Source organism: Marinimicrobium sp. LS-A18 (assembly GCF_000463525.1).
Lineage (GTDB): Bacteria > Pseudomonadota > Gammaproteobacteria > Pseudomonadales > Cellvibrionaceae > Marinimicrobium > Marinimicrobium koreense.
Map to the genome: position 1 here is coordinate 171,449 of NZ_AWEP01000002.1, position 57,671 is coordinate 229,119.

The window sequence follows — 57,671 nt, forward strand, 5'->3', positions numbered from 1 at the left end:
ACTGAATACTGACTTGCCGGTAAGCATGGGCGAGCCTCAGGAAGTGGCCCCGGGGGAGGTGATCGTCAAGACGCCCTGGACCGAGCTGGATAATGTGTACTACGAAGCCCGGGGCTCGGCCTGGGCCCTGATCCATCTACTGAAGGCGGCGGAAATCGAATTCGCCGACGTGCTCGATGACAAAAATGCCCGGGTCAGCCTGGGGCAGATCATTCGTGAGCTGGAAGCCACCCAGCGCTCGCTGATGAGCCCGATGATCCTTAACGGCAGCGGTTTCGGTCCGCTGGCCAACCACTCTCTGGTAATGGCCTCCTATATCTCCCGCGCCAATGCGGCGTTGATTGATTTGCGGAGTTTGTTGGATCGGGGGTGATTCTATCCGATCAAGAATCGGCGTCATTTTTGATTCAGCGCAAAGGTAGTCTTAATGCAGGAGATAAATCCCGTTTAACGGGTTGCGAAAACACCACCGTCGACAACACTTAAAGGATCTCGAATCGGGTTGTAAGGATTCAGACTTCGTTCGATGTCGGCTAGAGGTGGTCACCATGAGATACTCATTACTCTTTGCGTTCGTGTTTTTTCTGACAGCGTGCAGTCAGGGACCGGAATCACCCCGGGGGTTCAGTTTGCCGGAAGGGGATCTTGAGCGGGGCGAGCAGGTGTTTGTCCAGTATGATTGTCTGTCCTGCCATCGGCTGCAGGGCTATGATGCGGTGGTGACGGAACGTGAGCTGGACACGCCGATCATTCTCGGTGGCACCGTCACCAAGGTCAAAACCTACGCCGAACTTCTGACTTCCGTCATCAATCCCTCCCATCGGCTGGCCAGCGGCTATCAGGATGAGCAGATCACAGATGACGCCGGGCAGTCATTGATGCGCAACTACAACGATGTCATGACCGTAAGTGAGCTGATTGATCTGGTGGCGTTTCTTGAGTCTTACTATGAGCTGAACCCCTACGCGCAGAGCCACTATCACATGTATTATCCCTGATGGTTCCTACGGACGTCCCGTAGCAGGGCTTCAAAGTCATCGGCTCCGAGGGGGCGGCTGTAATAAAACCCTTGGGACTGATCACAGTTGTTGTCGCGCAAGAAGGACTCCTGTTCTGAGGTTTCCACACCTTCAGCGATGACCGTCAGGCTCAGGGTTTTCCCCATGGCAATAATGGCTTGGGTAATGGCCTTGTCCTCAACGCTGTTGGGAATGTCCTTGATGAAGGAGCTGTCGACTTTCAGTGTGTCGATGGGAAAACGCTTGATTTGAGCCAGCGAGGAATAGCCGACGCCAAAGTCATCAATGGCGAGCTTTACGCCCAGGGCTTTGATGCCTTTCAGAATCTCGATTGCGCGCTCAGTGTTCTGCATGACCATGCTTTCGGTAATTTCCAGCTCCAGGTCTTCGGGGTTCAGTCCGGACTCTGCCAGTGCCAGGCGTATGTCCTCAATCAGATGCTCGTCATAAAACTGTCGTGGAGAGAGATTGACCGACATGCGCACGGGCGGCAGTCCCTGGCGTTGCCAGTGGGCACTTTGCTGGCAGGCTGTGTTCAGCACCCAGCGACCAATCAGCACAATCAATCCGGTTTCTTCGGCGAGGGGAATAAACTCCCCCGGAGGTACAACACCTAATATTGGGTGTTGCCAACGTACCAGAGCTTCTACGCCGGCCACAGTGCCGGTTTTAAGGTCCCGCTTAGCCTGATAGTGCAGAAACAGCTGGTTGTGTTCCACCGCCTGACGAAGATGGTTCTCCAGGTCCATTCGCTCCAGGGTGCGCGCCTGCAGATTGGGTGAGTAAAACTGGTAGGTGTTTTTACCTTCTTCCTTGGCGCGGTACATGGCGATATCGGCATTCTTCATTAAATTTTGGCTGTCGCCGGCGTCTGAGGGGTACATGCAGATACCGATACTGGCGGTAACCCGGCACTCCTGCCCCTGAAGCGAAATGGGCTCTACGGCGGCTGTGATCAACTTCTGCGCGATCAAACTGGCATGCTGCTCCGAGTAAACCTCCTGAAGTAGCACGACGAACTCGTCGCCGCCGAGGCGAGCGACCACATCACTTGCCCGTAGGCAACGGGTGAAACGCTGAGCAATGGTTTTCAGCAACTGGTCTCCAGCGTCGTGTCCCAAGGTGTCGTTGATATTTTTGAAGCGGTCCAGGTCGATAAAAAGCACCGCCAGAGATCGTTGGTGGCGCTGGGCGGAATGAATAGTCACGTCGAGGATCTGGTTGAACATGAACCGGTTGGGCAGCTCGGTCAGGCTGTCGTGAGTGGCCAGAAAATGTACTCGCTCTTCGGACTGGCGGCGGGCTGTGATGTCCTGGCCAATACCGCGATAACCGAGAAAAATGCCATGGTCGTCAAACACTGGCAAACCGCTGAGGCTGATAAACCGGGGCTCTTGATTAGAGCGTTGACAGCGCAGCTCATACTCCCGGAATGGCTCGCGCTCTCGGAGTGTTGCGGTCAATTCTGCCCAGCAGCTGCTCAGGGGTTCGCAAGCGGGCAGTTCCGAGACGCGTCGTCCAATGAATTCTTCTCTGAGAAACCCGGATTTGCAATTTGGATCGGTCAGGTCGGTAAACTGCCCCTGCTCGTTTTGCTCCCAATACCAGTCCGAGGAAAGTTCTGTCAGGCTGCGAAACCGAGATTCACTTCGTTTAAGCGCCAGCTCGGCTTCTCGACGCAGGCTGATATCACGGCCGATCCCCACCAGACCGACCACCTCGCCGTTCGGGCTGCGAAATGGCACTTTGCTGGTAAGTAACCAACGGGTTCTTCCCGTCACTTTATCGACGGTGGGTTCTTCCTGCTCCAGCATGGGGTTGCCGCTGTGCAGTATCCGCTGCTCGTCTTCGTAGTACTGCCTGGCGAGCTCGGCAGGGAAGTAGTCGGAGTCGCTCTTTCCCAGAATTTCCTCAGGGGTGGTGCCCATGCTCTCGGCCACTGAGCGGTTGGCCAGCAGGAACCGGCTGCTCACATCTTTGGCGTAAATGTTATCGGGAAGGGCGTCTATCAGCGTTCGCATCAACTGACGTTCCTTTTCCAGCGTGGCCGCCAGTTGTTCCAGTTCGGCGGTGCGACGGGCGACACGGTCTTCAAGTTCGCGATTCAGCGCCTGTGTTTTGAAGGTGTTGTCCCGGCTGGCGGAGATGTCCCGGGTGATGCCCAAGAGGCCGATGACATTGCCCTGCTCGTTTTTCAGGGGCACCTTGGTGGTAGAAAACCAGCGCGTCTGTCCGTTGCTGCTGTCGATCATTTGCTCTTCTCGGTCGACCACTGGCGTTCCGGACTGAATGACGCTCTGGTCGTCCCGGTAGTAACCCAGTGCCAGGGACTCCGGGTGGAAATCAAAATCGGTCTTGCCCTGCATTTCGTCGGTGGAGGCGCAGCCGTAGAGGTTGGCGAGTGCGGCGTTTACAAATACAAATCGACTGTCCCGATCCTTGGCGTAGATCAGATCCAGGGAGTGCGCTGCAAGGGTCCGCAGTAGCAGACGTTCCATAGGTGCGTCTTCGAGTGTGTTCATGGGCGATCCCATTTGGCACGTTAATTATCTTATGCTTTCATTATAGAGGTCTTTTAGTCAAATCGTCCATAAGGCTGTATGGGCTCCAATTGACCGTGCGTTGCCCGGAGTTCTTGCACAGTCCAACTGTTAAGAGCGCGCATGGCTTGTCACGCGCGAGGTTGGGCGCTAGCATTGACGGCCCTTTCGCAATGCAAGAGCCCACAATGGAAGAGACCCTGGAACGACTGAGGGCGGCGCACCAGCCGGTGCCGGTACCCCTGGAGCTGCCCAGTCACGAAGACCTGGTGGATGTGGAGGAGGAGGTGCTTCTGCCCATCCCGCGGGAGATGCGCCGTTTCCTGCTTCTGGCCAGCGACGTGGTGACCGGTTCGTTGGAGCCTGTGACCGCTGCTGACCCCCATGCCCATACCTACCTGCCCGAGGTGGCGGCGGTGGCCTGGTCGATGGGCCTGCCCCGTTACCTGTTGCCGCTGTGTGAGACCAACGGCAACTATTACTGCGTTGAGCCGGAGGGTGAAGTCCTGTTCTGGCGCGATGGCGATCTGACCGATGAGAGCTGGGATGATGTCTGGCGCTGGATTGATGAGGTGTGGCTCGAGAGCTGATAAGCAGGGCATTAAAAAAGGGAGCAGACGCTCCCTTTTTTAATGCCGGGTTTAAATACCGGTGTGGGCGGGTCAGTGGGCGCTGGGGCCGCTTGAGCCCTGAGGGAAGCGGATGCTTTCCACCAGGTCCTGGACATGCGGCGGGGCATCCGGGGTGAATTGGCGCACGGTCAGAGCCACGGCCAGATTCAGCAGCATGCCGACAAACCCGATGCCCTCCGGTGAGATACCCAGCAGCCAGTATTCGGCGGTATTGGGCAGCAAGGGTTCGAAGAATACCCCCTTGAATACCAGAATATAGCTGGCGGTGAACACCAGCCCGGTGAGCATGCCCGCGACGGCGCCCCACTGGTTCATGGGTTTGAAGAAAATCCCCATGATGATCGCCGGGAAGAAGCTCGCCGCCGCGAGGCCAAAGGCGAAAGCGACCACCTCGGCGACAAAGCCCGGCGGGTTGATGCCCAGGTAGCCCGCCACCCCGATCGCCCCGGCGGCGGCCAGGCGCGCCGCCATCAGCTCCTGTTTCTCGGTGATCCGGGGCATGAGGTTGCGTTTGAGCAAATCGTGGGAGATTGAGGTGGAGATCACCAATAACAGCCCGGCGGCGGTAGACAGCGCGGCGGCCAGGCCACCGGCGGCCACCAGGGCGATTACCCAGTTGGGCAGCTCGGCGATTTCCGGGTTGGCCAGTACCAGAATGTCCGGGTCGATGGTCATTTCATTGCGGCTGTCATTGCTGTAAAACAGCCGCCCATCGCCGTTTTCATCCTGCCACTGGATCAGCCCCGTGGTTTCCCAGGTGTCCACCCAGGAGGGCATGTTTTCCCGGGCTACCCCCTGGCCCTCGGGGCCATTGATGGTCTCGATCATGTTGGTGCGGGCAAAGGCCCCCACGGCCGGGGCAGTGGTGTAGAGCACGGCGATGAACAGCAGTGCCCAGCCGGCGCTCTTGCGGGCGTCGCGCACCTTGGGGACGGTGAAAAAGCGCACGATGACGTGAGGCAGGCCCGCCGTGCCCACCATCAGAGCGGCGGTAATGCAGAACATGTCGATGGTGGACTTTTTCCCCTCGGTGAAGGCGGTAAAGCCGAGCTCCCGGGATAACCCGTCGAGCTTGTCGAGCAGGTGGGTGCCCGAGCCGTCGGCCAGGGTATCGCCAAAGCCCAGCTGTGGAATCGGGTTGCCGGTGATCATCAGGCTGATGTAAATCGCCGGTACCGTGTAGGCAAAAATCATCACGCAGTACTGGGCCACCTGGGTGTAGGTAATGCCCTTCATACCGCCGAGCACCGCGTAAAAGAACACCACGCCCATACCGATCAGCACGCCGGTGGTCACATCCACTTCCAGGAAGCGGGAAAACACCACGCCGACCCCGCGCATCTGTCCGGCCACATAGGTGAACGACACAAAAATGGCGCACACCACGGCAACGGTGCGGGCCATCTGGGAGTAGTAGCGATCGCCAATGAAATCCGGCACGGTGAACTTGCCAAATTTGCGCAGGTAGGGGGCCAGGCATAAGGCCAGCAGCACATAACCGCCGGTCCAGCCCATGAGGTAGACGCTACCGTCATAGCCGAGAAAGGCGATCAGGCCGGCCATGGAAATGAAGGATGCTGCGGACATCCAGTCGGCGGCCGTGGCCATGCCATTAGCCACGGGATGGACGCCACCGCCAGCAATGTAGAAGTCCCCAGTGCTGCCGGCCCGGGACCAGACCGCGATGCCAATATAGAGCGCGAAGGTGGCGCCAACCACCAGGTAGATGAGCGTTTGGGCTTCCATGAACTACTCCTCGTCTTCCCGGACACCAAAGCGGCGGTCCAGCTGATTCATTTTGTACACGTAGACAAAAATCAGGACCAGAAAGGTGTAGATGGAACCCTGCTGGGCAAACCAGAAGCCCAGCTTGAAGCCACCCATGCGAAATTGATTGAGCCAGTCCACCAGCAGGATGCCCGCACCAAACGAGACAATAAACCAGATGCTGAGCAGCACCGCCAGCAACTTGATGTTCGCCCGCCAATACTCTCTGGCGGCTTCCTTGGACGCAAAAGCCATAGTAGAACTCCGGTTATTATGCTTATCGGTAAGTCTTCAAGTGAAAAGGAAAATAAGGGGTCTGTCAATTCCCGATATCGGTAACCTCAAAGCGCAGCACGCCAATCATCTGGCGCGCTTCAGTCACCACCTGTACTTGCCAATGGCCCACCGCCTGTTTCGGGAAGTGCTGCTTGTGGGTCCAGGCCCGGTATCCCTCTTTGCGCCCGCCCTGAATATCCAGGGCAATGGTGTCGACGATTTCGCCGTTCAGGCGCCAGACATGGTAAATCCGCTCGTTCAGCCCGCGCGGCGCGCGGATCGCCGTGTAGGCATAGAGCCCTTCCTGGTGTAGCTTGGTTTCGCTCAGTTGCGTCAGGCGGTTTTCCGGTGCCTTGTCCTGAATATCGATATCGGTGCTCACCGCCACCTGAGTCAGCCAGAGGGTGGCCGGGGGCACCCAGAGGCGTCCGTACCAGCCCGCGAGGCCGAGGGCGGCAACCACCCCAATCAGAGCCAGGCTGCGCCACCAGCGCCGGGGCGGCAGCGCACTGATGACACTGGGAATGGCCAGCAGCACGGCAATGCCCAGCGCCAGAGGGTAGCTCTGGGCGGTACTCAGATGCAGGATGATCGGCAGTGCGATGAGCATGACCGCGAACAAGGCCAAGGCGTGAAAGCCGAGAAACAGCCAACGTCGCTTGGCCAGATGGTTGTAATAGAGCGGGTCAATGACCGAAACCAGCGCTGCGGCACACAGCAGCCCCATAAACAGCGTCTGCCCGCTGTTCCAGGTGACCGTGAAAAAGAAAAACGGCAGGACGAAAAACAGACTCTCCTGGTGCACCATCTGGGTGATGAAGTGCAGAGCGGGGCGCGGGACTTTCAGCTTCAGCAGGCGCAGCGCGTTGCGCCGCAGTGTGTTCTCGAACATCAGCCAGAGCCAGCTGGCCATCATCAATACCGCGACCACCTGGGCAAGTGCGGGTTTGCGCTCGACCAGAACAAAGCTGCCAAGGCCGAACAGAAAACCCGCCAGCGCCAGCACTTTGGGGTAGCGCTTGAGGGTGGCAATCAGCCTGTTCAGCGCCCGGCGAGACCAGGCAGGGCGTTCAATGGTCTGTGCGGGTGTTTCGCCGGGTTGTTCCATAAGTATCCGATGGGACCGCTAACGTCTGGGTGAGACGGAGGTCAGTGCGGCTGGAATCGTGTCAGCAGTTGGGTGTATTCCGGATCGGGAACACCCCCCAGGGTCAACCATTCCAGCAGCAGTGATTCCGCTGTGTCAGACCGTTGACCCAGGCCCTGCTGTAATTGTTCCATCTGATAGGCCATTCGGCGCGCCTTGTCGGACTCGGGGGAGTCCTGACCGGTCGCGATTTCCTTGCGGATACACAGCAGACGCAGGGCCTCCAGGTTCTCCGTCTGGACCGCGGGCGTCAGGCTGGCCGCCCGTTCCAGGCGTTGATTCAAAATGGCCTGGCTGTCGCCGGGCCAGTGCTCCACGGCCTCCAGCGCGATGCTCGCCTCTTCCTGGGCTGCGGTGGTATCGCCGCCTTCAAGGCTGGCCAATTCAAGCGCGCGCACCGCTTCGGCGGCGTTGAACAGCTGCTGGCGCTGGCGTTCTTTAGCCTGACGGCGAGCGTTTTTGTGCTGTTCATCCAGGGCTTTGAGCGTCTGGTAGAAGGCGTCATTGAGGGCCTGCGCCTGCTGGCGGGGAAGCTCTTTCAGGGCCTGGAACTGGCTCTTGAGCTGATCGATTCGCGCCCGCTGAGCCCCGGGGGTATCCAGTGGCTGCTGTTGCAGCGTCTTGAGCGCATTGATCAGGGACTCGGCTTCCTCGGCCTGGGCCTGGCGCGCCTGATCGGCCGCTTCAAACTGGGCTTGGCGGCGGGCGAAAATGGCGTCGCAGTGTTCGCGGAACTGCTTCCACAGGGCCTGATCTTCTCGGGGGCGGCACTGGCCGACCTGTTTCCACTGGACCTGAAGGTCTTTGGCGCCTTCAATGGCCTGATGCAGGTCGCTCTGCTCGCGCAATTGCTCGGCTCGTTGTACCAGTAATTCTTTTTCAGCCCGGTGCGCATCGTAGGCTTCCCCCAGCTTGGCGTGCAGTTGATCCATCAGAGGCTCAAACCGCTCTTCCTGGGCTTTGACCGCCTGGCGCGGCACCGGCCAGGCATCGCGCCACTCGCGCCGTGCCTGCTTGAGGGTGTGCTCGACGTCTTTCCACACCGGGCTGTCCCAGTGGTAGCCGTTCAGGTAGAGCTGCACCTGCTCGATCAATTCCTCCCGCTTGGCCTGGTTGGCTTCGCGCTCTTTGGCCTGGGCTTCGAAGAACTCCTTGCAGGGCTCGAAGGCGCGATGCGAGGCCTCCTGAAACTGGTGCCACAGGTCCTCGTCGTGATGGGGCACGCCCTTGCTGACTTCCCGCCAGTCATCCTGGAGGTGATGAATCTTGCGGGCCAGCTCTTCCGGATTCATGGTGCTGTGTTCCAGGGCCTGCATGGAACGAATGAGTGCTTCTTTCTTGGGAGTGACCGCGAACTCATGCCAGTCACTCAGGCGTTCAATCGCCTGATCCAGCTCTTCCAGCTTGCTCGCCAGGTGGGCCGGGATGTGCTCCAGGGTTTCCCGCTTCTCCTGGCTGGCGCGATGCAAACCCCGCGCCCGCCGTACCTGGCCGCGCTGTGCGGCACTCAGCCCCTGGCGCACCAGGCCTTCGACCTCACGAATGTGCTTGCGCTGGGATTGTTCTTTGGCCTTTTCCTGTTGCTCCAGCGCATTCAGGGCGTTTATCGCGTCCTGAACGGGGGCGGGGCGATCGTTCTCCGGCCACTGGCGGGCGGTTTTCACCAGTTGTTTGAGGACCTTACGGGCCTGTGCGCTCTGCTCCGGTTGATTCAATTGGGGGGTCCACTGTTCCAGAGGGCCGTGCTCGCGCAGAAGCGCCAACAGCTCGTTCAACTGGTGAATCTGGCGCTCCAACGATTCGCGCTCGCGCTTGGGTAAGGCATCGGTTTCCAGGGCTTTCAGCGATTCGCCGGCGCTATTGAGCTGCTCGGGCCACTGGTCACCGAGCAGTGTCTCCCTGTCGGCGCTGTACAGGGCGCTACCGAACTGCTTGAGTTGGGCGTGAAGCTCGGTCAGTCGGTTTTGCGCCTCGCTCTGGCGGGCCTGCTCGGCTTCTTCCCGAGCCGCCAGTTGTGCCTCCAGCTCGGCCCGTTCGGTCTGTCTGTCGCCATACTGATCCAGTGCCTGCTGGTAGCGTTGGGCAAGTTCCTGCGGCGGGGTAATGGGCAGAGCGGTCCAGTCCTGGTGCAGCTTGTCGAGCTTGGCGTCGAACAGCGGGTCCTGTTCGGTGCGCAGCAGTTGCTCGAGCTTCTCACAGATCACCAGCGCGTGGGCTTCGGCCTCGGCACGCCGGGCGTCCTCCGCCTTGAAGGCCTCCAGACGCTGTTTGGCGAGCTTGTATACGGTTTTGTCCCGCCCCTGGGCGGCTTTGTGCAGTTTTTCCAGCTCCGGGCGGGTGGTGATTTTCTCGGCCGCCGCCCGGCGGATCTGGATGCTGGCCCCGTTCACCGCCAGCTCCAGCAGCAGTTCGGGCTCGTTGATCTGTTCGAGCACCGCCTGGCCGGCCCGGGATGAGTAGCTGCTCAGGGCCAGTAACTGGGCCTCATCGGACACCGCTTTGGACAGTTCTTCCAGACTCAGGTGCTCTTCTTCCAGTAATTGGCCGATGCGCTTGCGCGCGGCCTGCTGCAGGCGCCCATTGCCGTCACCGAGCGAGAGGTTGAGCAGGGTCTGGTTGTAGCTCAGGTGGTTCAGGGCCGCCTCGCGCAGCGCTTCCTGGGTGTCGCTCTGTACCAGCGCCAGCAACTCCGACTCGGGGCGGTCTTCCAGCGCCTTGATCTGCTCGTCCAGAGAGGGTTGCTTGTTACGGGAACCAAATAGTCGCTTCAGTGGTGACATAAGAGTACAGGCTCGTCTGGGAAGTTCTTGGTTATTGTACGCTGTAGGGTGGATAAGCGAAGCGTCATCCACCATTGCCCCGGGACTGTCTCAGTCCCTGATCAACCCGTACTGGCTGCGCAGGGTGTCGATAATCTCCGCCCGCGGGTTATCGGACAGCGCCAGCGGGCGGGCAATGATTTTCTCCGCAATACCCACATAGGTGTCGGACACGCGCATCATCACTTCCCGGGGCAGCTCGGTCTGCTCGGCCAGGGCGGTCCGCTCATCCATACGGCTTTTATCCAGCAGCACGTCCGGGTCTTCGAAGTAGTGTAGCAACTCCTGCCGGAACGCTTCTTTAGACTGCTCGACAACTTTACCGTCCCGGTATTGGGCGCCGTCCCAGATACGGGACGAATCCGGCGTGCCGACTTCGTCCATATAGATCAGCTTTTCCTGTCCCTCGGCATTGCGGACATAGCCAAACTCGAATTTGGTATCGACAAAGATCTGGTCGATCTTGGCCAGATCGTCGCTGATCACCCCAAAGCCCTCTTTGAGCAAGCGCTCGTAGGCGTCGATATCGCCCGGTGAACGGAAATTGAAGGCCTGATAGTGCCGCTCCAGATCGGCCCGGCTGATGTTGACGTCATCCGCCTCCGGCACGCCGTCCAGCCCTTTGAGAATCCCTTTGGTGGAGGGGGTGATCAGCAGCTCGGGCAGTTTCTGGTCCCGCTCCAGCCCGTCGGGCAGGGTGATGCCGCAAAAGGTGCGCTCACCCTTGGCGTAGGCGCGCCACATGGAACCGGTAATGTACTGGCGGCAGATGGCTTCGATCATCACCGGTTGGGCTTTCTGCACGATCCAGACCAGAGGGTGGGGGATATCCAGAATGTGGCTGTCGGCCAGCCCTTCCTCGCGAAAGCGCTGAAACCAGTGATTGGAAATGGCGTTCAGCGCCGCGCCCTTGCCGGGTACGCCGTTCATGCCGCCTTCGCCTTTCCAGAGGCATTCGAAGGCGGAAATTCGGTCGCTGATGACCATGATCGCCAGGGGGGTGTCCGGGGCGACCGGGTAGCCTTTTTCCCGGATCAGGCGCTCGCTGTCGGCGGCGGTCAGCCAGTAAACCGAGCGGACTTTTCCGCTGTGCACGGGCCGATCGGTCCGGATGGGAAGGTCGTTGTTTACTGCCAGTACTGAATCCGCAAGCCGCATAGTAGAAGATCCGAAAGTCTGTTGCGTTGCCCGGGCAGGGCATGGGTAAGTGCGGCGGCAGGGCCGCGCCAAACGCCGGATGATACCAGATTTACCTGGGACCGGCAGATTCTGCCGGTGAGCTTTTCAGCGTGGGCAAGGACGGAAATGCGGTGTAAGATAGCTCGACAGTGGCGGAAAAATTTGCATTAGGTGGCTCTGTGTGCCCGAGAGCTGCTACCGATGGGGCTTAACCAATAATGAAAGTAATCGGATGGAGAATGAGCCTGTTGGTGGTGGTCGTGGCGCTGGTAGCCTGCGCCGGGCCATCTACCCGCTCGCTCTCTTCAGACAAACCTGACACGCCGGCGGCCAGCGATGGAGCCTCGCCGGTTGAGGTAAGCGAAGCGCCGGCTCCCGGCGCGCCGCAGCCGCCCCCCTTGCTGCGTCTGCCTCCGCCGCCGGATGACGAATCACTGATTCTCGGGCCCCAAGCGCCCATTCGCATTGAACTCCCCGAGGCGGTCGATGACTGACGGACGAGCCCAGCGGTCAGCGCTGCGCTGGTCGGCCGTCATGCTCGCACTGCTGGCGCTGTATCTGATCCCGGAGTTGATTTTCAATGCCCAACTGGTGGCGATCGCCGGCAGCCGGGCCAGTGATCATGAGTCGCTGCGTGGTATCGAGCTGTTTGGTCGCGCGGTCTCGGGCCTCGGTGTCACTTTGCTGGTGGCGGATGGCTGGATTCGCGGGCGGCGCGCTCAGGGGACGCTCAGGCCGTTGGGTTGGTTGGCCCTGTGTGCTGTTCTGGTTTGGCCTCTGGTATTTTTCGGGCAGAAAGGGTTGGTCGATCGCTGGTTGATTGAACCTTCCTCGGCGGAGCAGCGCCAGCGGGCGGTGATCAGTCAGCTGCTGCGCAGCAGCCTGGCCGACAACACCATTGCCATCGACGGTTTGCCGGTCAATGGCGAGGCGCCGCCGAGCGCGGCGGAAATGACCTTTTTGACGGTATTCGGCGCGCTGGCCTACGCCGACCCCGAGCTGATTCGCCAGGTGGAGGGACAGCGGGGCACGATTGCTCGCCAACTGGTGCGCAACCGGGCGTATCGGGACTTTGAGCAACATTACCAGCGGTATCGACAGTTGCGCGATGAGGTGCGCGAGGGCTACTCAGCGTACCTGGAGGATTACGGGCGTTACCGGCAGGCGTTGCAGAGCGTGCCCGAGCGCGCCGGGGCACTTTGGGCTCAGGCTGAGGCGCAGGTCGAGGCAGGATGGCTTGAGTACCAACAGGCGCAGGCGCAAGTGGATCAGCGTGCGGCGGATCTGGCGGAGCAGATGGGGCCGTCGCTGTTCGAGTATTTTGACCGACGTAACCAGTGCAGCAGCGATGGCTGCCGTTCGCGCCTGGATCAGCGTTACCAACGGCAGATGGAACGCAGCCCCGTGGGTTATGTGGAGCCCGACTATTGGCTGATTGAGACTGAGGTATCGACGTCGGAAAACCTAGTCAAGACAGGCCTGATGGCGGCCTTGACGGCCGGCGTGTCGCTGGTTGCTCAGGGGGTGAATAAGGCCGCCGGAGGCGACGGCGGTTGGCGCAATAAGCGCTATCAGTACACCCGGGATCCAGACCATTACCGGGCGCGGATGCGCGGCTTACTGGAGCCGGCGTTCATCGAGCAGTCCGGTTACCCGTCCACATTGACCCGTGCGTCCGAGTTCCGCGGACAGGTGGTCACCGGGCGCAAGGTAGTTCAGTGGGCGAAGGATGAAGGGTTGAGCTTGCCCGAGGATTGGACCTTCAGCGATCAGGGCGCCTTTGATCGGGCCGCTCGGGAAACGGTGCGTGCGCGCATTCAGGCGCAGTGGACGGCGCAGTCTGATGGCCTGGAGCCGGGGTTGAGTTGGCCGGCGTTTCAGCAGCACCCGCGTATTCAGGGCCACATCCAGCAGGCAATGGGCGGTTACTACATTGAGGGCGCCCGGGCGGACTGGAACAACCGCGAGTTCAAAGAGCGAGTGCTCGACCCGGTGGTGGACCGTGAAGCCCGGCGTCTGGTGGCCGAAGTGGAAGCTCAGACCGCGACCTTTGCCGACGGTGGTGAGCACGAGGTGCTCGCCAAGCGCGCTTTGCGCGCCACGCTCGTGCCGCCGATTTCCATGACACTGTCCCTGGCGCTGGTGTTGATTACGCTGGTGAAACTGCCAGTGAATGCTTGGGCACTGTGGCGCCAGAGGCGGGGCTTGCCGTCCGCGGGGTCGGCCGGCCAGCGTCTGGCGCTGCGCGGCGCCCTGGTGGTAGCTGTCCTGATGTTGCCCGTGGGGCTTGGTGCCCTCGGGGTCGGCAACCCCTACGTGGAGGAAAACCGCGCCACCCATTACTTCTTGACCCAGGTTCGCCATCACAGCCACCCAGTGGCGGAACTGGCATTGAACTGGGCGTTGCGAGCCCAGCCGGTTCTGCTGCCGGTAGGGCTGACTTTCGAGCGGCACCTGCCCCTCTACCACGGCTTTAACGCTTCACTGGCGCCTGGGCTGGATGCCTGGGATGCCTCCCTACAGGGCGTGTCCGAACGCTATCAAACCCTGAAAAACCGCGGAGTACCCCAATGACCATGACACATCAACGCATGTTGCGGATCTGGGCCTTGCTAGTGGCCATCGCATTGGTCGTCTATGCCCTGCTCGGCAGCGCCGATCGCCCCGCGCTGTCCTTTGCCCAGGAGCCGATTCGCCGCGTGGCTGGTGCCGTGCACTATGTGCTCGCGGGCGATCGTGATGCGGAGCCAACCCCATGACCGACGACTTACTGACGCGCCAGATTCAGGCTTCAGCGGATCGGCTTCTGTGCGACCAATTCTATGTCAGCCAGAGCGGTATCCGTGTCGATAACGCGATTGAGCAGGTGGCGCGACTGCGCTTGAGCAAAACCTGGTGTCTGCGGGCGGAATCCCATCGCGAGCAGCTTGTGGGGACCCCCAGCGGCAACCGCCTGAGCTCCGCGGCGGCGTGTCAGCGAGCCGCACGAGAAACCGTGGGACGTATTGAGCGCGGCGAGCTGGATACTTATGTGAACAGGCTGGAACACCACGTGATGGACGACCTGAAAAACGCCCTATGGTCATCAAGTACCTCGCTGGGCAAGTACCCGGATACCTGGCAGCACAGCTACGCCTGTTCCCGCTGCCACGGGCGGGGCGAAAATACCTGCGGCGGCTGTGGTGGTCGCGGGCGCGTGCGGTGCGGGGCCTGTTCCGGCGGTAAAATCACATGCAGTAGCTGTGCGGGCAGTGGCTATTCGGGGACAGCGCCGTCGCGTTACGCCTGTGGTGGGTGCGGTGGGGCGGGTCGGGTGAACTGCTATCAGTGCGCCGGCCAGTCCGAAGTGCGCTGTGGCCGTTGCGGTGGCGGCGGAACCGAATCCTGCACGCCCTGCCGCTCCACTGGGCAATTTACGGATCGATATTCGGTGACGGTCACCGGCGAAGGGCAGCTTGATGTCACCCCTGAGACCGAGCTGGCGCCATGGCAATCGCGCTACCTGCAGGCGGCGGTCAACCAGCGGGTCGACTGGGTGCCATTGCGCTCCAGCTGTCGGGTAGACCTGGATCAGGCGACCCGGCATACGCCGGCCTATCCGATAGGATTCAGCGCCGAGGCTCAGCTGCGATTTGCCGAGGCCGACCTGGCTCAAGGTCGTGTACGAGGGCACGGGTTCTTCGTCGGGGAGCACTACCAGGGATACGACCTCGCAGGTATTGGCGATGGCATGCTCGGCGCGGGTGCCGAGATGCTCGATAAAGAGCACAGCGTGGATAACCTTGCCGTTGGGCTGACCAACGGCGTTGCCGAAACGCTGCTGGCGCACCGCGCCGAGCCGGCCCGGTTGGGGCAGACCCTGTTGGTGAAAGCGAATCTGGTCAGCTCGGAGGCAATCAACGGTTTCTTTGATCGCTACCGTGCGCTGCTGGAGCGGCTACAAGCGCGTCGCGCGGAACATTCCGTACGCGACTGGTCGAAAAAAGCCGGCGCTTTCACCCTGGTGTTTTTGGCCGTGGTCGCCGTGTTGGATGCGCTTTATGGTAATCAGGTGGGCTGGGAATACGGTGGGCTGCAGGCCATCGCCGGACAGCCGCTGAACTTTGTCATCAGCCTCGGCGTTTACACCAGCTACATTTGGGTGTTGGGCCTGATTCCCACTTTTGGCCTACCGGCGCTGATCATTATCGGCGTGTACCTGCTACTGAGACGCTGGCTGTTTCCCCGGCGCAAGAGAGGCAAGCTGCGTTTCTTGATCGGGCTGCTGGCGACGACATGGGTATTGATCACGTTGTATTGGCTTCTGGGGCCGCTGCTGTCGGCCATCTTCAGTCGCGCCCCGGCGTTACCCGGCCCCGCCAGTCTGGTTACCGGCGCGGTGCACAGCTTACTGCTGCTGCCCGAGGCCATACTGTGTGGCCTGCTGGCATCCGCATTGCGTCTGCGGGCCAATAAAGATCAGGCGATAAAGCGCTATACGGCCCAGATCGCGTCCGAACCGTTGATGGAAGACCTGGGCTACCGATAACCCCACCCGGCACCACATGGGTGCCCTACGGTTTGGGGCGTCGACTGTCGTGGGACGGCACCGCGTGGGTGTCTTGCGGTTTGGGTGGCCGAGGGGTAGGGCACCCATGTGGTGCCGTAGAGTTCACTCCGTGGTTCGCAGGTTGACTACTATCTCCAGGGCCCGCATCCGCACGGCCGGGTCGTACACATCAATGGTGAACATAAACTCATCAATCGGCAGCTCCCGGCACAGAGCTTCCAGATCTTCCCGCACGGTGTCGGGCCCACCGACGACCGCCAGGCCCAGAAAGTCTTTAACGGCGGCCTCTTCCTCGGGCGACCACAGCGGTGTCATCTCCTCTACCGGTGGCTTCAACCACAGCGGCTGACCGCGCAGCAGGGCCAGAATGCGCTGATGGCTGGTTGTGGCCAGGTACCGCGCTTCGGCATCGGTGTCTGCCGCAATCAGTGGAATCCCCAGAATGGCGTAAGGTTTGTCCAATACCTCGGAAGGCTGAAAATTTTCCCGGTAGACATGCAGGGCTTCACGGACCAGGCGCGGGGCGAAGTGGCCGGCGAAGGCGTAGGGCAGGCCTTTCTGCGCGGCAAGCTGTGCGCTGAACAGACTGGAGCCCAGCAGCCAGATGGGCACTTCGGTGCCGGCGCCGGGAATGGCTTTGAGTTTCTGGCCGGGTTTTAGGGGCGCGAGCAGTTGCTGTAGTAACCCGACCTCCTGCGGGAAGTCGTCGGCAGAACGCATATCCCGGCGCAGCGCTCGCATGGTAATGGCGTCGGTGCCGGGCGCGCGGCCCAGGCCGAGTTCAATGCGCCCCGGGTAGAGGCTGGCGAGGGTGCCAAATTGTTCGGCGATTACCAGCGGCGGGTGGTTGGGCAGCATGATGCCGCCGGAGCCGACCTTAATGCGTTCGGTACCTCCGGCGATGTGGCCGATCAACACGGAGGTCGCGGAGCTGGCAATGCCTTCCATGTTGTGGTGTTCGGCCAGCCAGAAGCGTTCGAAGCCGAGTTCGTCCGCTTTTTGGGCGTAGCGAAGCGTGTCCCGCAGTGTTTCCGTGATGGAGCCGTCTTCTCTGACCGAAGCGAGTTCGAGTAGCGAGAATGTCTTTTCTTGGAGCAGCATACATCGGTCTCCAATGGGGTGTTAGTGGGGTGACGGCGGATGCGCGCTTGGCGCTTATCCGCCCTACGCAACCTGCCGTGCTACCCGTAGGGCGGATAAGCGCCAAGCGCGCATCCGCCGTTTTCAGGTGCTATTTCCCGAAACGTTACGCTGGCACTGCGGAGGCTGGGTGTACCCTTCCGAGACCGTCACCCGCCTGGATGGCGGGTGTCGAGCCTACAGGGATGTATTTACGGCGTGTCTCGGAAGGGTACACCCAACCGCAGCACTCCACGACGAAGCGCCATACCACTTCACATCTGCGCCAACAACACCTGCACAGGATGGGGAATGGCGACATCGTCAATGCGTTTCACCTGAGAACGGCAGGAGTAACCGGTGGCAGTCAGTTTTCCCTCGTGTTCCGGATTTGCCAAGACCTCTGCCCATGATAGACCGTAAATTCTCTTCGACGTTTCAACGTTGCTGGCCTCGTGACCGTAAGTGCCTGCCATGCCGCAGCAACCCGTGTCGATTACCGTCAGTGTCTGCCCCAAGGCACCGAACACTGCCTGCCAATCCTTGATCGATCCGGCCGCGTTGGTTTTTTCCGTGCAGTGGGCCAACAGGGAATAATCTCCCGGCTGCAACAAATTCGCGCGCGCTTCGAGTTGCGCTTTCTGCTCTGCCAGCCACTCCTGCAACAGGGCCACCTCAGGCGCCTCTTTGCCCAACACCTTCTGGTACTCGCTGCGATAAGCGAGGGTCATGGACGGCTCCAGCCCCACCAGCGGAATACCGCTGCGGGCGAGATCGTTCAGGTGCTCGGCGTTTTTCACCGCCGCCTTGGCGAAGGGGCCGAGGAAACCGTGGACGTGGAGTGGTTTGCCATTGGGTTTAAAAGGCGCCACCAGCGGCGTGAAGCCCAGCTTGGTCAGCAGGTCCAGGCTGTCCAATACCAACTGGGTTTCAAAATAGCTGGTGAAGGCGTCCTGCACCAGAATCACTGCTTTATCCCGCTGCTCCTGGGTGAGTGCGGCGATGTTCTGGGTGCTGGCGTAACGGATTTTGCGTGTCTGCAGTTCGTTGTCCAGGGAGACGCCGGTAAGCAGCGGGCTGTCCACCATGCCGGCCACCTTGGCCATGAGGGCCTGCATAAACCGGGGTTTCATCAGGCCGTTGTAGAGCCACGGCACCTTGGCCAAGGTGGGCACCATAAACTCCAGGCCGCCGATGAAATAATCTTTCAATGGGCGCAGGTAGCGACCGTAATACAGCTCCAGAAACTTGCTGCGGAAGCTGGGTACGTCCACCTTGATGGGGCACTGACCGGTGCAGGACTTACAGGCCAGACAGCCCATCATGGACTCGTGGACTTCGTGGGAAAAGTCGTATTCGCCGCGCTTTTTGCCGATGGTGTTTTTGATACGCATCGGCAGGTTCAACAGGAACGACTGCTGGCGCGTCGCTTCGGATTCCTCGATCGCGTTCACGTCCCGCTCGCTCAACTGCTTGAGCCACTCGCGTACCAATGAGGCCCGACCTTTGGGGGTGTGGGTGCGCAGGCGCGTGCCTTTCCAGGAAGGGCACATGGCGTCGTTGGGGTTCCAGTTGTGGCACTGACCATTGCCGTTGCAGTGCATGCCCTCGCTGTAACCTTCCCAGACCTGCACCGGAATTTTCCGGTCCTGCTGACCGCGGGTGGTCACCCCGTCGATCTTGAGCAGTTCCAGCTCCGGCGCGGGCGTGGCAATTTTGCCCGGATTCAACTGATTGCGCGGATCGAAGGCGGCTTTCAGTCGTTGCAACTGCGGGTAGAGTTCGCCGAAAAATTCCGGCGCGTATTCGGCGCGCACGCCCTTGCCGTGTTCGCCCCAGAGCAGGCCTTTGTATTTTTTGACCAGCTCAACCACTTGGTCGGTGATCGGGCGGATCAGGGCTTCCTGTTCCGGATCTTTCATGTCGATGGCGGGGCGCACGTGGAGTACTCCCGCGTCCACATGGCCGAACATGCCGTAGGTCATGCCGCGCTCATCCAGTACCTGACGGAACTCCATGATGAAGTCGGCCAGGTTTTCCGGCGGCACAGCGGTATCTTCCACGAAGGGAATGGGACGGGCTTCACCTTCGGCATTGCCCAACAGGCCTACGGATTTTTTGCGCATGGCCCAGATTTTCGCGACCGACGCCGAACCCCAGGCGAGGCTGTAACCCAGGCGGCCTTTACTGGCATCGGTGTCGGCATCCAACTGATCGGTCAGCGCTTTGACCGCGGCTTCCAGTGCTTCCTCGCTGTCGGCGGTGTACTCCACCAGGTTGATGCCCTGAATCGGCTCGCCGCTCTCCGCTGGCGGAAAGAACTCGGACACGCTGTGCCAGACGATGTCGTTCATCGCCAGGTTGAGCACCTTCGAGTCCACCGTCTCGATGGCGGTGGGTTCGGCTTTCATCAGCTCGGTGGCATCGCGCAGCGCCGCGTTAAAGTCCCGATAGTTAACATTCACCAACGCGGAGACCTTGGGGATGGGCAGCAGGTTGAGTTTGGCCTCGGCGATAAAGCCCAGGGTGCCTTCACTGCCGCAGAGCACGCTGTTGAGATCGAAGCGACCCTCGGGGGTGCGCACATGGGCAAAATCGTAGCCGGTCAGGCAGCGGTTGAGCTTGGGGAATTTGGCGTCGATCAGCTCGGCGTGATCGGTGTGAATCTGGTTGAGTGCCTTGTGTACCTCGCCCACGCGATCCTCGCGCTGGCTGACCTCGGTCAGCTCGGCGTCGTCCATGGGGCGGGAGGTCCAGTCGCTGCCGTCGAGCAGTACGGTGCGCAGCTCAAGCACGTGGTCCCGGGTTTTCCCGTAGCGGCAGGAGCCCTGGCCGGAGGCGTCGGTGTTGATCATGCCGCCGATGGTGGCCCGGTTGCTGGTGGACAGGTCCGGGGCAAAGAACAGCCCGAAGGGCTTGAGGGCCGCGTTCAACTGGTCTTTCACCACGCCGCATTGGACCCGCGCCCAGCGCTCCTCGACGTTGATCTCGAGGATCTGGTTCATGTATTTGGAGGTGTCCACCACCAGTCCGTCGGTGAGGGACTGGCCATTGGTGCCGGTGCCGCCACCGCGGGGGCTCAAGACGATGTCCTGATAATCGGGCTGGTCGCTGAGCCGGGCCAGGATCACCAGGTCGTCCACGTTTTTGGGGTAGATGACTCCCTGGGGCAGGACCTGGTAGATGGAGTTGTCGGTCGCCAGCACGGTGCGGTTGGCGTAGTCCGGGTTCAGGTCGCCCTGAAAGTCGGATTGGCGCAGGGCCTCAATAAACGCGAGGTAGCGGCTCTGGACGGGGGAGGTGTGACGTATGCTCGGTATCATCTGGGTCGTTACAGCTCTCGACAGTGGGTGCAATATTCTACGGGTTTGGGGTGGGTTTCTCCAATTCTCGTATGGTGATTTTGGAGCTTCGTAGTGGGCGCTCCAATTGGTTAGCCAAAAGTACTCGTCTCGTCCGGGCCGGGAAGGGGAAGCCCTTTCAAGACACGCCGTAAACCCATCCCTGGGGGCTCGACGCGCGGAGTCCCTCCGCTTACGGTCTTGAAAGGGCTTCCCCTCCCCGGCCCTCCGTGCCATACGGATAGTGTTGGTGCTAGTTCCCTGAACTTTATGCCGCCACTGCGGAGGCTGTGTATACCCTTGTGAGACCGTCACCCGCCTGGATGGCGGGTGATCGAGCCCCCATGGGCCGCTCTATGGCGTCCATGCCACCGCGGCATTCGTGCATCCATGCACATCATGGGTTTACGGCGTGTCTCACAAGGGTATACACAGTCGGAGCGCTCAGCGACGAAGCTCCATCTGAAGCAAGGGCGGAGCGCTCGCCGTTAAGCCCGACTCCCCAACTGCAACGCAATCACCACCCAAATGGCCACCAACAACAGGTTGCTCGCCATAAATGCTATGAACCTATGCATTACGTTGTTGTAGCCCATATGGATGAGACCGTGCACCACCCGCAGCGCCACAAACCCCCAGGCCAGCGCCACCGGGCCATTGAACCCCATGGCCAGGCTGGTAATGCAGGCGAAGTAAAACAGGATTGGCACCTGAAACAGGTTGTCATAATGACGCGCCGCCGCCAGCGCCCGTGCCGGCGCGGCCTGATCCGGCGGATAGAGCCGAAAATAGCCGATCGACACCGTGCCCTTACGCACCGCCAAGATCCGCAGGGTCAGCAAATAGAGAGCGACGCAGAGCGTCCAGAACATCAGGGCGAGCATGGGTTGTAGCATGATTTCTCCTCAAAAGCCCATCTGCTGGTACAATGCCCGTTTTTCGCCCCGAATCTGAGTACTGGGGCGGTTGAACGGCCGTTGACAGCACGTAACGACGGTCAGGGCAGCGACCAAACAGACCAGACAAGAGTAGGACTTTACATGATTATCAAGCCAAAAGTACGCGGATTCATCTGCACCAACGCCCACCCACAGGGCTGTGCCGCCAACGTGCGCGAGCAGATCGACTACACCAAGGCCCAGGGGCCCATCAACGGTGGCCCGAAAAACGTACTGGTCATCGGCTGCTCCACCGGCTATGGCCTGGCCTCACGCATTACCGCCGCCTACGGCTCTGGCGCCAAAACCCTCGGGGTCTGCTTCGAAAAACCGCCCACCGATAAGCGTACCGCCTCCGCCGGCTACTACAACACCGCCGCCTTCCACGAATTTGCCGAAGCTGATGGCCTCTACGCCCACACCATCAATGGGGACGCCTTCTCCGACGAGATCAAGGCCCAGACCATCGAGCAGATCAAAAAAGACCTGGGCAAAATCGACCTGGTGGTCTACAGCCTGGCCTCGCCCCGACGCACCGACCCCAAGACCGGTGAAACCTACACCTCCGTGCTCAAGCCGATTGGTCAGGCCTACACCTCCAAGGGCCTGAACACCGATACCCTGAAAATCACCGAGACCACCGTCGAGCCGGCCAACAACGAAGAAATTGCCAACACCGTCAAAGTGATGGGCGGCGAAGACTGGGAACTGTGGATCGACGCCCTGAAAGACGCCGACGTGCTGGAGCAGAACTGCCAGACCACCGCCTACACCTACCTGGGCGACAAGCTGACCTGGCCGATCTACGGCAAGGCCACCATCGGCAAGGCCAAAGAAGACCTGGATCGCGCCTCCCTGGCCATCGACCAGAAACTGGATGACCTCAACGGCACGGCCCACGTCGCGGTACTCAAGGCGGTCGTCACCCAGGCCAGCTCCGCCATTCCGGTGATGCCGTTGTACATGTCCATCCTGTTCAAAGTGATGAAAGAGCAGGGCACCCATGAAGACTGTATTCACCAACTGCAGCGCCTGTTCGTGGAATGCCTGTACAGCGCCAACCCGCGTCTCGACGACGAAGACCGTTTCCGCGTAGACGAGCTGGAGCTGGACCCCAAGGTACAGGCCAAGGTGGAAGAAATCTGGCCACAAGTGACCGAAGACAACCTCTTTGAACTGACCGACTACAAGGGCTACAACGAAGGTTTCCTGAAATTGTTCGGCTTTGGCGTCGACGGTGTGGACTACGAGGCGGATGTCAGTCCGCTGGTGAAGGCGCCGTTCTAAGCGTTCAACGATGTGTGACGGTGCCGTTGAGTTAAAGCCCCGAGCTGCCAGTGGCATGCGGCACCTCTGTGTCGGATTACGCGCTTTGCGCTAATCCGACCTACGTGAGAGCTTGTATGCCAATAATCTACCCCCTCGTGGGCATCCTCAGCCTGTCGCTGTACGTGATCACCATCGCGGGCGTGTTCCTGTTGATCATGCCCGTGGCGCTGGTCAAACTGATCATCCCCGCTCTGCGACGCCCCTGTAATGCCGTGCTCGACAAACTGGCGAGCGGCTGGATTACGCTTAATGGCTGGCATCAAAAGCTGTTAACCCGCACCGACATTCGCGTCAGCGGAGATATCGACCAACTCAGTCGCAACGAGTGGTACATGCTGATTGCCAACCATCAGTCCTGGGTCGATATCATGATCCTGGTTCGGGTATTGAACGGTCGCATTCCCTACGTGAAATTTTTCTTCAAGCGCGAGCTTCTCTGGGTGCCCATGCTCGGGCAGGCGCTGTGGGCGATGGACTTTCCGGTGATGCGCCGGCGCAGCAAAAAAGACATCGCCCGCAACCCGGCGCTGGCCAACGATGATCTGGAGCGTACCCGCCGGGCGTGCGAAATGTATCAGCACAGCCCGGTCACCATCATCAACTTTCTGGAAGGCACCCGCTTTACCCCGGCCAAGCAGCGGGCGCAAGCCAGCGACGACGGCGCGCCGGAGTTCGGGCACCTGCTCAAGCCCAAAGCCGGTGGCCTGGCCTTCACCCTGTCGGCCATGAACGGTCAGCTTCGACAGATGCTGGATGTGACCCTTTACTACCCCCACGGCCGCCCCACGTTCTGGGAATACGCTTGTGGGCGAGTGCGCCGGGTGGACATGCACATCCAGCAGCGCCCCATCACCGACGACATGGTGGGCGACTATCCGAACGATGAGGCATTTCGAGCCCGGTTTCAGGCCCGCGTCAACGAACTCTGGCAGGAAAAAGACGCCCGTCTGGAGGCCATGGCCCAGGCCGCGGCCGATACGCACTGAGGTAAATAGATAGCCTATGGCTGAAACATCCTTCCCCAAACAACTGCTCGCCCCCCGTCACTGGCCCTCCTGGTTGGGTGCCGGGCTATGGTTTCTGATCGCCCAACTGCCTTACCGGGTTCAGTGGTGGCTGGCCAAAGCGCTGGCGCCTTTGCTGCGGCTGAATAAAAAACGGCTGAACTTTGCCCGGCGCAACATCGAGCTCTGTTTTCCGAATCTGTCAGAGGACGAACGCGAGCGTCTGCTGAAACAGAACCTCACCTCCACCGCCATGACAGTGTTCGAAACCGGCATCGCCTGGTTCTGGCCGGGCTGGCGACTGCGCCGACTGTTCACCGTCACCGGCCTGGAACATCTGAAAGCGGCTGAAGAAGCAGGGCAGGGCGCGCTGCTGCTCAGTCTGCACATGACCACCCTGGACATAGGCAGCGCCATGCTCGGTCAAGTGGTCAACTTCGACGGCATGTACCGGCCCCACAGCAACCCGGTGTACGACTACCTGCAAATGAAACGCCGCAGCGCCTACTCCCCCGGCGCCATGACCATCCCCCGGGACAACGTACGCGCCATGATCAGCCGCCTGCGCAAAGGCCGCTTCATCTGGTACGCCCCGGACCGGGACCTGGGCTCAAAAAACAGCCTCTTCGCCCCCTTCTTCGGCGTGCAGGCCGCCACCGTCAGCGCCACAGGCAAGCTGGTGAGCATGGGCAAAGGTCGGGTGATTCCGTTTACCCAGTACCGCCTACCCGGCGGGCGCGGTTACGAACTGGTCATCCGGCCGGCACTGGAAGATTTCCCCAGCGGCGACGACTATGCCGACACCGTGCGGGTCAATCGCTACATGGAGGAGGCCATCGAAGAATGCCCACATCAATATTTTTGGGCACAGCCACGCTTTAAAACCCGCCCTGAAGGTGAGCCATCGGTGTATTGAGGTTTACGCCTCGGCGATTGCACCTTTGTTCATACCTTCATAGGCCTGCACACGAATGGTACTGGTCGGGTACTCGGACTTGGTGGTTTTGGCGATGTGATCGGCAATCAACTCCACCGTAGTATCCGTGTCCATAAGGTAACAACAACGCTGGGGCAGGGTAATCTCAAAATCCCCCTGGGGCGCCGTATAGGCAAAGCGGAAATAATCCCCTTCCTCCGCCACCAGATCCTCACGCGTCGCCAGATAAATATCCCGGAACCGACTGGCCCACTCACCCTCCAGGGCCGGAGAAGGAATATCGTCCGCCCAGATCGCAATCTTCGAGCGGTGACCGTGGGCGATTCGCTGACAATTGCCATCGTGCTTCTTCAGCCCGTGGCTATAGTGATAAAACACACTCTCAATGTATTCGGTGGAAAAGCTCAGGTGCAGGCGCGTGCCTTCGGGGAACAGCTGCTCTTCGTTAAGGCGTTGAATGCACCACTCGGCGACGCTTTCACGGGTCAGCTCCTCGGCATTCACCAGCGCCACCGCCTCTTTGGGGCAGCGAAGATCAATCGTCTCGCTGCGGTCCCCAAAGTGCCAGCGCAGGGACAGAACGTCGCCTTCGTCTTCAAGCTCCAGTTGGTGGGAGTGGCGGGGCACCAGAAGGCGGTGATCAAGCTCGTTGTCCAGCCACGCTTTCAGCGTCTTCTTGACCGTACTGAAATCACAGACCATACCCTGTTCATCCAATGCGCCCTCCAGTTGCACATCAGCCAGCCAGGTTTCCCCCAGCAGGCCGCGGCGGGCATCGAGAAAGCTGAAATCCACGGTGGCGAGGTTGTCGACAAAAAGCAGCATAAAACGTCTCGGGGTTTGGAGTAAGTGAATGAGCTGGCGCTGTTGGCGCCGATCATGTCTTTTGGGAAGTATACCGGTCTGGGATCCAAAGCGAAAACTGTGTAGAATTCTGGCGCCGAATTCTTTGTTCTCTGAAGAGAGCAAGATTCGGTGGATAGCTTGTTTACATACAAATCTACAATAGGGATACTCACATGATAAAGAAAATGGTGGCGGTTTCCGCCCTTACGGCTAGCTTGTTCGGTTGCGCCAGTATCGTTAGTGACAGCCAGTATACGGTGGCGCTGAATAGCTCCCCGGATAATGCGAAGTTTGTTGTCACCAACAAAAGTGGGCAGAAAGTCCATAGCGGTCGCACCCCCTCGTCAATCGTACTGAAGGCATCTTCTGGTTTTTTCCAGGGCGAAAGTTATGCCATTGAAATCGAGAAAGAGGGATTCCAGGCCAAAAGCTATGCTTTGACGAGCACGGTAGATGGCTGGTACTTCGGGAATATCCTGCTGGGCGGATGGCTCGGGATGCTGATCGTTGATCCGGCGACCGGGGCCATGTTCAAGCTGCCTGAGCGGGTTGACGTTTCGCTGGATGAGTCGGTTGCTCAGAGCGCGGACGCTGATCTGACAATCGCGACAATCGACTCTTTGAGTGCCGAACAGCGCGAAAGTCTGGTGCCAGTGCAATAAGCGCCTTGTGTTTTCAGGAGACTGAACACTAAAAAAGGCCCGTCCAGTTGGACGGGCCTTTTTTGTGAGCGACCTTCGGCAAGGTGTCAGTAAAGATAAACCGCGCCGGAATCGGTGCCTTCGTTGTTGTCCCGGTCACCGTTGATGCCCTGGGCATCGCTGTCTTCGCGGTAGGCGCCGATGGCAAGGGTGTCGCCTTCGGCCGAAAGCGCCAGGCCAATGGCGAAACCGTCCCGCGCTTCGGTGTTGGCGGCCTTGATGTAAGAGGCTTCGCGCCAGCGACCGTCAATGATTGAGAAGAGGTAGGCACCACCGGCACGGGGGGCCGAGTTGTCATCACTGACGCCGTCTATACCGGTCTCGGCGCTGGGCTCGCGCGTGCTGCCTACCACCAGATGACGGCCGTTGCGGGCAAAGGCCAGTGTTTCGCCGAAGCGCAGTCCCTGAAGGTTGTTGGAGGCCTTCAGGAATGAGGTCTGTTCCCACTCACCGTCCACCTGGCGGAACAGGTAGACCGCACCACTGTTGGTGGCGACTGTGGTGCCGTCCTCAAGGTCGTAATTGTCCGGGCTGGAGTTGATCCCGGGCTCGGCCGTCAGGTCACCGGTGCTGCCCACCGCCATGCGGGCTCCGTCGCCAGACAGGGCGACACTGGCCCCGAAGCTTTGGGCGTAGCCGGTCAATTGCTCTTCGGTGTAGGTGTGGCTTGGTTTGATATAGGCCGACTGCGACCATTCACTGCCGTCGCGCATGAACAGATAGACCGCACCGGCGTTGATCACGGTCCGGTTGTCGTCCTCCCCGTTGATGCCGGTGGAGCGACTGGCATCACCGGTCGCGCCCACTGCCAGGGTGTTGCCGTCGGTGGAGATGGCCAGGCTGCTGCCAAACAGGTGGTACAGCGGGGTGCCGGTCGCGGTGATGGCGGAGAAGGTATTCGAGGCTTTTACATAAGCCTGCTGTGCCCAGCCGCTGTCCGAGTCGGTGAATACATAGACGGCACCGGCGTTGGGTGCATCATTGTTGTTCTCGTCGCCGTTGATGCCAGTGGCGTCGCTCGATTCGAACAGGGCGCTGACCGCCAGTGTCTGGCCGTCACCGGAGAGGGCGACGCGGTGGCCAAAACGGTCGTTGACGTTGGTCGGGATGGTGACTTCGCCGTCTTCTGTTTCGTCGTCCGCTGCCGGGTCATCGGTGCCATCGTCTTCGGCCGTCTCGTCGGCTCCCTCTTCCTCTTCTTCCGGGGGCTCGGCATTGGAGGCCTTGAGAAAGGCGTCCTGCGCCCAGCCTTCCTCCCCGCGTTTGAAGACATACACCGCACCGGTTCCGGGAGCGCCATTATTGTCCTGCTCGGGGTTTACGCCGGTTCCATCGCTGTCCTCCAGCGTCGCACTGACCGCGAGCACATCGCCGCCGTCCGACAGGGACAGCGCGAAACCGAAGCGGTCGTTGTATCGGGTGGTGTTGTCACCGTCGTCGTTTTCGCTGGGCGCTTCAGTGTTGGAGGCTTTCAGGTAAGCCTCCTGTTGCCACAGGCCGTCCACCAGGCGGAACACGTAAACGGCGCCGGCACCGAATACGGAATTGTCGGAGGCATCACCGTTGACGCCCCGTGCCTGACTGGCTTCGCGGGGCGCGCTGACCGCCAGGGTCTGGCCATCGGCCGAGAGGGCGACCGCCCAGCCAAACCAGTCGGCGGCTTCGTTGCTGTCGGCTTTGACAAAGCCGATGGTGTCGAGCATGACGTTCAGGGTCAGTTGCTCGTTGGAATCGTCGTATTCGGAGCAGTCGGCGTTCAAACAGGCGGTGACGGTATACAGGGCGTTGTGCCAGTCATGTTGGTGCACCGCGACGGTGTCGCTGGCCTCTGTTTCGGTCAGGTTGTCAGCTACCACCTCGTAGCCACTGCCGTCGCCTGGTTTCTTCTGCAGCTGGTAATACTCAGCACCTTCAACGGCGGTCCAGGAAAAACGGATCTTTTTGGGCTCTACTGATTCGACATTGATTTCCGGCCACTCGGCGTCGCTTACGCCTCCGGTATTGCCCGCGTTATCAATACCCCCGCTGAAGCTGCTGGAGCTTGAGCTGGAGCTGGATGAGGTGTTCTGGTTATTGTCGCTGTCACTGCCACAGGCGCCCAGAGTCAGGGCGAGCAGCAGGGGCAGGCCGAAGCGGGTGACGGAGATCAAGCCGTTGTCTCGAGTATTACGCATGCCTTTGTGTACCTGAGATTTTGGGGAAGCCCGCGATTCTCGGCGCCTCGGGGCTTCGTGTCAAATATTGGCGCAAATGCTCCGCGGTTGGACCGACATCTTGCGGATAAAATCCGCAGGACGGGCGGAAACGGGTCGAATATCGTCCGGGTGTGCCAGAAAACCGACAGCCGGTAGATGAATTCGGCGCCAACCGTGGTAACATGCACGATTTTTGGCGCTCCGGCCGATTCAGCCGGAAGCAAAGTAAGAGTGGTTGACTGACGTCGGAAGCGGAGTCCGTGATGATGACCGTTCAAGAGTTGATGACCCCGGTGGGCACCCAGGTGAATGGCGGCCAGAGCCTGATCGAAGTACTGGCTCTGATGCGCCGCAATCAGCACTCCTGTGCCGTTGTGATGGACGGCGACCGAGTGGCGGGCCTGATTCGGGAAAAAGATCTGGTGTCGGTGCTGGCCCAGGTGCTCGAATCCGGCCGGGTTGAGGTCGGACGGGCGGCGGATGTGATGACCGTCAATCCGGTCTGTGTGCCCGCCGGAGCGTCGCTGCTGGAGGCGCTCAAACGCGCGCAGGAATATCGTCAGCGCCAGATGCCGGTGCTGGACGACCGGGGGGCACTGGTGGGCATGATCACTCACACTGACATGGCACAGGCGTATATTCAGATATTGGAGCGCCAGACCGAGTTGGTCAGTGTCAATCGCGTACTCAGGGCGGAGTCCCTGCAGGATTCCCTGCTCAATATCGGCAATCGTCGCGCGATGGAGCGCGACCTCAAGGTCCTGGCAACGCATCCCAAGCGCCGTTTTGCCCTGGCATTGCTGGATCTGGACTGGTTCAAGAAATACAACGACTATTACGGTCATCAGGCGGGAGATCGGGCGTTGCAGCGGGTCTGCGAAACCATTACCGGCCATCTGCGTCAGGGCGATACCCTCTACCGGTACGGTGGTGAGGAGCTGCTGTTGTTAATGCTGGATACCGACTTGGAAGGGGCCTGGCTCGGCGCCAGCCGGGTGTGCGACGCGGTGCAGAAGCTTCGCATCGAACACGCCCCGAGTCCGCTCGGTGTACTCACTCTGAGCGCCGGGGTGGCCTGCGAGCCCGGAGCCGGCATATCTCAACTGATTGCCTCGGCCGATCAGGCGCTTTACTACGCCAAAACCCATGGGCACAACAGTGTTATTCGTGGGCGTCCTGTTGCGGAGCCGGACATCACGCCCTCTTTATGACCGCCATGGGCCAGCGGGTGATTGCAACCGGTTACTCCTGGGGCCAGATCAAATGTCACGCAATTATCACTTGTAGTTCCCCTGTGGATCCGTACACTGCGCCGCTTTGTGGATAGTCGAGGCGGATGCCTCCTGGACGTGAGCCGTTATGCCCCATCCCGCTGTTGAACCCCTGTCCCTGACCAACCGTCTTGGGCAGCCCGTTGTATTGGGTGTGAAGTTTTTGCCCGGGGAACACCGCGATACCCTGTTCGTGAGTGCGCCCCGCCAACAGGCCTCCAGTTTTTTTGGCAAGAATGCCGAACCGTTTCTGATGCAGTTGATGGAGCAGCTCCCGCTGGTTCCCGACCGGTTGAGCATCATCGAGTTGCGCGGCGACCCGGAACATCCGGAGTTCTGGCGTTGGCGTGCCGAGTGGGTCGGGCGCTCCCCCATGGCGCTGCGCGCCGAACCGGTGGCCAGCAATGGCTCCCGGTCGGCGCTTCAGTCGCTGCTGGAAGGGCGGCGGCACGAGGGCAGCGGGCAGGCCCGTGCTCCCCGGCGCCGCCAAGCCTGAGGGCCCGATTTAGGCAGCGTCGCTCGAACGTTCGCGCAGGCGTCGGGCGGCGCTGACCATGTTGGCCAGGGCGGCCTCGGTTTCCGCCCAGCCCCGGGTTTTCAGGCCGCAGTCCGGATTGACCCAGAGACGTTCCTTCGGTAGCCGTTGAGCCGCCTGCTCCATCAGGGTCACCATGGCCTCGACCGGGGGCACATTGGGTGAATGAATGTCGTATACGCCCGGGCCAATGTCATTCGGGTAGGAAAACTGCTCGAAGGCATCGAGCAGCTCACCCTGGGAGCGTGACGTCTCAATGGTGATCACATCCGCGTCCAATGCCGCAATGGCATCGATGATGTCGTTGAACTCTGAATAACACATATGGGTATGAATCTGGGTTTCATCGTTCACGCCACTGGCGCTCAGACGAAACGCCTCTACCGCCCAGTCAAGGTACTCACCCCAATCTTTCCGCTTCAACGGCAGACCTTCGCGCAGGGCAGGCTCGTCAATCTGGATGATCTGAATGCCGGAGGTCTCCAGATCTTTGACTTCGTCCCTGAGTGCCAGGGCGATCTGTCGTGCTGTCACAGAGCGGGGTTGGTCGTTGCGCACAAAGGACCAGAACAGCATGGTAATCGGGCCGGTCAGCATCCCCTTGACCGGTCTGCGGCTCAGGGACTGGGCGTAGCGGGCCCACTGGGTGGTCATGGCCCGGGGGCGGGCCACATCACCGTAAATGATGGGCGGCTTCACACAGCGGGAGCCATAACTCTGTACCCAGCCAAACTGGGTGAAAGCGTAGCCGTCGAGCTGCTCACCGAAATATTCCACCATGTCATTGCGCTCGGCTTCGCCGTGCACCAGTACATCCAGCCCCAATTGCTCCTGGCGAACAATGGCATCGGCAATGGCCTGGCGCATACGATTGCGATACTCCACTTCGGACAGTTGTCCCTGCTTGTAGGCTCGGCGTGCCTGACGGATATCATCGGTCTGGGGAAAAGAGCCAATGGTCGTGGTCGGAAATTCCGGCAATTGCAGGAGTGCCTGTTGTTTGGCCGACCGCTGCGCAAACCGGCTCTGGCGCTGACTGTCGGTGGGAGAAATGGCGCTCAGGCGCTCCTGCACCGCCGGGTTGTGGACGCGGCGGGATTCACGCCGGGAGCGCACCGACTGATCGCTGGCCTCAAGTGCAGCCAGTGCGGATGGAGCCGGCTCGGGCGCCAGTAACTGTGCCAGAGTCACCACTTCGTCGACCTTCTGCAGCGCGAAGGCCAACCAGCTTTTCAGCTCTGGCTCCAGGGCCTGTTCCCGTTTCAGATCCACCGGCACGTGCAGTAGTGAGCAGGAAGGGGCCAGCCAGAGTCGCTCTCCCAGCCGCTCAGTGAGTTCGGCGAGCGTTTCCCGTGCCGCTCTCAGGTCGGTACGCCAGATATTTCGCCCGTCGATTATCCCCACCGACAGCACCTTGTGTACCGGCAGGCGGTCGACGACGTTCAATAGCTGCTCCGGTGCGCGCACCGCGTCGATGTGAAGGCCGGCGACCGGCAACTGCACCGCAGTGGACAGGTTCTCGCCGAGGGCGCCGAAATAGGTGGCCAGTAGCAGTTTGACCGCTCGGTTCTGCAGGCGATGGTAAGTCGGCTCGAAGGCCTGTTGCCAGGCAGCGGGCAAGTCCAGCACCAGAATCGGCTCATCAATCTGCACCCACTTGGCGCCGGCATCGGCCAGAGCATCCAGCAATTGCTGATAGGCCGGCAGCAGCGCCTCAAGCAGGCTCAGCCGATCAAAATTGTCCGCTTTTTCTTTGCCCAGCCACAGATAGCTGAGCGGACCGAGAATCACCGGCTTGACCTGGTGCCCGAGGGCGATGGCCTCCCGGGTCTCATCGATGATCTGCCGATAGCTCAACTCAAAGGTCTGGTCGGGGTGAAATTCCGGTACAAGGTAGTGATAGTTGGTGTCGAACCACTTGGTCATTTCACAGGCGCTACTGGCCGCGCCGGTCGGTGCTCGCCCCCGCGCCATCCGAAACAGCGTGTCCAGGTCCACCTGTCGGCAGGGCCCTTCGGGCGCCTCCGGGGCGTCAATCGGCTCGCTGCAGCCACATTCGGAGTGGGAGCCCGGTTCAGCGCCGGTGTTTCGGGCTTCCGCCCGGTGGCGCACGGGAACATTACCGAGGGTGGCGGACAGGGTCAGGACCTGGTCGTACCAGGCAAAGTCACCGGTGGGAATCCAGCTCAGGCCGGCATCCGCCTGTTGCTGCCAGTGTCGGCGGCGCAGTGTCCGCCCAGTGTCTTCCAGAGCCTCCTTGGAGAGGTCGCCGCGCCAGTAGGCCTCCAAAGCCCGTTTGAGTTCTCGGTCGGCGCCGATGCGGGGGAAGCCCAGATTGTGGGTGAGTATCGGGTGCATAAGGTCCTCGGGATAAAGTGATGGTCGACAAAAAGGGGTTACGAGTCAGTCTCGATGTAGTGGGCGCATTCTCGGTAAAGTGCTACTATGAATCAAACGGAGTGTTTTCAGGTTTACTATGAATTTTATTAATGTTGGTCCGCTGGCAGTGTTCTCCGGGCCGATTGTCGAGGAGTGAAACCCAATCGATGTTGGAAATACGTCATCTGAAAACCCTGGTGGCTCTGCGAGAAACCGGCTCCCTGGTGGATGCGGCCGAACGGGTCCACCTGACCCAGTCCGCGCTGTCGCACCAGTTGAAGGACCTGGAGAGCCGTCTTGGCGGTGAGCTGTTCGTGCGCAAGAGTCGGCCGGTGCGCTTTACCCCGGCGGGTAAGCGCTTGCTGGCGCTGGCGGACGATGTGCTGGGCCGGCTGGAGGACGCCGAACGGGAGGTGCACAAGCTGCTGCACGGCGAGGCCGGTCGGCTCAATATGGCCATTGAGTGTCACAGTTGTTTCAACTGGTTGATGCCCACCATTGAGCGGTACCGGAATCATTGGCCGGCCGTGGAGCTGGATTTCTCCGGTGGCTTTACGTTTGAGCCGCTGCCGGCCCTGGTTCAGGGGGATATTGACCTGGTGGTGACCGCGGATCCGCAACTGATTCGTGGGGTGGAGTATGTCCCGCTGTTCGCCTACGAAATGCAGTTCGCCCTGGGGCGGGAGCACCCGCTGGCGGAGCGTCCCTGGATCGAACCCGAGGACCTGCTGGAGCAGACGCTGATCACCTACCCGGTTGAGCGCAGCCGTCTGGACGTGTTCAAACAGTTCCTGGAGCCCGCCGGGGTTGAGCCCGCGTCGGTGCGTACCGCCGAGCTGACATTGATGATGGTGCAGTTGGTAGCCAGTGGACGGGGTGTTTCGGCACTGCCGAACTGGGTTCTGGCTGAATATGTCGATCAGGCACTGATCACGGTCCGCTCCGCCGGCCCCCGAGGTGTCTGGCCCATTCTGTATGCCGCAGTGCGCGAAGCTCAGTTGGATGCGCCGTTCATGCAGGATTTCCTCCGCTTGGCTCGCGAGCACTGTCTCAAGCATTTGACCGGGGTGCGTCGGGTGTCGTCCTGATCCAAGTCCCGCTGTGGCGCGTAACAACACGGAACGTCAATAATGACTGAGGCACCAACAGCGGACTTTCCCTATGACAGGCTCCTACAATGCGATTCTGGTAATCGCGTCCTACTGCGTGGCGGTGATCGCGTCCTACACGGCCATCTATTTCGGTACCCGGGTATTTCATTTCGACGGGGCTCAGCGGCGTAACTGGTTGCTCGCTGGCGCACTCTGTCTGGGCACGGGGATATGGTCCATGCACTTTGTAGGCATGAGTGCCTTTGAGATGCCCATGGAAATGACCATGTCGTTCAACGCCGGGTTGACGGTCTTGTCCTGGCTTCCGGCGCTGGTGGCGTCGGGGCTGGCACTGCACGTGATCACCTTGCCCCGGGTCAGCGCGGCGGCCATCGCGGCCGCGTCACTGATTATGGGGGCGGGTATCTTTTCCATGCACTATCTGGGCATGTATGCCATGCAGATGCAGCCGGCGATTCAATACGATCCCGTCTGGGTATCGATCTCCGCCGCGATTGCGGTGGGAGCATCCGGGGCAGCGCTGATGATCTGTCGCAAAATCCGCGACGTGCCGGTCCAGTATGCGGTGTGGGTCAAAGCCCTGGCGGCCCTGGTGATGGGGGCGGCCATTTGTGGCATGCATTACTCGGGGATGGTCGCGGCCATCTACCCGATGGACGGCGCCATGGACCAGGGTAACCACCTGCAGGGGAACTGGATGGGGGTGCCCACGGCGATCGTCGTGAGTGGCTTGCTGCTGTTGGCGATCTATGTTGCTTACAGTGATCTTCGGGCGCGGGACCGGGCGCGGCAAGCGCAGGAACGGGCTCAGGATCAGGCCCGGCAGGCGGCCTTCTACGATGCCGCCACGGGGCTTCCCAATCGCAGTCACCTGGAGCGTCAGCTTCTGGAGCGGCTGACCGTCACCGCGCGGGGCGCCCAGCCCGAACCTTTCCTGCTGTTTTATGTTGAGCTGCAGAATCCGGATGACGCGCAGGTGCTGGAAGTGGCTCAGCAGCTCAAACGCAGTTTCAGTCGCGCCGAGCAGGTGGTGCGCTACAGTAGTGACAGCTTTATGGTTTTGCATCAGCCCTTGTCGGGGGAAGAGGTCAAGCGGAAGCTGGTGACCCTCAACACTGCGTTCTTGAGTAACGCCTCGATCGGTCGATGGGGGTGGGGGGTGAGTCAATACCCGGCATCGGCGAGTAACAGTCGCGGCCTGATGCAGGGCGCGCAGCGAGTGCGGGAGTGGTTGACGCCCGAGGATGCCGCGCCGGGCGGGCGTCAGGTCGCCTGAAGCGGGGTTAACGGCAGCGTACAAAAAAGCCAGCACTCAATGAGCGCTGGCTTTTTTGTTGGGGCAGGGCCTTAGCGTGTTGCCTGGGCCCCGGAGCTCGCCGATCAGCCAAGAGCCTGAATCGCGGCGTCGTAATCCGGCTCGTCCGCCACTTCGCTGACCAACTGGGTGTAGCTGACCTTACCGTCCTGATCGACCACGACCACCGCGCGGGCATCCAGTCCGGTCAGCGGGCCCTCGACCATGCGAACGCCATAGCTCTCGGCAAAGTCGGAGCGGAAGGCGGAGGCGGGAATCACCTGGTCCAGTCCCTCAGCGCCGCAAAAGCGAGCCATGGCAAAGGGCAGATCTTCAGAGACACAGAGAACCACGGTATTGTTCAGGGCACTGGCCTTTTCATTGAACGAGCGGACCGATTGCGCGCAGGTGGGTGTATCGACGCTGGGGAAGATGTTGAGCACCACTCGCTTGCCTTTAAAGTCACTCAGATTGACTTCTGACAGGTCAGTCTTGACCAGAGTGAAGTCAGGCGCCGCACTGCCTTTCGCGGGCAGTTCACCACTGGTTTTAAACGGGTTACCTTTCAATGTAACAGTTGCCATGCTGTGCTCCTGCTGGATGGTGACATGAGAAATCGAACCGGCCTGTGCGCTGGACAGGCCGTAAAACATGCATTACAACGCTGGTGCGGTGTGATTGCAAGTGCCGCTTACCATTCTTTAACGCAACCGGAATTGTTTATGAGCGTCACTGAGCCCGCTTCTCAAGCCACATCTGGCCCCTTGGCGGCCATCGCCCGCTGGGGCAATCGATTGCCGGCACCTGCGATGCTGTTCCTGTGGCTCACTCTGTTATTGGTACTGGTATCCGCGGTCGTGGCCGCCTTTGATGTATCCACCCGCCTGCCGGGGCAGGATGAGCGTATTGCGGTGCGCAGCCTGTTGAGTGCCGAGGGGATTCGCTGGGCGCTGACTCACACGGTTGAGAACTTTGTTTCCTTTGCGCCGGTGGGCACGGTCCTGGTGGCCATGCTGGGTTTGGGGGTGGCCGAGCACTCCGGGCTGTTGCGGGTGTTGCTGGAGCGCCTGGTGCGGTCCACTCCGCAGGGGCTGTTGAGCTGGATGGTGGTCTTTGCCGGCATTCTGTCCAACCTGGCCATGGATGCGGGCTACGTGGTCCTGATTCCTCTGGCGGGCCTGATGTTTGCCGCCGCGGGGCGACCGCCCTTGGCGGGTATCGCAGCGGCATTTGCGGGGGTGTCCGCCGGGTACAGTGCCAACCTGCTGATTGGTCCGGTGGACGTCATTCTCAGCGGAATGAGTACCGAGGCGGTCGCCATCGTCGCCCCCGAATACACAGTGGGTATTGAGGCCAACTATTACTTTGCCGCCGTGTCCACCCTGGTGTTGAGTGTGCTTGGAGCCTGGGTGACTGAGCGATGGGTGATGCCCTACCTGGCCAGGAGCGAGGGCCCAGAGCGGCTCGCGGAAACGGCTCCCGATGAGGAGCACACCCTGTCAATTGCAGAGCGTCGAGGCCTCTGGCTGGTGGCGGTGTGGACGCTTCTGTTTGTTCTGGTTGTTCTTGTGGCGGCGGTTCCGGAGGGGGCGCCGCTGCGTGACCCGAATAATCCGGGGTTTCTCGGTTCAGCGGCAATGCAAGGCATCGTGGTGTTGATTGCATTCTATGCCGGTGTGGCCGGCTGGCTGTTCGGGCGCGTCAGCGGCCGGTATGGCAGCAGCCAGGCGTTGGTGGAGGCCATGGAGGGAACCATGGCGACCATGGCCGGTTATCTGGTGCTGATGTTCTTTGCCGCTCAGTTTGTGAATTATTTCTCCTGGAGTCAGTTGGGCACCTTGCTTGCCGTCAGCGGTGCCGAGGGACTGCAAGGTCTGGCGGTCCCGAACAGTGTTTTGCTGTTGGTGTTTGTACTTATGGCGGCGTTTATCAATCTGTTTGTCGGCAGTGCGTCCGCCAAGTGGGGGCTGTTGGCGCCGGTCTTTGTTCCCATGCTGTTTTTGTTGGGGATCAGCCCGGAGGCGACCCAGATGGCCTTCCGGATTGGTGACAGCAGCACCAACATCATTACCCCGCTGATGCCTTATTTCGGCGTGGTGGTGGCGTTCGCTCAGCGCTATAAGCCGGACCTGGGTATCGGCACACTGATGGCGATGATGTTGCCCTACAGCCTGGTGTTCCTGCTGGGTTGGAGTGGACTGATGCTGGTGTGGTTCTGGCTCGGTTTGCCCCTGGGGCCCGGTGCGCCGATGCTGCTCAATTGAGGTTGCAATAGGGGGGCAAACTGCGCATAATGCGCCCCACTCGACCACAGCCACCGGCTGTTTCAGGGGGATTCCCCCGGCGTCGAGCGACTATGGTGGCCTTTCCGGTCCCCTCGCAATGATCAGCTGTGAACCCCGCCAGGCCCGGAAGGGAGCAACGGTAGCAGTCAGTCATGTGCCGGGGTGTGGCTGGTCAGGTCACCACCCATCTCCCCCCTTGTTTGTATAATTCTGTCGTTCCCGTAGGGGCCGAGCACAGCGGTGTAGACCTGCACCCGCCGTATATATCACCGGGCATCTTCCGGTATACTCCCGCCCTGGTTTTGATATTCTGATCCACTGAGGAAGGCATGAGCTACCAAGTCCTGGCCCGCAAATACCGCCCCCGCACCTTTCGGGAAACCGTGGGGCAGGAGCATGTGCTCCAGGCGCTGATCAACGCCCTCGACCACAACCGGCTTCATCACGCCTATCTCTTTACCGGTACTCGCGGTGTGGGTAAAACCACCATTGCCCGGATTCTCGCCAAATGCCTCAACTGTGAGAGCGGCGTCAGCTCCGAGCCCTGTGGTCAGTGCTCCGCCTGTACGGAAATTGCCGAAAACCGCTTTGTCGATCTGATTGAGGTGGATGCGGCCTCGCGCACCAAAGTGGAAGACACCCGTGAGCTGCTGGAAAACGTCCAGTACGCGCCCACCCGGGGCCGCTATAAGGTCTACCTGATCGACGAAGTGCACATGCTCTCCGGGCACAGCTTCAATGCCTTGCTCAAGACTCTGGAAGAGCCACCGCCGCACGTCAAATTCCTGCTGGCCACCACCGATCCGCAGAAACTGCCGGTGACCATTCTGTCCCGCTGCCTGCAGTTCAACCTGAAAAACATGAACCCGGAGCGGATTGTCCAGCACCTGCAGGAAATTCTGGAAAAAGAGCTGGTGCCGTTCGAGGCCAGTGCGCTGTGGCTGTTGGGACGATCCGCCGACGGCAGTATGCGCGATGCCATGAGCCTGACCGACCAGGCCATTGCCTACGGCTCCGGGAAAATCACCGAGGCCGAAGTGCGGGCCATGCTGGGCACGATTGACCAGCGGGCCATTTACGACATGCTGGCCGCACTGGCGGTGCAGGATGGCCGGGCGCTCCTCGCCGCGGTAGAGCAGATGTCCGAGCAGGCGCCCGATTATGCGGCCGCGCTGGCCGAGCTGCTGGCGCTGCTGCACCGGATTGCGATCGCCCAGGCGCTGCCGGAAGCGGCGGATAACAGCCACGGTGACCGGGACAAGGTGCTCGAGCTGGCCCAGCAGATGCCGCCAGAAGACATCCAGTTGTTTTACCAGACCGCTTTGCTCGGCCGGCGAGACCTGCCACTGGCGCCGGATCCGCGCGCGGGGCTGGAAATGGTGCTGTTGCGGATGCTGGCGTTCAAACCGCAGGGATTGGCCGATATTCCCAAGAAAGCATTACCGCAAGGCGCCAGCGACACACCGGCCAGCCCGGGTGAGCGCCTGGCCGAGCAGATTCCCAAGCCGGCTCAGGCGGCCGAGACACAGACGGCTCAGACGGCCGAGGCAACGCAGGCTCAGCCCGCCGAACAGACCATGACGCAGGGGGCGTCGGAACCAACCCCGACCCCAGCGTCGCCCCCGACCCCTGAAGCGGCTGACCAGCCCGGTGCGTTGGAGGAACCCGCCCAGGCCCCAAAGTCGGTCCCTGACAGCGTCTCCTCGTCGGCCTCCGAGCCGGCCAGCGCCGCTCGTGAGCCGGTCGAGGCTGAGGCCCCGAAAACGCCTGAGCCGGTTCATAGCGAGTCTCCCAACGCATTGGGCCAGGCCGCCCCGGAGGCGAGTGCGGCTGCCGAAGAGCCACCGCCCTGGACCGAGGAGGAGGTGCCGCCGTTCGATGGCCCTTATCAGTCGGCACCCACCGCGCGGGCGCAACCGGCGGATCAGGTACCGAATAAAGCATCAGCGCCGACGCCGCCGGCGGCACGGCCGAATAATACCGGCGCTGCAGCCCCCGCTCTCGAGCCCGCCAACGCGGCCCGGACCAAACCGGCGGTGCCCAAGGTGGCCCTGGAAGAGACCCGTCCGGACAACTGGGCCCAGGTCTACCTGGGGTTGAGCGCCACCGGTCTGTTGCAAAGCACGGCCGCCAACTGTGTGCTGGTGGGGCGGCAGGGCAATGAGCTGAATTTTATGCTCGATGAACGTCACAGCGCCATCTACGACGAGAGTCAGCAACAGCGACTGGCGGATGTGCTCAGTGATTACTTTGGCGAACCGGTGCGGGTGCGTATTCAGCCGGGCACGGTCGAGGCCGAGACACCGGCGGCGCAGGCCATGCGGTTGAAGGAGGAGAGTCGGGTCGAAGCGCTTGAAGCCATGAAAAGGGACCCCATCGTGCAACAACTGGTCGAACACTTTGGCGCAACGCTGCGCGAAGACACGGTACAGCCCCTGGAATAGGGGCGCTATTGATGAGGTGAATTATGAAAGGTTTGGGCGATTTGATGAAGCAGGCCCAGGAAATGCAGGCCAACATGCAGAAGATGCAGGAGGAGTTGGCCCAGGCGGAAGTCACCGGGCAGTCCGGCGCGGGTCTGGTCTCAGTGGTGATGACCGGGCGCCACGACGTGCGCACCGTCAACATCGATGACAGCCTGATGAGCGAAGACAAAGAAGTCCTTGAGGACCTGATTGCCGCGGCGGTGAACGATGCGGTACGTAAAGTGGAAGCCAACAGTAAGGAAAAAATGGCCAACATGACCTCCGGCATGGGCATTCCGCCCGACTTCAAAATGCCGTTTTAAGAGGCGACTATGGCATCGGTATTCAGTCCACTGATTGACGAGCTGATCTCCTCGCTGCGCTGTTTGCCGGGAGTCGGCCCCAAATCGGCCCAGCGCATGGTGTTGCATCTGCTGGAGCACAATCGCGACGGCGCGGCGCGTCTGGCGCGCAGCCTGGAGCAGGCTATTGATGGCGTAGGGCGCTGCCAGCGCTGCCGCACTTTAACCGAACAACCGGTCTGCGGTATCTGTGAGAATCCGCGGCGGGACGGCTCGGTCCTGTGCGTGGTGGAGACACCGGCGGATGTGGTGGCCATCGAGCAGGCCGGTGGCTACCAGGGTAAGTACTTTGTGCTCCTCGGCCGCCTCTCGCCGATCGACGGTATCGGGCCTGAAGACATTGGCATCGATCAGTTGGTCAACCAGCTGAAAACCGGTGAGGTCAGCGAAGTCATCCTCGCGACCAACCCGACCATGGAGGGGGAGACCACCGCCTTCTACATCAGTGAGCGGGCCAAGGATCTTGGCGTCACCGTATCCCGAATTGCCCACGGGGTGCCGCTGGGGGGCGAGCTAGAGTTCGTCGACGGCGGCACGCTAGCCCACGCATTTTCCAGTCGAAAGGCCTTATGACGACCATACCCACAGAGCCCATCTGGATTGACCAGGACGCCGAACTGGCTGAGCTGTGCGAGCGGTGGAGCCAGCAGGGCGCCATTGCGGTGGACACCGAGTTCATGCGCTCGGAAACCTTCTACCCGATCGCCGGACTGTTGCAGATCGGTGATGGCCGCGGCTGTTACCTGATCGATCCGCTGGCCATTGAAGACCTGGAGCCGCTCCGCGACCTGTTTCAGAATCCGGCCGTGACCAAAGTGCTGCACGCCTGCTCAGAGGATCTGGAAGTGTTTCAACGCTGGTTGGGGGTGGTACCCGAGCCACTGTTTGATACCCAGATCGGCGCCGCGTTTGCCGGTTTCGGCTTTTCGTTGGGTTACGCGAATCTGGTTCAACAACTGTTGGGCATTGAAATACCCAAGGGAGAGACTCGTTCGGATTGGCTACAGCGCCCCCTGTCGGTCCCCCAGAAAAAATACGCGGCGCTCGATGTAGCGCACATGCTGGTCATCTATGGCAAATTATTGCAGCGCCTGAGAGAGCAGGGGCGCCTGGATTGGGCGCGAGCGGACAGCGCTGATCTGGTGGCGAACGCCAAGAGCACGCCAGACTTCAATGACTATTACCGAAAGGTGGGGTCGGCCTGGAAGTTGCGCCCGCGGGAGCTCGCCGTGCTGCGCCGGCTCAGTGCCTGGCGTGAGCGGGAGGCGCGGGAGCGGGACCGGCCGCGCAACCGACTGATCAAGGAAAATGGCCTGTGGGAATTGGCCCGCCGTCAGCCCACGGACCAGGCCCAGTTGCGCACGCTCAAGGAGGTGCCCGCCCACACCCAGAAAGAGGAGGGCGAGGCGCTGATGGCGGAGATTCGCCTGGCGCTGGAGGAACCGGAATCGGCCTGGCCCGAACGTTTGGACCCGCCTCTGGGTAAGGCCGAGGCGCCCTTGATGAAAGCGCTCAAACGCTACGTCCGTGAACTGGCGGAAGCCCAGGATTTACCGCCGGAGCTGCTGGTGCGCAAACGTGAATACGAGGCCATTGTCCGCTCCGGCCTCAACGGCGGGTCCTTCGAGCTGCCTGAGCGGCTGCAGGGTTGGCGCCATGAGCTTCTGGGACAAGGTCTGCTCGAGACGGCGGAAGCGCACCGGGCGGACGTCGAGCCGCAACAGGAGCCCTCATGAAACAGTTGGTTGAGATCTTTCGCAGCCCGAAAGAAGAGGGTATGTACCTCTACGTCAAACGCGAAGAGGGGCTTGAGCGGGTTCCGGAAGACCTGCTCCGGCGGTTCGGCAAACCGCAATCGGCCATGGTGCTGGCGCTGACCCCGGAACGTAAATTGGCGCGTACCACCGCCGAGCGTGTGCTGGCCTGCCTGGAAGAACCCGGTTATTACCTGCAGATGCCGCCCAGTCCCCACGCGGATGCGGAGGCGGCTCAGGTTCGCCTGCACAACTCCAAACTGGGGCATTGAGGCTTGGCACAGCAGGCTTTCTGGGAGCGCAAATCGCTTGGAGAGATGACCGCCGAGGAGTGGGAATCCCTCTGTGATGGCTGCGGTAAGTGCTGCCTGCACAAACTCGAGGACGAAGATACCGGGGAGATTCTCTACACCGATGTCGCCTGCCGTTATCTAGATTCGGCCACGGCCTGCTGTAGCGACTACCCCAACCGCCAGCGCAATGTCCCCGACTGCACCGTGCTGCGCCCGAAGGATGTCTCCGACTTCCACTGGCTGCCCTCGACCTGCGCTTACCGGCTACTGGCGGAGGGTATCCCACTGCCGGACTGGCATCCGCTGATCTCCGGCGACCCCGCGTCGGTGCGACGGGCTGGGGTGTCCGCCGCCGGACGTTTTGTCTCGGAAACCGAGGTGCCGGAAGAAGATTGGGAGGAGCGAGCGGTGCTCTGGGTCTGATCCCGGACCGCTATCGACAGTGATGAATACTCAAGAGCTGAACACAGGAGCCGACAACCTATGACAACGGGATATACCCTGGCCTGGATCGTGTATTTGATAGGAGCCATGGCGCTTCTGGTCACCGCCTGGCGGGTGACCCGGGGATTTCGGCGCGAGTGGCGGCACCTGCTCCTGGTGTCGGCCGCGGCACTGTTGCTGACACCCGGTCCAATAATGGTCGACGACGCCCTGTTCCTGGCGCCGGCACTGTTTGTGCTGGTGCTCGACGGCCTGTTCGATACCCTGGACAGCGCCTCGCGGTCCGGACTGATCATGTTGGGCGTCTGGTTGGTGGCACTGGTCATATCGCTGATCTTCCAGTTGCTCGTGCGCCCCCGACCCGCCCAGCCCGAGGCGGACTGAGATTGCCGTCTGGGGCAAACCTGCTATAACTAAGAGTAATTAAACGCTCACACCGATTGCCTTCTTTGAGTATTGAGGGTGGGGCGTTTGCATAGGAGAACTTCATGGCAAATCACATTTTCATTCTGGCGGCGGTAATGAGCATTGCCGGCGTCTTCGGCGGGCTGATCAACTACTATCAGCTGACCCAGGAGCGCGATGACGAGGCGGCTCTGCCCCGCTGCATCGTGCTGGGTATCGGCGCGGCGTTCCTGGTACCGGTGATTCTGTTCTTTGTTCAGAGTGATCTGATCACCCAGATCCAGGAGGACCCCTCGCGGCTGCTCATCTACACGGGCTTCTGTCTGATCGTGGCGATTGGCTCCCGCCTAGTACTGACCAGTACCCCAAAACGCATTCTGCGTGAGGCACAGGTGGCCCGTAATCAGGTCGAGGCCATGCAGCACGAGCTGCGGGTCATGCAGGAGGAGTTGTTGCCGCTGCTGGATACCGAAACCGAACAGGATACCGAAATCGATGACAACGCCGGCCCCCTGAATCCGAACGAAGAGCTGGACATTGCCGCCAGTAAGGTTCTCAAGACGCTTGGCGTGGGGCGGCATATCTATCGCTCCATGGCGGGGCTGTGCCGCGAGGCCGGGGCGGACGAGACGACCATCCAGAAGTCGCTGAACGTGCTGGTCAACCGGCAACTGGCGGGCAAACTCAATACCCGCAAAGGGGTGCGCTGGTACCTGACCGAAAAGGGCCGCCGCGCGCTGGACCTGCTGGTCTGACCATGAAAGCCGGGGGCCGGACGGCGCTGTTGATCCTGGGGTTGGTGCTGCTGGTACCGCTGTCCGCCCAGGAGCCGCAGACCGAGCAGGCCGATATCCGCCTGGTGGTGGATATCTCCGGCAGCATGAAACGCACCGACCCGGACAATCTGCGCCGCCCGGCGCTCTCTCTGCTGGTGCGTCTGTTACCCCCGGGCGCTCGGGCGGGGGTGTGGACCTTCGGGCAGGAGGTCAACGCCCTGATCCCTCACCGGGAGGTTGATGATCGCTGGAAAACCCGAGCGCTGGAGCGGGTCGGGGAGATCAACTCGGTTGCCCTCTATACCCATATCGGGGCGGCGCTGGAAGGTGCGGCCTACGATCGCGCCGAGCGTTCGGAGGGCACCGCCCCGCGCACCGACATCATCCTGTTGACCGACGGGGTGGTGGACGTCAGCCCGGACCCTCAGATCAGTGCCCGGGAGCAGCAGCGAGTGGTGAATGAACTGGTCCCCCAGTTGCACGCTCTGGGTTACCGGATTCATACCATCGGCCTTTCGGATGAGACCGACGAGGCACTGTTGCGCGATATGGCTCGTGGTTCGGATGGTCTGTTCAGCAAAGCGCGCAATGCCGAACAGCTGATGGACAGCCTGCTGCAGATTTTTCAGCAGACGGTGCCCGCCGAGCGTCTGCCAATTACCGGTGGCCTGTTCCTGATCGATGACAGTATCCAGGAGTTTACCGCTCTGGTGCGCAAGGCGCCCGATCAGGACGCCACCGAGCTTACCTCACCCGACGGCCTTCGCTATCATGCCGCTTCCGAACGCCCCGATCTGCACTGGTACGGCACCCCGGACTACGATCTGATCACGGTGACCGATCCATCCCCCGGTCGCTGGGAGATCAACGCGCAATTGCAACCGCACAGCCGGCTGACCATCATCAGCAACCTGCAACTGGTGGTAGAGCCCCTGGTCAACAACATCAATGTCGGCGAGCCGATTCCGGTCAACTTTTATCTGCAGGACCAGAGGGGCATTGTCAGCAACCCGGCACTGCTGGATCTTTTGACCTTGACGCTGGAGCTCAGCGGTACGGTCGAGAGTGAGTTGGCCCTGAAAACCTGGCAGGGACCTCCTCCCGAAGACGGGCGTTATGAGCTGGTGTTGCCCGCACCCCGTCGCCCCGGAGATTATGAGCTGCGGCTGACACTCGATGGCAAAAGCTTTGAGCGACTGTTCACGCACCGAATGACCGTGGCCTCCCAGTTTGACGTGAGCCTGACCAAACGGCTCGAGGGAGAAAGTGTGCACTGGGATCTGCTGGTAGACGGCAAAGACACCATCAACCCCGGGCAAACCGATGTGGTGGCCCACATCCGCCACTCGGGCGGGCACAGTGAAGTGATCACCCTGAAGGCCGAAAGCCCCGGCATCTGGCGCCATACGCTGAGTCCAGAGGAGCGGGCCAACTACCGGATTTCATTGCAGGCCAGCGGTCAGACAGTGGACGGGCGAGCGTTTGAAGAGCATCTGCCGACCCAGTACTTTACCTACCCGGAAGAGGGTGATCCGAAGCCGGATCCGCTGGGCGATGCGATCGGTTCGCTGCGCGAAGAACTGGATGACAGTGTGGCCGCCGCCGAGCGCGCTCGACAGGGACAGGACAGCGAGCCACCGCCCTCGACCTTGACGTTGGGTGAACCCAGTGTGGTCGCGACTGAACCCGCCGGCCCGGAAACCGCAACCGCCGAGCCGCGGGAGCCTACGCACCCGCTGCTGCTGGCCGGCAGCCTGGTGCTGGCCAACGGCCTGCTTCTGGTGCTCGCTTATTTTGGCTATCGCGCCATCATGGGTGGGCGCAAAACCCAGGTGTTGGATGACACCGACGATGAACCCACGCCGTCTGACACCGGCGCACCTCCCCCCATGCAGCAACTCGAGTCGGAACTGGAGTCGCCCAGCGATTCACCCAACAAACCCGCGCCGGCACAACCGACGCCGCCCAAGCCGGCGTCAGCGGATGAGGAAGAGCCGCTTTTCCCGTTGGGTGACGATCAGCTGTTTGATGACAATAGCGATGACCCGAACGGCCGGTGAAATGTCGCATAGCGCGATGCTATCAATGTGATAAAAGCGTATTTACGCCCCGGCCTTGAAAAGGTGCTGTTCTGCACGCATATATTCAATCAAGCTAATTCAATCGGGGCCCCGTCAGGCGGGGCCGCTATTCATCCATTGAGGAGAAGGTCATGGAAATCGATATTGGTATCAAACAGAGTGATCGTGAACAGATTGCGGAAGGTTTGTCGCGGTTGCTGGCGGACAGTTATACCCTGTATCTGAAGACCCACAATTTCCACTGGAACGTCACCGGCCCGATGTTCCAGACGCTGCACATCATGTTCGAGGAGCACTATACCGAGCTGGCCGAGGCGGTGGATGTGATCGCGGAGCGTATCCGCTCGATCGGTTTCCCGGCGCCGGGTACCTATAAGGAGTTTTCCGAGCTGAGCAGCATCAAAGAGGAGCCGGGTGTTCCGAGCGCGACGGATATGATCAAACGTTCCGTCGAAGGGCATGAAGCGGTGGTCCGCACCGCCCGCTCGCTGTTCCCGGTGGTCGAGTCAGCCAGCGACGAAGCCACCGCCGACCTCCTCACCCAGCGCATCCAACTCCACGAAAAAACCGCCTGGATGTTGCGTAGTCTGCTCGAATAATGTGAACCTTGAGCGTTTGGGAACGGCGGATGCGGGCTGTGCCCTTATCCGCCCTACGCCGACCTCCGCACCATTCGTAGGGCGGATAAGCGAAGCGCATCCGCCGTTACCCTATATACCACCCGCAGCATATGATGCGAAGCTGCCATCTGACACCTCTCTACTGGCACCCCCTGCGATACAAGGCCCCTCTCTGCTATCATGCCGTGCTTAATCATCCGAGCTGGCTATGTCTGAATCCGAAACACCGACCCTCGATCAATTTCCCCAACGCCTCGACCTCAGCCGCGTACTGAGTCGGGACCGGTTTCGTCTGTCCAAAGGCTGGCAGGCCATCCAGGAGCGGATCAAAGCCGGCCAGCCGGTCGACAAAGACCAGAGCAAATGGCTGCAACAATGGCAACGCTCCCAACAGCGGTTTGAGCAACGCGAACAACACCGGCCACAGACCATCGTCTATCCGGACCTGCCGATCAGCGACAAGCGGGACGAAATCGCCGAACTGATTCGCGATAATCAGGTGGTGGTGCTGGCCGGGGAAACCGGCTCCGGGAAAACCACCCAGCTGCCCAAAATCTGTCTGGAACTGGGGCGGGGTGTCAGCGGCATGATTGGCCATACCCAGCCCCGGCGGGTGGCGGCGCACACCGTCGCTCAGCGTATTGCCGAGGAGCTTCAGTCGCCCCTGGGCGAACTGGTAGGCTACCAGGTGCGGTTTTCCGATCAGACCAGTGAGCAGAGCCTGGTCAAGGTCATGACCGACGGGATACTGCTGGCGGAAATCCAGAACGATCGTTTCCTGTCCCGCTACGACACCCTGATTATCGACGAAGCCCACGAGCGCAGTCTCAATATCGACTTCCTGCTCGGGTTTCTCAAACAGCTGCTGCCCAAGCGCCCGGACCTGAAGGTCATCATCACCTCCGCCACGATTGATCTGGAGCGGTTTTCCCAACACTTTGACGATGCCCCCATCATTGAGGTGTCCGGTCGTACCTATCCGGTGGATGTCTGGTATCGGCCGCCGCTGGACAGCGAGAGCGAGGGGGATGACAGCTACCAGCCGATACTCGACGCCATTCACGAAATCGAAACCCACGAGCGCAGCGTCGGCAAGGGCGCCCGCGGTGGTGACATTCTGGTGTTTCTCAGTGGTGAGCGGGAAATTCGCGAGGCCGCGCGCAGTATCCGTCAGGCGGGTTTTCAGCACCTGGAGGTGCTGCCGTTCTACGCCCGCTTGAGTATGGCCGAACAGCAAAAGGTGTTTGCGCCCCACAAGGGGCGGCGGGTGGTGCTCGCCACCAACGTGGCGGAAACGTCTATCACCGTACCCGGTATCCGCTATGTGATCGATCCGGGTTTTGCCCGACTCAGTCGCTACAGTTACCGGACCAAAGTGCAGCGCCTGCCGGTCGAGCCGGTGTCCCAGGCCAGCGCCAATCAGCGCAAGGGGCGCTGCGGTCGGGTAGCGGAGGGGATCTGTATCCGCCTGTACAGCGAAGAGGACTTCCTGGCGCGCCCCGAATTTACCGATGCGGAAATTCTGCGCACCAATCTCGCGGCGGTGATCCTGCAGATGCTGCAACTGCGCATGGGGGATATTCATCGGTTTCCGTTTATCGATCCGCCGGATCGGCGTCTCATCAACGATGGTTTCAAGCTGTTGGAAGAGCTGCAGGCGGTCAATGGCAAGGGGCGCCTGACCCCCACCGGTAAACAGCTCACCCGCCTACCGCTGGATCCACGGTTGTCCAGAATGCTGATGGCCGCCAGTGAGCTGGGCTGCGTGCGGGAGCTGTTGATCATTACCAGCGCCCTGTCAGTACAGGACCCACGGGAGCGACCGGCGGACAAACAGCAGGCGGCGGATCAGTCCCATCGTCGGTTTTGGCACGAGCAATCGGATTTTCTCGGCTTTGTGAATCTGTGGGACTATTTCGAACAGTTGCGCCAGGACCTGTCCCAGAATCAGATGCGCAAACAGTGCAAGAAAGAGTTTCTGAACTACGTTCGCTGGCGTGAATGGCGGGATATTCACCACCAATTAAAGGTCAGTCTGCGGGACCTCAAACTCAAGGAGAACAGCGAGCCGGCGGACTATGAGGTGGTGCACCGCGCGCTGCTGACCGGTCTGTTGGGCAATCTGGGCTTCAATGTGGAGGACCGCGAATACCTGGGGGCGCGCAATCGCAAATTCATGATTTTCCCGGGCTCGTCCCAGTTCAAGAAAACGCCCAAGTGGTTGGTGGCGGCCGAGCTGTTGGAAACCTCCCGGCTGTACGCCCACACGGTGGGCAAGATTGATCCGCAGTGGGCCTTGAGCGCGGCCAGACACCTGGTCAAGCGTCATTACTTCGAGCCCCACTACGAGCCGAAAAGCGGGCGAGTGAAGGCCTACGAAAAGGTATCCCTGTACGGACTGGTGTTGGTCGAAAAGCAACGCGTCGACTTCACCGAACTCGAACCGGCCACCTGTCGCGAGGTGTTTATTCGCTCCGCGTTGGTGGAGGGCCGTTACGCGAAGAAATCGGAGCGGGGCGGGCCGGCAAAATTCTTTGTTCACAACCAGCGTCTGGTGGCTGAACTGGATGAGCTGGAGGCGAAAAGTCGGCGTCGGGACATTCTGGCCGATGATGAGGCCCTGTATCAGTTTTATGACGAGCGGATTCCCGATTCGGTGGTCAGTCGCGCCAGCTTCGATCAGTGGCGCAAAGCCGTAGAGCAGGACCAGCCACGGTTGCTGTTTATCGAGCGCGAGCAACTGATGCAGCGCGATGCCGGAGAGGTGACCGAGGCGCAGTTCCCCGACGCATTGACCTGGCGCGGCGTCAGCTTCCCGCTGAAATATCAGTTTGAACCCGGTCACGAGGACGACGGGGTGAATCTGCAGGTGCCGGTCAGCCTGCTGCATCAGGTTCCGGAAAAACGCCTCGAGTGGTTGGTGCCCGGCTTGCTGCGCGACAAGTGCATCAGTCTGATCAAGGGGTTGCCCAAGCAGTGGCGCAAGCACTTTGTGCCGGTACCGGATGTGGTGGACCGGGCCTTGGCCGGCATGCAGCCGGACAACACTTCGCTGGCCGACGCCCTGGCTCATCAGCTCAAGCGCCAGACCCTGGTCGAGGTGCCGCCCGAGGCCTGGGACGACACTCGTATTGACGATTTTTACCGGGTCAATATCCAGGTGCTGGACGAGCGGGGGCGCTGTATCGCCCGAGGTCGGGATCTGGCGGTGTTGCGCGAGCGCTACCGGGAGCAGGCCCAGGAGAAGATTCAATCAGCGGCGGTGGGCATCGAGCGCGACCAGCTGACCCAATGGGACTGGGATACACTGCCGGAGGAGGTGCAGCTCAAGCGCGGCGGCATCCAGTTACGGGCTTACCCGGCACTGGTGGACAAGCGCGATTCGGTGGCCATTGTGGTATTGGATGAAGCGGCGGATGCCGCCTATCAGACCCAGCGCGGGCTGGCGCGGCTGATTCTGTTGGAACTTTCCCAGACCCGAAAGTACCTGCACAAAGAGCTACTGAAAAAAGACGAGCTGGCTCTGTCGGTGGCGGAGATGGGTAAGCGCGATGCGGTGGTCGATGACCTGCTGCTGGCGGCGGTGGCTCAGTGGTTACCGCTGGATGACTTGCCTCGAACCGCACCGGCCTATGAGCGCTGCAAGCGAGTGGTGCGCGAAGGGCTGGTGATACAGGCCCAGGCCCTGGCGGATGTACTTTCCACCAGTCTGCACTCCCTGGTGAAGATCAAAAAACAGCTCAAGCAGCACCGCACCCAGCTGCCATTGGCGTTTACCCTGTCGGATATCCGCACCCAGCTGGCCCACCTGTTTTACCCGGGCATGCTGTATCGCACCCCGGAGGAATGGCTGCGCCAGTACCCACGGTATATGCAGGCGCTGGAAATTCGGCTGGAAAAGGCGCCTCTGGACCCGAACAAGGACCGCCGCATGGTGGATGAGCTGGCGCCCTTCTGGGAGCGCCTGGAGCCTTTCTGGACGGATCGCGACGGTCAGGCGTTGGCGTTGAATGAGGCGCTTCAGGGGTACCGATGGAGCCTGGAGGAGTTCCGGGTGTCGCTCTTTGCCCAGACACTGAAAACGCGCATACCGGTATCCGCCAAACGTCTGGAGAAGCAGTGGCAGGCGCTGGAAGCGGAGCGCACCTGATCCGAAGCGGAAAGGGCGCGCTCGATACCGGCCGGCTCAGGGCTGGCCGGAACAGAGGTTGGCTCAGGGGGTGAGTCAGGGATTGTGGCGTCGTCCCGGCTGGGTGTTGCTGGACAACCAGTACTCGCTGACCTGCTGCAGCAGGTCGGCAAAACTTTCAAAATCCACGGGTTTACACAGGTAACTGTTGACGCCCAACTGGTACCCCTGAAGGATGTCTGACTGCTCATCGGAAGTGGTCAGTATGACGACCGGTGTGTAGCGGTATTCCGGGGTCGAGCGGATCTGTCGAAGCACTTCAAAGCCGCTCACCCGGGGCAGATCCAGGTCCAGAATCACCAGGCTGGGGGCCCGCTCGGTGGCGCGGTCCGCATGGCGGCCCGTGGCGAAGAGAAATTCCAGGGCTTCTTCCCCGTTTCGGACCAGTTGGATGTCGTAGTGACGGCCAACCTCGCCAAACCCGAACAGCGCGAGCTCGGCCTCGTCCGGGTCATCCTCAACTAATAGTATGGTGTCCCTGTTCACGGTCAGTGTTCCTTTCCCACAACGTGAAATAAAAGGTGGCTCCTTCACCCGGGCGGGACTCCGCCCAGATTCGTCCACCGTGTCGGGTGATGATACGCTGAACCGTGGCCAGTCCGATACCCACTCCCTCAAATTCTTCCGCCTTGTGCAGGCGGCTGAAGGGCGCGAACAGACGGTCGGCGTATTGCATGTCGAAGCCATCGCCCCGGTCACTGACAAAGTAAATGCGCTCGCCGTCCTCCTCTCGAAAACCGAACGCGACGTGCGTCTCCGGGAGATGACCGGAATATTTCCAGGCGTTGTCAATGAGGTTACTTAGTAGCATATCGAACAGATGACTATCAACCGGGGCGCGTACATCATCCTGAATTTGCGGGTGTACCTCACGTTCTGGCTCGCGCTCTTGATACTGATTGATCAGGTGATGCACTTTGGCGGACAAGTCGACAATCTCGACCTTCAGTTCGCCCTGGGTCGCCCGGGACAGGCGCAGGAAGCTGTCGATCATCTCGGACATTTCCCGGGTGCCGGCGGCAATGCGGTCCAGGTAGTGCCGCCCCTGGTCGTCCACCTGCTCGTGGTAGCGGTCATTCAGAATGCGCCGAAAGCCCTCAATGCGCCGCAGTGGCGCTCTCAGGTCGTGAGAGACGGAGTAACAGAAGCTGGCCAGCTCGGCATTGGCCGCTTCGAGCTCGGCGGTACGCTGGCGCACGCGTTGTTCCAGCACCGAGTTAAGGCGTTTGACCTCCTCCTCGGCCTGACGGCGGGCGACGATATCTTTGGCCAGGGCATTGTTGACCTCATGCATATGATCGTAGGCCTGGCGCAGGTTTTTACTCAGCGTGTTGAAGGCGGTAACCACCTGGTCGAGCTCATCGGGTTCCGGTGGGGGGTGCCGGTTCAGCGCAAGAGGCGGCTGTTGCTGGCTGATCTCAAACCGACTGACCCGATCGGAAATGTGCACCAGGTGCGAGGTGATCAGTCGGGCCACAATATAAAGAATGAACAGCGAGACCAGAAAGGTTTTCACGCCCTGACTCAAGAGAATGACCACGGCCTTCTGCTGCAGGCGGGCGTACACTTCGCTCAGGGAGGCCTCTACCGTCAGCGTGCCGATCTGGCGGGGGCCGGAGGCGAGAATATGGATCACCGGATAGTGCCGGGTGATGACGTTTTTGCTGTTCCCTTCGCCGCGGCTCAAAGCCAGGGGGTCGGCGACGTTATCCGAACTCTCCCGCACGGATACCGACTGGATATCCGGTAGTTGATGGATTCCCTCAAGTTGCAGACGCAACTGCTGTACGTCCAGGTTCCAGAGGCTGGCGCTGATGCTGCCGAGGTAGCTGCCCTCGATATCATCCAGCCGGTTCTTGATGGTGCCCACGTCGCGGTGATAGTCGGTGTAGAGCTGTATCAGGGTAGCGACCAGAGTGATCAGTGAGCTGAACAGGATGATCTGCACCAACAGGCGCTGCCCGATGCCCGAACGCTTCAGGTCACGCAGGCTGGCAAGGCCGGGAATCCGAAAAAGCATGGAGTGATAATCCGTTAAAAGTGGTACAGATCGGTGATTTCTTCCAGACGGCCGGATTGTTTCAGGGTTTCAATAGCCGCATTCAGCGCGGGCATCAACGCCAGTTGGGTGGATTGGCGTGAGCACTGGAACACCAGCGGAATGTCGGTCAGTTTCAGGGCTGGCGCCAGCATATCCCCCAGCCCGTTTTCGTTGGCCAGGAACTTGAGCGTGGGGATGGCACCGGCGACGCCGGCGACCCGCTGACGATCCAGCTTGCGCAGCGCGATCAGATAGTCGGTGTCGTACACCTTGTTGATGGCCTCGTCCTGATCGAACTCCGGTGATATGGCGGAACCACGCAGCAGAGAAATGGTGGTGCCCTGTAGGTCGGCATAGTCATCAATGGGGTTGTCTTTGTGGGACAGAATGCCCACGTCATGATCCGCCACCAGCTCGCCATGAATCACAATGGATTCGTCCCGGGGAACCAGGATGGTGCAGTCATGAGTACCAGCCTCCAACTCCCGATCGACACGCGCGAAGGGCGTCAGCGTGGTCTCGATGGTCAACCCGGTGAGCTCGGACAGAGCGTCCACAATCGCCACGAAGGCGCCTTCCTTTTGCCCGGTTTCGGGATTGTTGGATGCCCAGGGGGCGACGTCAATGGTAATAAATTTCAATGGGGTCTCGGGGGGCTCGTCCGATACACTTTGGTCCGCAGCCGTAGGTAGGGCGAGTAGCAGCGCGACTCCGCTCAGAGTAAGGGTAATAGGGCGAAGGAATGTACGGAACAATGGCGTTTTTTTCACCGAAAACCTCATTTGCACGTTGTTTGTAGGCAGGTTTGTCTGAAAGTTGTCACTTCTTTCGGGTTTGAGTGTTGACAATTCCGGGAACGTCATAATTTTGACTAATTATTGATCATTTTGATGATTTTGTGGCCAGCCTGGTGGCCCGTTCCGTCTGAATCCTAGCACAGCCGTTCCGGCACGGCGGGGATTTTGCCGGTCAACGCCTGAAACGAACTCAAAAACCTTCGATTTAACAACCGGTTATCTTCATCTTGTGAGTCTGTCAAAAATTTCGACTTCAAAAAATAACGCGAAGCGTACCGAAAGGGTCGCATTTTTGCACTGAGCTATTTGATGCCACACCGATCTGGTGGGCACATTTCATTAAATAGCTGAGGTGGAAATCATGAAACAGCGTATTGTACTTGTCGTCGGTGACAAGTTTTCAGCCTACGTCCAGGGCAAAGATGCCATAACCTACTCCAACTTGCGCGGCCTGTTGAGTCTGTCCATTCCATTGGTCCCCGGTCAGGGGCGAACCGTGTTGGTTCCCGGTCAGGGGCTGAGTGATGAAAATGTCAGGCAGTTGCTGGAGCAGGCCGCTCAGTCGCCCAACTTAGGTCAGTTTGATTTTACCCTGTGGCACAGTCTGCCGACTCGCGCCCCGGCCAGTCTGACCCACAAGCATCGTCCGGAAAATACCCTGATTTCCGTTCCGGTCCGGCAGACCGTGGACTCCTTTACCATGCATTTGCTGATTGATGAGCAGTGCGAGTTGATGCAGGACCACCAGAGCGGTCAGCACGTCCAGGGTATGATTCTGATCGAGGCGGCCCGTCAGGGGATGTTGGCCGTTGTCGAGCAGTATTTTCTTCCCGACAACGAAGTGGACTACGCCTTTGTTCTGAACGACATGTCCGTCAAGTACAACAACTTTGCCTTTCCGGTGTCCGCCACCATTGAGTGTCGGATTCTGGAGCAGAGCACGGATAATCCACGGAAATTGAGCTTTGTGACTGAGGCGGTGGTGCAACAGTGCGGGATGGACGTCTCCTCACTGACCTTCACCTTTGCCGCCATGGACAAGGCCCGGATCGGCAAACGCGAAGCGACCATGGCGGCCAAGGCGCAACAGGCGCATCTGGCGTTTGTGGACGGTCAGCTCCAGGCGCAGAGTGCAGCAGCTGCCTATGCCGAGATGTTGCAGCGCGTCGATAACTTCTGAGTCGCAGGGAGGTGTTTTCATGACGGCATTACCGACATTGACACAAGAGTATGTGTTTTTTGATGTAGACGACACACTGATCTCGATCAAAAGCATGCTCAGCTTTCAGACCTTCTGGTATCAGCGAACCGGTGACGATGAAGGGCAGCGCGCTTACGAACAGGACCTGCGCCAGCACTTGCACCCCGGGGCCTCCTGGGAGTTTCTGCACCGCCTGTATTACCGCCATTTCAAAGGCCGATGTCCTCAAGAGGTCCGTGCCATGGGGAGGGCCTGGTTTGATGAAATGCGCCACGGCCAGGCGCCGTTTTATCACCCCCGTCCACTGGCCGAACTGCGCGCCCATCAGCGGGCGGGGCGAGAAGTGGTGTTTGTATCCGGTTCTTTTCCGGCACTGCTTGAGCCGATTGCGCAGGAGTTACAGGTGCAGCATCTGCTGTCGACCCGCCTGGCGGTCCATCAGGGGCGCTATACCGGTGAAATTCTCCCGCCCCAGACCATCGGCTCCGGCAAGGTGGAGGCGCTGACACAGTTCCTGGAAGCTCAGGGCGCTGTGCCTGAACACTGTTTTGCCTATGGCGATGATGTGTCGGACTTTCCGATGCTCAGTGCCGTCGGTCAACCGACGGTGGTCAGTGGTGGACGGGAGTTGGAGGCGAAAGCGAGAGCGATGGGTTGGCGGGTGATTGCCCCTGCCTGAGGCGCTGGTTGAAATAACAATTCAGCATTCTCTTGAGAGTGAACCTTTGACTCCCGCAGCAACCCCTGCGGGAGTTCTTTTATCCGTCGGGCTGATTTTCTGAAAACGACGGCTGTTCCTGAACCGCTTTTTCGAGCAGCGGACGAAGCTGCTCCAACGGCAGTGGATGACTGAACAGATAGCCCTGCCCCTGGTCGCAGCCATGAGCTTTCAGAAACTGACGCTCAAGATCCGATTCAATCCCCTCCGCCACAATCTCCATACCCAGGCCGTGTCCCATGGTGATGATGGTGTCAATCAGCCGCGCCGTATGCGTATTAATTCCGATGTTGCAGACAAAACTGCGATCAATTTTCAGTGTGTGGAATGGGTAATTCTGAAGGTAGCCCAACGAAGAGTACCCGGTACCAAAGTCGTCAATCGACAGGCGCACGCCCATGTCACAAAGGCGCTGTATGTTTTCCTGCGTCGAGTCGGAATTATCCACCAGCATTCGCTCGGTGATTTCCAGCTCCAGCTGTGAGGGCATGACACCGTTGGCGGTCAGTTGTTCGGCAACGTATTGATGGAACCCGGGCATCTGCAATTGCTGGGAGGAGATATTCAGAGCCAGGCGAATGGTTTCGTTGCTATCCGAAAGCCAGGGCGCCATCGTCCGTAGGGCACTGCGCAAAACCCAGTTGTCGATCGCGTGGATCATTCCGATCTCTTCCGCCAGTGGAATAAACCGGTAGGGTCCCCACAGGCTGCCGTCGGGCTGGCGCCAGCGGACCAGAGCCTCGACGCCGGTGACAAAATGTCCCTCGAGTGAATAGATGGGCTGGTAGTGCAAGGTCAGCTCACCCTTTTCCAGAACCCGCCTCAGTCGTCCCTCGAGCTCCAACCGTTCAATCAATTGCTGATTGATCTCTTCGGTGAAGAAGTGATATTGGTTGCGCCCCAGGTCCTTCGCCTTGTACATCGCCAGGTCGGCATTGCGCAGAACCAGGTGGGGGTTTTTCCCGTCTTCGGGGTAGAGCGCAATACCGATGCTGGCGGTGACCCGGTACTGCTTTCCGATGATCGTGAAGGGGCGCTCAAACTGCTGGATGATCTGCTCGGCCACTTTCTGGGCCTCGCGGGCGGAGTCGACTTTGGGCATGATCACTACAAACTCGTCGCCGCCCATCCGTACCAGCGTGTCGCCGCCGCGGATGCAACCGCTGAGGCGCCCGGCGGACTCTTTCAGAAGGTTGTCGCCAATACTGTGTCCAAGACTGTCGTTCACATTCTTGAAGTGATCAAGGTCAATGACCAGCAGGGCACACTTGTGATCATCCCGCTGGGCCGCCTCCAGGGCGACGCTCATCCGGTCGATCATCAGCACCCGATTGGCCAGCCCGGTCAGTTGGTCGTAGTGCGCCTGGCGCAACAGTTGTTCTTCATAGCTGCGCCGAACCGTCACATCCTCTTTGATGACCACGTAGTGGGTGATCCGGTCTTCGGTGTCGGTCAGGGGGGAGACGCTGACCTGCTCCCACAGCAGTTGCCCGTCCCGGCGGGCGCTGCAGAACTCGCCACTCCATTCCCGGCCACCACTGACAGTCGACCACAGCTCGGATAAAGCCTGGGCGCTGTCCTGGTCAACCATGGAGAAACCCAACTCGCGGCCGGTGGCTTCCTCGGCGGAATAGCCGGTCAGTTCCTCAAACCGGGGGTTCACGTACTCGATGTTGCCGCCGGGGTCAGTGATCACGACCGAAACCGGGCTTTGCTCAACCGCACGGGACAGCACTCTGACCCGCTCTTCGGCCTTGCGCCGTTTGGCGCGAATTTCCGCCTCCCGAAGTTCCCGCTCGACGGCGGGCAGCAGGCGGGCCAGGGCGTACTTGTCCATGAAGTCGTGGGCACCCTGCTTGAGCAGGTTGACGGTATCTTCGGCTTGCACGGCGCCGGACATGATGATGAACGGGAGGTCCTGTCCGCTTCGCTTCAGCGCGGCCAGCGCATCCTCGGCGCTGAAACGCGGCAGGCGATAGTCGCAGATGATCAGGTCCCAGGGTTGCTCCAGCGCCGCTTCTAGCTCTGGCGCCGTTTCGACCCGATGGCAGTGAGGATCAAAACCGCCGCGAACCAGCTCAGCGGTGGTGAGCTCGGCGTCTGCTTCGGAGTCTTCAATAAACAATACTTTCAGCGATGTGGCCATGAATAATCCGTAAGTGCCGACGGAAATTGGTATTTTACAGGCATCTGGGCTATTTCAAGAGTAAGACATCAAGAGAATAGCCGCACAATCGTTGATGCGTCAGTGGTCGGGACGCCAATCGCGGCCTGACACTAATTACTGTAGTCGGTTCGCCGGGAAAAAGCG

At 60.4% G+C, this 57,671-nt stretch carries 46 protein-coding genes and 1 other RNA gene (1 of these 47 cut by a window edge); 30 read left to right on the forward strand and 17 right to left on the reverse strand.

The window, feature by feature from the left end; all coding sequences use genetic code 11:
- Both N645_RS0100840 and N645_RS0100845 read left to right on the forward strand, forming a co-directional pair.
- Positions 1 to 373: the final stretch of a DUF2333 family protein gene (locus N645_RS0100840; RefSeq protein ID WP_024459616.1), read on the forward strand. The gene continues 701 nt to the left of window position 1, outside the view; the window shows 373 of its 1,074 coding nt (coding positions 702–1,074); the start codon falls outside the window, past its left edge; its stop codon occupies positions 371 to 373.
- A 175-nt stretch (positions 374 to 548) separates the two neighbouring features.
- Complete coding sequence (locus N645_RS0100845) at positions 549 to 998, forward strand: c-type cytochrome (protein ID WP_024459617.1); 450 nt, start codon at positions 549 to 551, stop codon at positions 996 to 998.
- On the opposite strand, the gene N645_RS17655 is transcribed toward N645_RS0100845, so the two are convergent.
- Positions 989 to 3,541, reverse strand: a complete 2,553-nt coding sequence (locus N645_RS17655) for an EAL domain-containing protein (protein ID WP_193744934.1) — start codon at positions 3,539 to 3,541, stop codon at positions 989 to 991. The two genes, N645_RS0100845 and N645_RS17655, sit on opposite strands and share 10 nt — an antisense overlap.
- A gap of 206 nt (positions 3,542 to 3,747) precedes the next feature.
- Here N645_RS17655 and N645_RS0100855 point away from each other — a divergent pair, with 206 nt between their 5' ends.
- On the forward strand, positions 3,748 to 4,149 hold the full coding sequence (locus N645_RS0100855; RefSeq protein ID WP_024459619.1) for an SMI1/KNR4 family protein: 402 nt from the start codon (positions 3,748 to 3,750) through the stop codon (positions 4,147 to 4,149).
- 72 nt (positions 4,150 to 4,221) lie between these two features.
- Here N645_RS0100855 and N645_RS0100860 read toward each other — a convergent pair whose 3' ends face one another.
- From N645_RS0100860 to N645_RS0100880, 5 genes are all read right to left on the reverse strand, one after another.
- Complete coding sequence (locus N645_RS0100860; protein ID WP_024459620.1) at positions 4,222 to 5,937, reverse strand: sodium:solute symporter family protein; 1,716 nt, start codon at positions 5,935 to 5,937, stop codon at positions 4,222 to 4,224.
- A 3-nt stretch (positions 5,938 to 5,940) separates the two neighbouring features.
- The gene (locus N645_RS0100865) at positions 5,941 to 6,213 is read right to left on the reverse strand and encodes a DUF4212 domain-containing protein (RefSeq protein WP_024459621.1); all 273 of its coding nucleotides are present in this window, start codon (positions 6,211 to 6,213) and stop codon (positions 5,941 to 5,943) included.
- 64 nt (positions 6,214 to 6,277) lie between these two features.
- Positions 6,278 to 7,342 carry a DUF5924 family protein gene (locus N645_RS0100870; RefSeq protein WP_024459622.1) on the reverse strand — a complete coding sequence of 355 codons (1,065 nt, stop codon included), beginning with the start codon at positions 7,340 to 7,342 and terminating at the stop codon, positions 6,278 to 6,280.
- Between the two features lie 41 nt (positions 7,343 to 7,383).
- On the reverse strand, positions 7,384 to 10,161 hold the full coding sequence (locus N645_RS0100875; protein WP_024459623.1) for a DUF349 domain-containing protein: 2,778 nt from the start codon (positions 10,159 to 10,161) through the stop codon (positions 7,384 to 7,386).
- Between the two features lie 90 nt (positions 10,162 to 10,251).
- Positions 10,252 to 11,358, reverse strand: a complete 1,107-nt coding sequence (locus tag N645_RS0100880; RefSeq protein WP_024459624.1) for a phosphoribosylaminoimidazolesuccinocarboxamide synthase — start codon at positions 11,356 to 11,358, stop codon at positions 10,252 to 10,254.
- A gap of 239 nt (positions 11,359 to 11,597) precedes the next feature.
- Between N645_RS0100880 and N645_RS0100885 the strand changes: the two genes are divergently transcribed.
- Genes N645_RS0100885 through N645_RS0100900 form a run of 4 tightly spaced genes read left to right on the forward strand, consistent with a single transcriptional unit; the run spans position 11,598 to position 15,907 of the window.
- Entirely contained in the window at positions 11,598 to 11,873 is a 276-nt protein-coding gene (locus tag N645_RS0100885; protein ID WP_193744935.1) for a hypothetical protein, read from the forward strand.
- Positions 11,866 to 13,953, forward strand: coding sequence for a hypothetical protein (locus N645_RS0100890; protein ID WP_024459626.1), 2,088 nt, complete (start codon positions 11,866 to 11,868; stop codon positions 13,951 to 13,953). The genes N645_RS0100885 and N645_RS0100890 overlap by 8 nt, the downstream gene beginning before the upstream one ends.
- Positions 13,954 to 13,955: 2 nt before the next feature.
- On the forward strand, positions 13,956 to 14,138 hold the full coding sequence (locus tag N645_RS0100895; protein ID WP_152521599.1) for a hypothetical protein: 183 nt from the start codon (positions 13,956 to 13,958) through the stop codon (positions 14,136 to 14,138).
- Positions 14,135 to 15,907 carry an ECF transporter S component gene (locus N645_RS0100900; RefSeq protein ID WP_024459628.1) on the forward strand — a complete coding sequence of 591 codons (1,773 nt, stop codon included), beginning with the start codon at positions 14,135 to 14,137 and terminating at the stop codon, positions 15,905 to 15,907. Before N645_RS0100895 ends, N645_RS0100900 begins: the two co-directional genes overlap by 4 nt.
- A gap of 123 nt (positions 15,908 to 16,030) precedes the next feature.
- Here the strand turns inward: N645_RS0100900 and N645_RS0100905 are convergent, their stop codons facing one another.
- The 3 genes from N645_RS0100905 to N645_RS0100915 form a co-directional block, all read right to left on the reverse strand.
- Positions 16,031 to 17,029: an LLM class flavin-dependent oxidoreductase gene (locus tag N645_RS0100905; protein ID WP_036159695.1), complete on the reverse strand. Its 999-nt coding sequence runs from the start codon at positions 17,027 to 17,029 to the stop codon at positions 16,031 to 16,033.
- Positions 17,030 to 17,322: 293 nt separating this feature from the next.
- Positions 17,323 to 20,370 (reverse strand): FAD-binding and (Fe-S)-binding domain-containing protein, encoded by a 3,048-nt coding sequence (locus tag N645_RS0100910; protein ID WP_024459630.1) that lies wholly within the window; start codon positions 20,368 to 20,370, stop codon positions 17,323 to 17,325.
- Between the two features lie 506 nt (positions 20,371 to 20,876).
- The gene (locus tag N645_RS0100915) at positions 20,877 to 21,284 is read right to left on the reverse strand and encodes an MAPEG family protein (protein ID WP_024459631.1); all 408 of its coding nucleotides are present in this window, start codon (positions 21,282 to 21,284) and stop codon (positions 20,877 to 20,879) included.
- 144 nt (positions 21,285 to 21,428) lie between these two features.
- On the opposite strand from N645_RS0100915, the gene fabV reads away from it, so the two are divergent.
- From fabV to lpxL, 3 genes are all read left to right on the forward strand, one after another.
- On the forward strand, positions 21,429 to 22,613 hold the full coding sequence (gene fabV / locus N645_RS0100920) for an enoyl-ACP reductase FabV (RefSeq protein WP_024459632.1): 1,185 nt from the start codon (positions 21,429 to 21,431) through the stop codon (positions 22,611 to 22,613).
- 116 nt (positions 22,614 to 22,729) lie between these two features.
- Positions 22,730 to 23,641, forward strand: coding sequence for an acyltransferase (locus N645_RS0100925; RefSeq protein ID WP_024459633.1), 912 nt, complete (start codon positions 22,730 to 22,732; stop codon positions 23,639 to 23,641).
- Between the two features lie 16 nt (positions 23,642 to 23,657).
- Positions 23,658 to 24,575 carry an LpxL/LpxP family Kdo(2)-lipid IV(A) lauroyl/palmitoleoyl acyltransferase gene (gene lpxL / locus N645_RS0100930; RefSeq protein WP_024459634.1) on the forward strand — a complete coding sequence of 306 codons (918 nt, stop codon included), beginning with the start codon at positions 23,658 to 23,660 and terminating at the stop codon, positions 24,573 to 24,575.
- 3 nt (positions 24,576 to 24,578) lie between these two features.
- Here the strand turns inward: lpxL and N645_RS0100935 are convergent, their stop codons facing one another.
- Positions 24,579 to 25,421 carry a 6-carboxytetrahydropterin synthase gene (locus tag N645_RS0100935; RefSeq protein ID WP_024459635.1) on the reverse strand — a complete coding sequence of 281 codons (843 nt, stop codon included), beginning with the start codon at positions 25,419 to 25,421 and terminating at the stop codon, positions 24,579 to 24,581.
- A gap of 194 nt (positions 25,422 to 25,615) precedes the next feature.
- Between N645_RS0100935 and N645_RS0100940 the strand changes: the two genes are divergently transcribed.
- The gene (locus N645_RS0100940) at positions 25,616 to 26,104 is read left to right on the forward strand and encodes a hypothetical protein (RefSeq protein WP_202960757.1); all 489 of its coding nucleotides are present in this window, start codon (positions 25,616 to 25,618) and stop codon (positions 26,102 to 26,104) included.
- 86 nt (positions 26,105 to 26,190) lie between these two features.
- Here N645_RS0100940 and N645_RS0100945 read toward each other — a convergent pair whose 3' ends face one another.
- Positions 26,191 to 28,317, reverse strand: a complete 2,127-nt coding sequence (locus N645_RS0100945; RefSeq protein ID WP_036159697.1) for a hypothetical protein — start codon at positions 28,315 to 28,317, stop codon at positions 26,191 to 26,193.
- A gap of 284 nt (positions 28,318 to 28,601) precedes the next feature.
- Between N645_RS0100945 and N645_RS17315 the strand changes: the two genes are divergently transcribed.
- Both N645_RS17315 and N645_RS0100965 read left to right on the forward strand, forming a co-directional pair.
- Positions 28,602 to 29,549, forward strand: a complete 948-nt coding sequence (locus tag N645_RS17315) for a diguanylate cyclase (RefSeq protein WP_051174200.1) — start codon at positions 28,602 to 28,604, stop codon at positions 29,547 to 29,549.
- 148 nt (positions 29,550 to 29,697) lie between these two features.
- On the forward strand, positions 29,698 to 30,105 hold the full coding sequence (locus N645_RS0100965; RefSeq protein ID WP_024459640.1) for a hypothetical protein: 408 nt from the start codon (positions 29,698 to 29,700) through the stop codon (positions 30,103 to 30,105).
- Between the two features lie 9 nt (positions 30,106 to 30,114).
- Here N645_RS0100965 and metE read toward each other — a convergent pair whose 3' ends face one another.
- Positions 30,115 to 32,502 carry a 5-methyltetrahydropteroyltriglutamate--homocysteine S-methyltransferase gene (gene metE / locus N645_RS0100970; protein WP_036159700.1) on the reverse strand — a complete coding sequence of 796 codons (2,388 nt, stop codon included), beginning with the start codon at positions 32,500 to 32,502 and terminating at the stop codon, positions 30,115 to 30,117.
- Positions 32,503 to 32,690: 188 nt separating this feature from the next.
- On the opposite strand from metE, the gene N645_RS0100975 reads away from it, so the two are divergent.
- Positions 32,691 to 33,611, forward strand: a complete 921-nt coding sequence (locus tag N645_RS0100975) for a LysR family transcriptional regulator (RefSeq protein ID WP_024459642.1) — start codon at positions 32,691 to 32,693, stop codon at positions 33,609 to 33,611.
- A 73-nt stretch (positions 33,612 to 33,684) separates the two neighbouring features.
- A complete protein-coding gene (locus tag N645_RS16430; RefSeq protein WP_024459643.1) occupies positions 33,685 to 34,911 on the forward strand; it encodes an MHYT domain-containing protein in 1,227 nt (408 codons plus the stop codon).
- A gap of 104 nt (positions 34,912 to 35,015) precedes the next feature.
- On the opposite strand, the gene tpx is transcribed toward N645_RS16430, so the two are convergent.
- Positions 35,016 to 35,513 carry a thiol peroxidase gene (gene tpx, locus N645_RS0100985; RefSeq protein WP_024459644.1) on the reverse strand — a complete coding sequence of 166 codons (498 nt, stop codon included), beginning with the start codon at positions 35,511 to 35,513 and terminating at the stop codon, positions 35,016 to 35,018.
- A gap of 138 nt (positions 35,514 to 35,651) precedes the next feature.
- Here tpx and N645_RS0100990 point away from each other — a divergent pair, with 138 nt between their 5' ends.
- The 13 genes from N645_RS0100990 to hrpA all read left to right on the forward strand — a co-directional run bounded on the left by N645_RS0100990 (position 35,652) and on the right by hrpA (position 50,564).
- Positions 35,652 to 37,193, forward strand: coding sequence for an AbgT family transporter (locus N645_RS0100990; RefSeq protein WP_024459645.1), 1,542 nt, complete (start codon positions 35,652 to 35,654; stop codon positions 37,191 to 37,193).
- A 102-nt stretch (positions 37,194 to 37,295) separates the two neighbouring features.
- Positions 37,296 to 37,391, forward strand: an RNA gene (ffs, locus tag N645_RS17660) — signal recognition particle sRNA small type.
- A gap of 152 nt (positions 37,392 to 37,543) precedes the next feature.
- On the forward strand, positions 37,544 to 39,658 hold the full coding sequence (gene dnaX / locus N645_RS0100995) for a DNA polymerase III subunit gamma/tau (protein WP_024459646.1): 2,115 nt from the start codon (positions 37,544 to 37,546) through the stop codon (positions 39,656 to 39,658).
- 23 nt (positions 39,659 to 39,681) lie between these two features.
- A complete protein-coding gene (locus N645_RS0101000) occupies positions 39,682 to 40,002 on the forward strand; it encodes a YbaB/EbfC family nucleoid-associated protein (RefSeq protein ID WP_123636941.1) in 321 nt (106 codons plus the stop codon).
- Positions 40,003 to 40,011: 9 nt separating this feature from the next.
- A complete protein-coding gene (gene recR, locus N645_RS0101005) occupies positions 40,012 to 40,614 on the forward strand; it encodes a recombination mediator RecR (RefSeq protein ID WP_024459648.1) in 603 nt (200 codons plus the stop codon).
- Positions 40,611 to 41,777: a ribonuclease D gene (gene rnd / locus N645_RS0101010; RefSeq protein ID WP_051174203.1), complete on the forward strand. Its 1,167-nt coding sequence runs from the start codon at positions 40,611 to 40,613 to the stop codon at positions 41,775 to 41,777. The genes recR and rnd overlap by 4 nt, the downstream gene beginning before the upstream one ends.
- Positions 41,774 to 42,067 carry a YcgL domain-containing protein gene (locus tag N645_RS0101015; RefSeq protein WP_024459650.1) on the forward strand — a complete coding sequence of 98 codons (294 nt, stop codon included), beginning with the start codon at positions 41,774 to 41,776 and terminating at the stop codon, positions 42,065 to 42,067. Before rnd ends, N645_RS0101015 begins: the two co-directional genes overlap by 4 nt.
- A gap of 3 nt (positions 42,068 to 42,070) precedes the next feature.
- Positions 42,071 to 42,511, forward strand: coding sequence for a YcgN family cysteine cluster protein (locus tag N645_RS0101020; protein ID WP_024459651.1), 441 nt, complete (start codon positions 42,071 to 42,073; stop codon positions 42,509 to 42,511).
- A 60-nt stretch (positions 42,512 to 42,571) separates the two neighbouring features.
- The gene (locus tag N645_RS0101025; protein ID WP_024459652.1) at positions 42,572 to 42,916 is read left to right on the forward strand and encodes a hypothetical protein; all 345 of its coding nucleotides are present in this window, start codon (positions 42,572 to 42,574) and stop codon (positions 42,914 to 42,916) included.
- 104 nt (positions 42,917 to 43,020) lie between these two features.
- Entirely contained in the window at positions 43,021 to 43,692 is a 672-nt protein-coding gene (locus tag N645_RS0101030) for a YEATS-associated helix-containing protein (RefSeq protein ID WP_024459653.1), read from the forward strand.
- Positions 43,693 to 43,694: 2 nt separating this feature from the next.
- A complete protein-coding gene (locus N645_RS0101035) occupies positions 43,695 to 45,773 on the forward strand; it encodes a vWA domain-containing protein (RefSeq protein WP_024459654.1) in 2,079 nt (692 codons plus the stop codon).
- 152 nt (positions 45,774 to 45,925) lie between these two features.
- Entirely contained in the window at positions 45,926 to 46,393 is a 468-nt protein-coding gene (locus tag N645_RS0101040; RefSeq protein ID WP_024459655.1) for a Dps family protein, read from the forward strand.
- A 229-nt stretch (positions 46,394 to 46,622) separates the two neighbouring features.
- On the forward strand, positions 46,623 to 50,564 hold the full coding sequence (hrpA, locus tag N645_RS0101045; protein WP_024459656.1) for an ATP-dependent RNA helicase HrpA: 3,942 nt from the start codon (positions 46,623 to 46,625) through the stop codon (positions 50,562 to 50,564).
- A gap of 75 nt (positions 50,565 to 50,639) precedes the next feature.
- On the opposite strand, the gene N645_RS0101050 is transcribed toward hrpA, so the two are convergent.
- The 3 genes from N645_RS0101050 to N645_RS0101060 are packed head-to-tail and all read right to left on the reverse strand — an operon-like array spanning position 50,640 to position 53,285.
- On the reverse strand, positions 50,640 to 51,089 hold the full coding sequence (locus N645_RS0101050) for a response regulator (RefSeq protein ID WP_051174207.1): 450 nt from the start codon (positions 51,087 to 51,089) through the stop codon (positions 50,640 to 50,642).
- Positions 51,061 to 52,623, reverse strand: a complete 1,563-nt coding sequence (locus N645_RS18230; protein ID WP_024459658.1) for an ATP-binding protein — start codon at positions 52,621 to 52,623, stop codon at positions 51,061 to 51,063. Before N645_RS18230 ends, N645_RS0101050 begins: the two co-directional genes overlap by 29 nt.
- Before the next feature lie 14 nt (positions 52,624 to 52,637).
- Complete coding sequence (locus N645_RS0101060; RefSeq protein WP_024459659.1) at positions 52,638 to 53,285, reverse strand: ABC transporter substrate-binding protein; 648 nt, start codon at positions 53,283 to 53,285, stop codon at positions 52,638 to 52,640.
- A gap of 517 nt (positions 53,286 to 53,802) precedes the next feature.
- Between N645_RS0101060 and N645_RS0101065 the strand changes: the two genes are divergently transcribed.
- Together N645_RS0101065 and N645_RS16435 are read left to right on the forward strand one after the other, a co-directional pair.
- The gene (locus N645_RS0101065; RefSeq protein WP_024459660.1) at positions 53,803 to 54,621 is read left to right on the forward strand and encodes an AfsA-related hotdog domain-containing protein; all 819 of its coding nucleotides are present in this window, start codon (positions 53,803 to 53,805) and stop codon (positions 54,619 to 54,621) included.
- A gap of 19 nt (positions 54,622 to 54,640) precedes the next feature.
- The gene (locus tag N645_RS16435; RefSeq protein WP_024459661.1) at positions 54,641 to 55,321 is read left to right on the forward strand and encodes an HAD family phosphatase; all 681 of its coding nucleotides are present in this window, start codon (positions 54,641 to 54,643) and stop codon (positions 55,319 to 55,321) included.
- 79 nt (positions 55,322 to 55,400) lie between these two features.
- Here the strand turns inward: N645_RS16435 and N645_RS0101075 are convergent, their stop codons facing one another.
- Positions 55,401 to 57,506 carry a bifunctional diguanylate cyclase/phosphodiesterase gene (locus N645_RS0101075; RefSeq protein WP_024459662.1) on the reverse strand — a complete coding sequence of 702 codons (2,106 nt, stop codon included), beginning with the start codon at positions 57,504 to 57,506 and terminating at the stop codon, positions 55,401 to 55,403.
- Positions 57,507 to 57,671: the final 165 nt, after the last annotated feature.

What these genes read in the sequence shown, in the direction of transcription:
- N645_RS0101030 (WP_024459653.1), top strand. Translation starts at nt 43,021, where the DNA reads ATGGCAAATCACATTTTCATTCTGGCGGCGGTAATGAGCATTGCCGGC.
- N645_RS0101025 (WP_024459652.1), top strand. Translation starts at nt 42,572, where the DNA reads ATGACAACGGGATATACCCTGGCCTGGATCGTGTATTTGATAGGAGCC.
- N645_RS0100855 (WP_024459619.1), top strand. Translation starts at nt 3,748, where the DNA reads ATGGAAGAGACCCTGGAACGACTGAGGGCGGCGCACCAGCCGGTGCCG.
- N645_RS16435 (WP_024459661.1), top strand. Translation starts at nt 54,641, where the DNA reads ATGACGGCATTACCGACATTGACACAAGAGTATGTGTTTTTTGATGTA.
- N645_RS0100895 (WP_152521599.1), top strand. Translation starts at nt 13,956, where the DNA reads ATGACACATCAACGCATGTTGCGGATCTGGGCCTTGCTAGTGGCCATC.
- N645_RS0100905 (WP_036159695.1), bottom strand. Translation starts at nt 17,029, where the DNA reads ATGCTGCTCCAAGAAAAGACATTCTCGCTACTCGAACTCGCTTCGGTC.
- N645_RS0100975 (WP_024459642.1), top strand. Translation starts at nt 32,691, where the DNA reads ATGTTGGAAATACGTCATCTGAAAACCCTGGTGGCTCTGCGAGAAACC.
- N645_RS0100890 (WP_024459626.1), top strand. Translation starts at nt 11,866, where the DNA reads ATGACTGACGGACGAGCCCAGCGGTCAGCGCTGCGCTGGTCGGCCGTC.
- metE (WP_036159700.1), bottom strand. Translation starts at nt 32,502, where the DNA reads ATGCACCCGATACTCACCCACAATCTGGGCTTCCCCCGCATCGGCGCC.
- lpxL (WP_024459634.1), top strand. Translation starts at nt 23,658, where the DNA reads ATGGCTGAAACATCCTTCCCCAAACAACTGCTCGCCCCCCGTCACTGG.
- N645_RS0100940 (WP_202960757.1), top strand. Translation starts at nt 25,616, where the DNA reads ATGATAAAGAAAATGGTGGCGGTTTCCGCCCTTACGGCTAGCTTGTTC.
- N645_RS17655 (WP_193744934.1), bottom strand. Translation starts at nt 3,541, where the DNA reads ATGAACACACTCGAAGACGCACCTATGGAACGTCTGCTACTGCGGACC.
- N645_RS0100925 (WP_024459633.1), top strand. Translation starts at nt 22,730, where the DNA reads ATGCCAATAATCTACCCCCTCGTGGGCATCCTCAGCCTGTCGCTGTAC.
- N645_RS0100885 (WP_193744935.1), top strand. Translation starts at nt 11,598, where the DNA reads ATGAAAGTAATCGGATGGAGAATGAGCCTGTTGGTGGTGGTCGTGGCG.
- N645_RS0100915 (WP_024459631.1), bottom strand. Translation starts at nt 21,284, where the DNA reads ATGCTACAACCCATGCTCGCCCTGATGTTCTGGACGCTCTGCGTCGCT.
- N645_RS0101075 (WP_024459662.1), bottom strand. Translation starts at nt 57,506, where the DNA reads ATGGCCACATCGCTGAAAGTATTGTTTATTGAAGACTCCGAAGCAGAC.
- tpx (WP_024459644.1), bottom strand. Translation starts at nt 35,513, where the DNA reads ATGGCAACTGTTACATTGAAAGGTAACCCGTTTAAAACCAGTGGTGAA.
- N645_RS0100875 (WP_024459623.1), bottom strand. Translation starts at nt 10,161, where the DNA reads ATGTCACCACTGAAGCGACTATTTGGTTCCCGTAACAAGCAACCCTCT.
- N645_RS0100865 (WP_024459621.1), bottom strand. Translation starts at nt 6,213, where the DNA reads ATGGCTTTTGCGTCCAAGGAAGCCGCCAGAGAGTATTGGCGGGCGAAC.
- N645_RS16430 (WP_024459643.1), top strand. Translation starts at nt 33,685, where the DNA reads ATGACAGGCTCCTACAATGCGATTCTGGTAATCGCGTCCTACTGCGTG.
- N645_RS0100910 (WP_024459630.1), bottom strand. Translation starts at nt 20,370, where the DNA reads ATGATACCGAGCATACGTCACACCTCCCCCGTCCAGAGCCGCTACCTC.
- N645_RS0100965 (WP_024459640.1), top strand. Translation starts at nt 29,698, where the DNA reads ATGCCCCATCCCGCTGTTGAACCCCTGTCCCTGACCAACCGTCTTGGG.
- N645_RS0100935 (WP_024459635.1), bottom strand. Translation starts at nt 25,421, where the DNA reads ATGCTGCTTTTTGTCGACAACCTCGCCACCGTGGATTTCAGCTTTCTC.
- N645_RS0100900 (WP_024459628.1), top strand. Translation starts at nt 14,135, where the DNA reads ATGACCGACGACTTACTGACGCGCCAGATTCAGGCTTCAGCGGATCGG.
- N645_RS0100845 (WP_024459617.1), top strand. Translation starts at nt 549, where the DNA reads ATGAGATACTCATTACTCTTTGCGTTCGTGTTTTTTCTGACAGCGTGC.
- N645_RS0101040 (WP_024459655.1), top strand. Translation starts at nt 45,926, where the DNA reads ATGGAAATCGATATTGGTATCAAACAGAGTGATCGTGAACAGATTGCG.
- recR (WP_024459648.1), top strand. Translation starts at nt 40,012, where the DNA reads ATGGCATCGGTATTCAGTCCACTGATTGACGAGCTGATCTCCTCGCTG.
- dnaX (WP_024459646.1), top strand. Translation starts at nt 37,544, where the DNA reads ATGAGCTACCAAGTCCTGGCCCGCAAATACCGCCCCCGCACCTTTCGG.
- hrpA (WP_024459656.1), top strand. Translation starts at nt 46,623, where the DNA reads ATGTCTGAATCCGAAACACCGACCCTCGATCAATTTCCCCAACGCCTC.
- N645_RS0101065 (WP_024459660.1), top strand. Translation starts at nt 53,803, where the DNA reads ATGAAACAGCGTATTGTACTTGTCGTCGGTGACAAGTTTTCAGCCTAC.
- N645_RS18230 (WP_024459658.1), bottom strand. Translation starts at nt 52,623, where the DNA reads ATGCTTTTTCGGATTCCCGGCCTTGCCAGCCTGCGTGACCTGAAGCGT.
- N645_RS0101035 (WP_024459654.1), top strand. Translation starts at nt 43,695, where the DNA reads ATGAAAGCCGGGGGCCGGACGGCGCTGTTGATCCTGGGGTTGGTGCTG.
- N645_RS0100990 (WP_024459645.1), top strand. Translation starts at nt 35,652, where the DNA reads ATGAGCGTCACTGAGCCCGCTTCTCAAGCCACATCTGGCCCCTTGGCG.
- N645_RS0100945 (WP_036159697.1), bottom strand. Translation starts at nt 28,317, where the DNA reads ATGCGTAATACTCGAGACAACGGCTTGATCTCCGTCACCCGCTTCGGC.
- N645_RS0100860 (WP_024459620.1), bottom strand. Translation starts at nt 5,937, where the DNA reads ATGGAAGCCCAAACGCTCATCTACCTGGTGGTTGGCGCCACCTTCGCG.
- N645_RS0100870 (WP_024459622.1), bottom strand. Translation starts at nt 7,342, where the DNA reads ATGGAACAACCCGGCGAAACACCCGCACAGACCATTGAACGCCCTGCC.
- rnd (WP_051174203.1), top strand. Translation starts at nt 40,611, where the DNA reads ATGACGACCATACCCACAGAGCCCATCTGGATTGACCAGGACGCCGAA.
- N645_RS17315 (WP_051174200.1), top strand. Translation starts at nt 28,602, where the DNA reads ATGATGACCGTTCAAGAGTTGATGACCCCGGTGGGCACCCAGGTGAAT.
- N645_RS0101000 (WP_123636941.1), top strand. Translation starts at nt 39,682, where the DNA reads ATGAAAGGTTTGGGCGATTTGATGAAGCAGGCCCAGGAAATGCAGGCC.
- fabV (WP_024459632.1), top strand. Translation starts at nt 21,429, where the DNA reads ATGATTATCAAGCCAAAAGTACGCGGATTCATCTGCACCAACGCCCAC.
- N645_RS0100880 (WP_024459624.1), bottom strand. Translation starts at nt 11,358, where the DNA reads ATGCGGCTTGCGGATTCAGTACTGGCAGTAAACAACGACCTTCCCATC.
- N645_RS0101015 (WP_024459650.1), top strand. Translation starts at nt 41,774, where the DNA reads ATGAAACAGTTGGTTGAGATCTTTCGCAGCCCGAAAGAAGAGGGTATG.